Annotated in this window: 46 protein-coding genes (1 of these 46 running past the window's edge); 32 read left to right on the forward strand and 14 right to left on the reverse strand. The window is 74.7% G+C overall.

What is annotated here, in order from left to right; genetic code table 11:
• Positions 1 to 339, forward strand: partial view of a LacI family DNA-binding transcriptional regulator gene (locus Q0858_RS11790; protein WP_299054386.1) — the final stretch only. Its footprint begins 702 nt before the window's first position; 339 of the gene's 1,041 nt are visible here — the last part of the coding sequence; its start codon lies off the left edge, out of view; the stop codon is at positions 337 to 339.
• A gap of 172 nt (positions 340 to 511) precedes the next feature.
• On the opposite strand, the gene Q0858_RS11795 is transcribed toward Q0858_RS11790, so the two are convergent.
• From Q0858_RS11795 to Q0858_RS11805, 3 genes are all read right to left on the reverse strand, one after another.
• Positions 512 to 1,237: a class I SAM-dependent methyltransferase gene (locus tag Q0858_RS11795; RefSeq protein ID WP_299054389.1), complete on the reverse strand. Its 726-nt coding sequence runs from the start codon at positions 1,235 to 1,237 to the stop codon at positions 512 to 514.
• A 28-nt stretch (positions 1,238 to 1,265) separates the two neighbouring features.
• Positions 1,266 to 1,904, reverse strand: a complete 639-nt coding sequence (locus tag Q0858_RS11800) for a VOC family protein (protein ID WP_299054392.1) — start codon at positions 1,902 to 1,904, stop codon at positions 1,266 to 1,268.
• An 83-nt stretch (positions 1,905 to 1,987) separates the two neighbouring features.
• On the reverse strand, positions 1,988 to 2,776 hold the full coding sequence (locus Q0858_RS11805; protein WP_299054395.1) for a hypothetical protein: 789 nt from the start codon (positions 2,774 to 2,776) through the stop codon (positions 1,988 to 1,990).
• 73 nt (positions 2,777 to 2,849) lie between these two features.
• On the opposite strand from Q0858_RS11805, the gene Q0858_RS11810 reads away from it, so the two are divergent.
• From Q0858_RS11810 to Q0858_RS11850, 9 genes are all read left to right on the forward strand, one after another.
• Positions 2,850 to 3,821 (forward strand): Ppx/GppA phosphatase family protein, encoded by a 972-nt coding sequence (locus Q0858_RS11810; protein ID WP_299054398.1) that lies wholly within the window; start codon positions 2,850 to 2,852, stop codon positions 3,819 to 3,821.
• Between the two features lie 7 nt (positions 3,822 to 3,828).
• Complete coding sequence (locus Q0858_RS11815; protein ID WP_299054401.1) at positions 3,829 to 4,662, forward strand: sugar phosphate isomerase/epimerase; 834 nt, start codon at positions 3,829 to 3,831, stop codon at positions 4,660 to 4,662.
• Positions 4,663 to 4,911: 249 nt separating this feature from the next.
• Positions 4,912 to 5,862 carry a proline dehydrogenase family protein gene (locus tag Q0858_RS11820; RefSeq protein WP_366916009.1) on the forward strand — a complete coding sequence of 317 codons (951 nt, stop codon included), beginning with the start codon at positions 4,912 to 4,914 and terminating at the stop codon, positions 5,860 to 5,862.
• Between the two features lie 9 nt (positions 5,863 to 5,871).
• On the forward strand, positions 5,872 to 6,696 hold the full coding sequence (gene proC, locus Q0858_RS11825) for a pyrroline-5-carboxylate reductase (RefSeq protein WP_299054404.1): 825 nt from the start codon (positions 5,872 to 5,874) through the stop codon (positions 6,694 to 6,696).
• 77 nt (positions 6,697 to 6,773) lie between these two features.
• Positions 6,774 to 7,940, forward strand: coding sequence for an acetoin utilization protein AcuC (locus Q0858_RS11830; protein WP_299054553.1), 1,167 nt, complete (start codon positions 6,774 to 6,776; stop codon positions 7,938 to 7,940).
• 186 nt (positions 7,941 to 8,126) lie between these two features.
• Positions 8,127 to 8,333, forward strand: a complete 207-nt coding sequence (locus Q0858_RS11835) for a helix-turn-helix domain-containing protein (protein ID WP_299054405.1) — start codon at positions 8,127 to 8,129, stop codon at positions 8,331 to 8,333.
• Between the two features lie 116 nt (positions 8,334 to 8,449).
• Positions 8,450 to 8,551: an AURKAIP1/COX24 domain-containing protein gene (locus Q0858_RS11840; protein WP_084653504.1), complete on the forward strand. Its 102-nt coding sequence runs from the start codon at positions 8,450 to 8,452 to the stop codon at positions 8,549 to 8,551.
• Between the two features lie 51 nt (positions 8,552 to 8,602).
• Positions 8,603 to 9,691, forward strand: coding sequence for an NAD-dependent epimerase/dehydratase family protein (locus Q0858_RS11845; protein WP_366916010.1), 1,089 nt, complete (start codon positions 8,603 to 8,605; stop codon positions 9,689 to 9,691).
• Positions 9,692 to 9,708: 17 nt separating this feature from the next.
• Positions 9,709 to 10,887, forward strand: a complete 1,179-nt coding sequence (locus Q0858_RS11850) for a 1-acyl-sn-glycerol-3-phosphate acyltransferase (protein WP_299054410.1) — start codon at positions 9,709 to 9,711, stop codon at positions 10,885 to 10,887.
• A 58-nt stretch (positions 10,888 to 10,945) separates the two neighbouring features.
• Here the strand turns inward: Q0858_RS11850 and Q0858_RS11855 are convergent, their stop codons facing one another.
• The 3 genes from Q0858_RS11855 to Q0858_RS11865 all read right to left on the reverse strand — a co-directional run bounded on the left by Q0858_RS11855 (position 10,946) and on the right by Q0858_RS11865 (position 14,148).
• On the reverse strand, positions 10,946 to 12,253 hold the full coding sequence (locus Q0858_RS11855; RefSeq protein ID WP_299054413.1) for a DUF5667 domain-containing protein: 1,308 nt from the start codon (positions 12,251 to 12,253) through the stop codon (positions 10,946 to 10,948).
• A 94-nt stretch (positions 12,254 to 12,347) separates the two neighbouring features.
• On the reverse strand, positions 12,348 to 13,133 hold the full coding sequence (locus tag Q0858_RS11860; protein ID WP_299054416.1) for a sigma-70 family RNA polymerase sigma factor: 786 nt from the start codon (positions 13,131 to 13,133) through the stop codon (positions 12,348 to 12,350).
• 118 nt (positions 13,134 to 13,251) lie between these two features.
• Positions 13,252 to 14,148 (reverse strand): HAD-IB family hydrolase, encoded by an 897-nt coding sequence (locus Q0858_RS11865; protein ID WP_299054458.1) that lies wholly within the window; start codon positions 14,146 to 14,148, stop codon positions 13,252 to 13,254.
• A gap of 62 nt (positions 14,149 to 14,210) precedes the next feature.
• On the opposite strand from Q0858_RS11865, the gene Q0858_RS11870 reads away from it, so the two are divergent.
• The 6 genes from Q0858_RS11870 to hemB all read left to right on the forward strand — a co-directional run bounded on the left by Q0858_RS11870 (position 14,211) and on the right by hemB (position 20,424).
• Positions 14,211 to 14,492 (forward strand): glutaredoxin family protein, encoded by a 282-nt coding sequence (locus tag Q0858_RS11870; RefSeq protein WP_299054460.1) that lies wholly within the window; start codon positions 14,211 to 14,213, stop codon positions 14,490 to 14,492.
• 192 nt (positions 14,493 to 14,684) lie between these two features.
• Entirely contained in the window at positions 14,685 to 15,410 is a 726-nt protein-coding gene (locus tag Q0858_RS11875; RefSeq protein WP_299054557.1) for a redox-sensing transcriptional repressor Rex, read from the forward strand.
• Positions 15,407 to 16,714 carry a glutamyl-tRNA reductase gene (locus tag Q0858_RS11880; protein WP_299054462.1) on the forward strand — a complete coding sequence of 436 codons (1,308 nt, stop codon included), beginning with the start codon at positions 15,407 to 15,409 and terminating at the stop codon, positions 16,712 to 16,714. The genes Q0858_RS11875 and Q0858_RS11880 overlap by 4 nt, the downstream gene beginning before the upstream one ends.
• Complete coding sequence (hemC, locus tag Q0858_RS11885; RefSeq protein ID WP_299054465.1) at positions 16,711 to 17,718, forward strand: hydroxymethylbilane synthase; 1,008 nt, start codon at positions 16,711 to 16,713, stop codon at positions 17,716 to 17,718. Before Q0858_RS11880 ends, hemC begins: the two co-directional genes overlap by 4 nt.
• Entirely contained in the window at positions 17,715 to 19,430 is a 1,716-nt protein-coding gene (locus tag Q0858_RS11890; protein WP_299054468.1) for a uroporphyrinogen-III synthase, read from the forward strand. The genes hemC and Q0858_RS11890 overlap by 4 nt, the downstream gene beginning before the upstream one ends.
• Entirely contained in the window at positions 19,420 to 20,424 is a 1,005-nt protein-coding gene (hemB, locus tag Q0858_RS11895) for a porphobilinogen synthase (RefSeq protein ID WP_299054470.1), read from the forward strand. Before Q0858_RS11890 ends, hemB begins: the two co-directional genes overlap by 11 nt.
• A gap of 369 nt (positions 20,425 to 20,793) precedes the next feature.
• Here the strand turns inward: hemB and Q0858_RS11900 are convergent, their stop codons facing one another.
• Positions 20,794 to 22,023 (reverse strand): lytic murein transglycosylase, encoded by a 1,230-nt coding sequence (locus Q0858_RS11900; RefSeq protein WP_299054472.1) that lies wholly within the window; start codon positions 22,021 to 22,023, stop codon positions 20,794 to 20,796.
• 309 nt (positions 22,024 to 22,332) lie between these two features.
• Between Q0858_RS11900 and hemL the strand changes: the two genes are divergently transcribed.
• Genes hemL through ccsB form a run of 6 tightly spaced genes read left to right on the forward strand, consistent with a single transcriptional unit; the run spans position 22,333 to position 28,431 of the window.
• Positions 22,333 to 23,652, forward strand: coding sequence for a glutamate-1-semialdehyde 2,1-aminomutase (gene hemL, locus Q0858_RS11905; RefSeq protein WP_299054473.1), 1,320 nt, complete (start codon positions 22,333 to 22,335; stop codon positions 23,650 to 23,652).
• Positions 23,649 to 24,353, forward strand: a complete 705-nt coding sequence (locus tag Q0858_RS11910; RefSeq protein ID WP_299054475.1) for a histidine phosphatase family protein — start codon at positions 23,649 to 23,651, stop codon at positions 24,351 to 24,353. The genes hemL and Q0858_RS11910 overlap by 4 nt, the downstream gene beginning before the upstream one ends.
• Positions 24,354 to 24,400: 47 nt before the next feature.
• Positions 24,401 to 25,021, forward strand: coding sequence for a TlpA disulfide reductase family protein (locus Q0858_RS11915; RefSeq protein ID WP_299054476.1), 621 nt, complete (start codon positions 24,401 to 24,403; stop codon positions 25,019 to 25,021).
• On the forward strand, positions 25,014 to 25,775 hold the full coding sequence (locus Q0858_RS11920) for a cytochrome c biogenesis protein CcdA (protein ID WP_299054477.1): 762 nt from the start codon (positions 25,014 to 25,016) through the stop codon (positions 25,773 to 25,775). Before Q0858_RS11915 ends, Q0858_RS11920 begins: the two co-directional genes overlap by 8 nt.
• Entirely contained in the window at positions 25,772 to 27,409 is a 1,638-nt protein-coding gene (locus Q0858_RS11925) for a cytochrome c biogenesis protein ResB (RefSeq protein ID WP_299054479.1), read from the forward strand. The genes Q0858_RS11920 and Q0858_RS11925 overlap by 4 nt, the downstream gene beginning before the upstream one ends.
• Complete coding sequence (ccsB, locus tag Q0858_RS11930; protein ID WP_299054480.1) at positions 27,406 to 28,431, forward strand: c-type cytochrome biogenesis protein CcsB; 1,026 nt, start codon at positions 27,406 to 27,408, stop codon at positions 28,429 to 28,431. The genes Q0858_RS11925 and ccsB overlap by 4 nt, the downstream gene beginning before the upstream one ends.
• A 35-nt stretch (positions 28,432 to 28,466) precedes the next feature.
• Here the strand turns inward: ccsB and Q0858_RS11935 are convergent, their stop codons facing one another.
• Complete coding sequence (locus tag Q0858_RS11935) at positions 28,467 to 29,321, reverse strand: alpha/beta hydrolase (protein ID WP_299054481.1); 855 nt, start codon at positions 29,319 to 29,321, stop codon at positions 28,467 to 28,469.
• A 36-nt stretch (positions 29,322 to 29,357) separates the two neighbouring features.
• On the opposite strand from Q0858_RS11935, the gene Q0858_RS11940 reads away from it, so the two are divergent.
• Positions 29,358 to 29,966, forward strand: a complete 609-nt coding sequence (locus tag Q0858_RS11940) for a TetR/AcrR family transcriptional regulator (protein WP_299054482.1) — start codon at positions 29,358 to 29,360, stop codon at positions 29,964 to 29,966.
• A 21-nt stretch (positions 29,967 to 29,987) separates the two neighbouring features.
• Here Q0858_RS11940 and Q0858_RS11945 read toward each other — a convergent pair whose 3' ends face one another.
• Positions 29,988 to 30,329, reverse strand: a complete 342-nt coding sequence (locus Q0858_RS11945; protein WP_299054484.1) for a hypothetical protein — start codon at positions 30,327 to 30,329, stop codon at positions 29,988 to 29,990.
• Between the two features lie 61 nt (positions 30,330 to 30,390).
• Between Q0858_RS11945 and Q0858_RS11950 the strand changes: the two genes are divergently transcribed.
• Genes Q0858_RS11950 through Q0858_RS11960 form a run of 3 tightly spaced genes read left to right on the forward strand, consistent with a single transcriptional unit; the run spans position 30,391 to position 32,350 of the window.
• Positions 30,391 to 30,657, forward strand: coding sequence for a DUF4229 domain-containing protein (locus Q0858_RS11950; protein WP_299054486.1), 267 nt, complete (start codon positions 30,391 to 30,393; stop codon positions 30,655 to 30,657).
• Positions 30,658 to 30,662: 5 nt separating this feature from the next.
• Positions 30,663 to 31,766: a PLP-dependent cysteine synthase family protein gene (locus Q0858_RS11955; protein ID WP_299054487.1), complete on the forward strand. Its 1,104-nt coding sequence runs from the start codon at positions 30,663 to 30,665 to the stop codon at positions 31,764 to 31,766.
• Positions 31,767 to 31,777: 11 nt separating this feature from the next.
• Positions 31,778 to 32,350: a putative glycolipid-binding domain-containing protein gene (locus Q0858_RS11960; protein WP_299054489.1), complete on the forward strand. Its 573-nt coding sequence runs from the start codon at positions 31,778 to 31,780 to the stop codon at positions 32,348 to 32,350.
• Positions 32,351 to 32,372: 22 nt separating this feature from the next.
• Here the strand turns inward: Q0858_RS11960 and Q0858_RS11965 are convergent, their stop codons facing one another.
• Complete coding sequence (locus tag Q0858_RS11965; RefSeq protein WP_275694169.1) at positions 32,373 to 32,504, reverse strand: hypothetical protein; 132 nt, start codon at positions 32,502 to 32,504, stop codon at positions 32,373 to 32,375.
• 9 nt (positions 32,505 to 32,513) lie between these two features.
• Positions 32,514 to 33,401 (reverse strand): 1,4-dihydroxy-2-naphthoate polyprenyltransferase, encoded by an 888-nt coding sequence (locus Q0858_RS11970; RefSeq protein WP_299054496.1) that lies wholly within the window; start codon positions 33,399 to 33,401, stop codon positions 32,514 to 32,516.
• A 40-nt stretch (positions 33,402 to 33,441) separates the two neighbouring features.
• Here Q0858_RS11970 and Q0858_RS11975 point away from each other — a divergent pair, with 40 nt between their 5' ends.
• Genes Q0858_RS11975 through menD form a run of 3 tightly spaced genes read left to right on the forward strand, consistent with a single transcriptional unit; the run spans position 33,442 to position 37,129 of the window.
• A complete protein-coding gene (locus tag Q0858_RS11975; protein WP_299054499.1) occupies positions 33,442 to 34,530 on the forward strand; it encodes an AMP-binding protein in 1,089 nt (362 codons plus the stop codon).
• Complete coding sequence (locus Q0858_RS11980; protein WP_299054502.1) at positions 34,527 to 35,507, forward strand: o-succinylbenzoate synthase; 981 nt, start codon at positions 34,527 to 34,529, stop codon at positions 35,505 to 35,507. The genes Q0858_RS11975 and Q0858_RS11980 overlap by 4 nt, the downstream gene beginning before the upstream one ends.
• On the forward strand, positions 35,504 to 37,129 hold the full coding sequence (gene menD, locus Q0858_RS11985) for a 2-succinyl-5-enolpyruvyl-6-hydroxy-3-cyclohexene-1-carboxylic-acid synthase (protein ID WP_299054505.1): 1,626 nt from the start codon (positions 35,504 to 35,506) through the stop codon (positions 37,127 to 37,129). The genes Q0858_RS11980 and menD overlap by 4 nt, the downstream gene beginning before the upstream one ends.
• Here the strand turns inward: menD and Q0858_RS11990 are convergent.
• A complete protein-coding gene (locus tag Q0858_RS11990; protein ID WP_299054508.1) occupies positions 37,101 to 37,598 on the reverse strand; it encodes a GNAT family N-acetyltransferase in 498 nt (165 codons plus the stop codon). The genes menD and Q0858_RS11990 overlap by 29 nt on opposite strands.
• A gap of 115 nt (positions 37,599 to 37,713) precedes the next feature.
• Here Q0858_RS11990 and Q0858_RS11995 point away from each other — a divergent pair, with 115 nt between their 5' ends.
• On the forward strand, positions 37,714 to 39,312 hold the full coding sequence (locus Q0858_RS11995) for a von Willebrand factor type A domain-containing protein (RefSeq protein WP_299054511.1): 1,599 nt from the start codon (positions 37,714 to 37,716) through the stop codon (positions 39,310 to 39,312).
• Between the two features lie 26 nt (positions 39,313 to 39,338).
• Positions 39,339 to 39,980, forward strand: a complete 642-nt coding sequence (locus Q0858_RS12000; protein ID WP_299054512.1) for an MBL fold metallo-hydrolase — start codon at positions 39,339 to 39,341, stop codon at positions 39,978 to 39,980.
• A gap of 4 nt (positions 39,981 to 39,984) precedes the next feature.
• Here Q0858_RS12000 and Q0858_RS12005 read toward each other — a convergent pair whose 3' ends face one another.
• Both Q0858_RS12005 and Q0858_RS12010 read right to left on the reverse strand, forming a co-directional pair.
• The gene (locus Q0858_RS12005) at positions 39,985 to 40,851 is read right to left on the reverse strand and encodes an NAD(P)H-binding protein (RefSeq protein ID WP_299054514.1); all 867 of its coding nucleotides are present in this window, start codon (positions 40,849 to 40,851) and stop codon (positions 39,985 to 39,987) included.
• Positions 40,852 to 40,889: 38 nt separating this feature from the next.
• Complete coding sequence (locus Q0858_RS12010; RefSeq protein WP_299054560.1) at positions 40,890 to 42,122, reverse strand: isochorismate synthase; 1,233 nt, start codon at positions 42,120 to 42,122, stop codon at positions 40,890 to 40,892.
• Between the two features lie 140 nt (positions 42,123 to 42,262).
• Here Q0858_RS12010 and Q0858_RS12015 point away from each other — a divergent pair, with 140 nt between their 5' ends.
• A complete protein-coding gene (locus Q0858_RS12015; protein ID WP_299054516.1) occupies positions 42,263 to 42,886 on the forward strand; it encodes a hypothetical protein in 624 nt (207 codons plus the stop codon).
• Positions 42,887 to 42,963: the final 77 nt, after the last annotated feature.

Here is a 42,963-nt window from a genome sequence, read left to right on the forward strand (position 1 = left end):
ACCGAGGACACCGTCGCCAGCGGCCGCGAGGCCGCCGCCGTCCTGCTCGACGAGGCCGGGGCGACCGCCTTCGTGTGCGCCTCCGACACCCTCGCGATGGGCGTCCTCCACACCCTCGACGAGCGGGGTCTCGTCCCCGGCCGGGACGTCGCCGTCATCGGCTTCGACGACTCCCAGGTCGCCCAGGTCGTCCCCGGCGGCCTGAGCTCGGTCCGTCAGCCGCTCGAGCAGGTCGCCGTCGAGATCGTCGCCGCCCTCTCGGGCCTCCTGGCCCACCCGCCGTCCAGCGCCCCCAACGTCCTCCTCGCGCCCTCGCTCGCTGTCCGCGCGTCCGGCTGACCGCCCCGCGCCCGCCTCCGCGTGGTCACAGGGGCCTCACCTGTCTCTGGTTTCGCCGGCTGGCTGGTGAAACCCCGACCGGGCGGACGAAGCTTCGTCAGCCAGGTCGGAACGTCGCGGGTCGGCTGGCGAAACCCGGCCACGCCCGCCCGACCGAGAACGAGAGCCCTTCTCAGAAGTGCCGCCACCAGAGGTTGACGGCGTAGTCGACCTCGAGGCCGGCGGAGGGCGGGTGCTCGGCGAGGGCGGCGTCGGCGGTGGCGCGGTCGAGCTCGATGCGGACGACGGCCTCGAGGTCCTCGCGGGAGCCGAAGCGCCAGCAGGTCCTGATCGGCGTACGACGCCAGCCGCGGGCGGCCCAGAAGCGCTCGACCGCGGCGGGGTCGATCTTCGGGTAGCCGCGGCGGAACCACGCGCCGAAGGTCGAGGTGGTGCCGTCGTTGTCGATGACGAACGCCGTCCCGCCCCGGCGCACGACGCGGTCGAGCTCGCGCAGGCCCGGCTCGCACCCCGGGCCGAAGAAGTAGGCCCACCGCACGTGGACCACGTCGACCGAGGCGTCGGGCAGCGGGACCTGCTGCGCCGACCCGTGCCGTACGTCGACCCGCGGCGTCCCGGTGACCCGGCGCCGCGCGAGACGCACCAGGCCCGGGTGCGGCTCGACGCCGATCACCGACGCGGCGGTCGCGGCGAAGTGGGGCAGGTGGAAGCCGGTGCCGCAGCCGAGGTCGAGCACGGTGCGGCCCGACCAGTCGTCGGGCCCGAGCACGTCTCGCATCGCGGCCCACACCAGGCCGTCGGGGTCGAACGCGTGGTTCTCGACCTCGTACGTCGCGGTGTGGTGCCAGATGTTCGGGCTCGGGACCGCGCCGGGCGCGAGCCCGGGGACGGTGGCCATGCCAGGAGCTGCCGGGAGGGGAGGGGCGTCAGATGCGGACGAGGCCCTGCGGCGTCTGGACCTGCGCGGCGATGATGCCGGGGGTGCCGTGCGGGGCGACCCAGTCGACCTTCACGTCCTCCAGTGGCGCCTCGACGGTCTCGCCGAGCCACTCGCTGACGCGGCGCGGGTCGCCGGCGATCTCCAGGCACGCCAGGCTCCACCGCTCGTCGGCGCCGGCGCTGGGGTGCAGGTCGGCGGGCGACTCCCACTGCACGAAGAACGGCAGCTGCGGGTCCGAGATCAGGCCGTGGACGCCGATCTGGCGCCACAGCAGCTCGGTGCGGTCGGGACGGTGGCGGTTGCCCTTCACGGACTCCCGCCCGAGGCGGCGCTCGACGACGGAGATGTCGTCGACCGCCACGACCCAGCCGAGCCAGCCGCCGCCGAGGGCGGAGCGGGCCCGGACGGCCTGGCCGAAGGGAGCCTTGTCGGAGGCCGGGTGGTCCAGGACCTCCACGATCTCGAGATAGGTGTCGTCCGACATCGGCAGGATCATGTTGCGGGTGCCGAAGCGGGGGTGGACCCCACCGTCGACGAAGTCGGTCCCGAGCAGTCCCCCGATGCGCTGGGCGGTCGCGGCCAGTCCGTCAGGGCCGGCGGCGAAGGAGAGGTGGTCCAGGCGCATGCAGGGATTGTCACCCGGCCCCCGAGCGGTCGTGACCCCGGGGGCGTGTTCTCTTGACATCGAGATGACGCGTGTGGGAACGGTCACCGCTGACCGCCGCGCCCCGGGTCGGCGGGGTGCACGGCGAGTCGCCGCCGTCCGCCGCGCAGGTGCTGCGCGCAGGCCACGGCCAGGACGTCGTACGCCGCCCGGCCCATGAGCGCGACCAGCTCGGGCTCGTTGGTCAGGTAGAGCGGTCGCGGGGCGTCGTGCGCCTCGGTGTTGCCGGAGCAGTACCAGTCCAGGTCGTGCCCGCCGGGCCCCCAGCCGCGGCGGTCGTACTCGGCGATCGACACCTCGGTGTACGTCGTGTCGTCGCCGCGGGTGACCTCGCGGAAGGTCCGCCGGATCGGCAGCTGCCAGCACACGTCGGGCTTGGTCTCGAGCGGCTCGCGCCCCTCGACGAGTGCCAGCGCGTGGAGGGCGCAGCCCTCGCCGCCGCCCTCGGGGGTGGAGAACCCCGGCCGGTTCGCGAACACGCACGAGCGCTGGCCGTCGACCTCGTGCACCCGCGTCTTCCGCTCGCCGTCCTCGGGCTCGGTCCAGTCCTCCCGGACGACCTCGCGGCCGGGGTGCGCCTGCCACAGCGCCGGGGTCAGTCGCGCCACGTGGCCCGCGACCCGCTCCTCGTCCTCGTCGTCGGAGAAGTGGGCGCCCAGCGTGCAGCACCCCACGTCCGGGGAGTCGGCGTAGATCCCGGCGCAGCCGGAGCCGAAGATGCAGCGGTAGCGCGACGTGAGCCAGGTCAGGTCGCAGCGGAACACCTGGTCGGCGTCGTCGGGGTCGACGAGCTCGAACCAGGCGCGGGGGAAGTCGAGGTCCACCTCGGGCACGCGCCCACGCTACGGGCGGCCCACCCGGCGCCGCACGACGGGACGGCGGGGCGCGGGGCGTAGGTTGAGGCCCATGCGGCTGGGAGTCCTCGACATCGGGTCGAACACCGGGCACCTCCTGGTCGTCGACGCCCACGGTGGCGCGCCGCCGTCCCCGGCGTACTCGCACAAGGAGCCGCTGCGCCTCGCCGAGCACCTCACCGACGACGGCGCGCTCTCCGAGAAGGGTGCGGCCGCGCTGCGGGAGTTCGTCGCCAGCGCCCGCACGGTCGCCGACGACAAGGGCTGCTCCGAGATCCTCGCCTTCGCCACCTCCGCGGTCCGCGACGCCACCAACTCGTTCGAGGTCCTCGCCGACGTCCACGCGGCGACCGAGGTCGACGTCGCCGTCCTCTCCGGCGAGGACGAGGCCCGGCTGACCTTCCTCGCCTGCCGTCGCTGGTTCGGCTGGTCCGCCGGCCGGCTGGCGATGTTCGACATCGGCGGCGGGTCGCTCGAGATCGCCGCCGGCTCCGACGAGGCCCCCGAGGTGGCGTGGTCGCTGCCCCTGGGCGCCGCCCGCCTCGCCCGGACCTGGTTCGCCTCCACCCCGCCCGACCCCGACGTGGTCAGGAAGCTCCGCACCCAGGTCCGCGCCGAGATCGCCCGCGACGCCGGGCACGTGCTGCGCGGTGGTCGACCCGACCGGGCCGCCGCGTCGAGCAAGACGTTCCGCTCGCTGGCCCGCATCTGCGGGGCAGCGCCCAGCGCCGAGGGCCGGCTCGTGCCCCGGGTCCTGCCCGCCACGACGCTCGGCGAGTGGATCCCCAAGCTGGCGACGATGAGCTCCGAGGAGCTCGGGGAGCTGCCCGGCGTCTCCACGAGCCGCACCCACCAGATCCTCTCGGGGGCGCTGGTCGCCGAGGCCGTCATGGACATCTTCGACCTGCCCGAGCTCGAGATCTGCCCCTGGGCACTCCGCGAGGGCCTGATCCTCGAGCGGTTCGACCACCTCGGCATCCGCTCGGACGGCGCCACCGCCGACACCCGGGTGGCCGGCCGGTGAGCGCGCGTTGACCGAGCGACCCCGGCCCCTCGTGGGCCTCTCGACCAGCTCCGTCTACCCCGAGTCCAGCGCCCGCGCCTTCGGCTACGCCGCCGACCTGGGGTACGACGCCGTCGAGGTCATGGTCGGCATGGACGGGCTCAGCCAGGAGATCGACGCCGTCGCCGCGCTGTCGGCCCACCACGGCGTCCCCGTCTGCTCCGTCCACGCCCCCTGCCTGCTCTTCACCCAGCGGGTCTGGGGCACCGAGCCCTGGGGCAAGCTCGAGAGGTCGGCGGAGATGGCGCACGCGGTGGGCGCCGACGTCGTGGTCGTCCACCCGGCGTTCCGCTGGCAGCGCGACTACGCCCGCGAGTTCGTCGACGGCATCGCGGCGCTCGAGGAGTCGACCGGCATCGCGTTCGCCGTCGAGAACATGTACCCGTGGCGGACCTCGAAGCGGCGCAAGGGCCAGAAGGGCCTCGAGATGTACATGCCCGGCTGGGACCCCTCGACGGAGACCTACGCCAACACCACCCTCGACGTCTCCCACGCCTCGACCGCCCGCAGCGACCTCCTGGCGATGGCCGACGCGATGGGGGACAGCCTGCGGCACATCCACCTCACCGACGGCTCGGGCTCGGCGAAGGACGAGCACCTGGTGCCCGGACGTGGCGCCATGCCCGCGGCGGAGCTGCTGCAGCACCTCGCCGGCCGTGGGTTCGGCGGCCACGTCGTGCTCGAGATCAACACCCGCAAGGTCGCGGACGCCGACGAGCGCACGGCCGACCTCCGCGAGTCCCTCGCCTTCGCGCGCCGGCACCTGGGACAAGCCGCCACGGGCGAGCCTGCGAGCCCGTGACGCGGCGCAGGTCGAGCGAGCGCGCGACCGAGCTTGCGAGGTCGCGTACGCGGGTCGAGATTCGGTGACTTAGGCCGTGGTCCGGTGCGGGGATCTCGTGGCTCGGCCGTGGCCGGCCTCGCACCTCGATCTCCGTCGAGGTCCAGGTGCTCGACCGGCGGCGGGGCGAGGCCGGGACCGGCCCGACAGGGCGCGGACGTAGCCTGACGTGGTCGGCACCACACGGGCCGACGGGAGCGGAGGAGCGACATGTCGGTGCTACGGGGTCCGCTGATGTGGCTGGCACGCAACGAGCGGGTCAAGGACCTCGCCACCACGATGCCGGTGACGTCCTCGGTCGTCGCGGGCTACGTCCCCGGCGAGTCGACCGCCGAGGTGGTCGAGGCGGTCGCGGCGTGCGAGGCCGACGGCCTGCTCACCACCATCGACTTCCTCGGCGAGGACACCGTCGAGGCCGCCCAGGCGCAGGCATGCGTCGCGGCGTACGTCGAGCTGCTCGAGCAGCTGGCCGCCCGCGGGCTGGCGCGGGGCAGCGAGGTCTCGGTGAAGCTCACCGCCCTGGGCCTCGCGCTGCCCGCGTCGCAGGCGCCGCAGGGCGGGCACCGGACCGCGCTGGAGAACGCCCGCACCGTCTGCCGAGCCGCGCGCAACGCCGGCACCCAGGTCACCGTCGACATGGAGGACCACACCACCACCGACGCGACGCTGGCCGTGCTGCGCGAGCTCCGCAAGGACTTCCCCGAGACCGGCGCGGTCGTGCAGGCCTACCTGCGCCGCACCGAGGCCGACTGCCGCGCGCTCGCCCACGAGGGCTCGCGGGTGCGCCTGTGCAAGGGCGCGTACGACGAGCCCGCGAGCGTCGCGTTCACCGACAAGCACGAGGTCGACCGGTCCTACGTGCGGTGCATGCGGGTGCTGATGGCCGGCGAGGGCCACCCCATGCTCGCCACGCACGACCCGCGGATGATCGAGATCGCCCGGTCGATCGCGGGCCGTCACCAGCGCGAGCCCGGCAGCTACGAGTTCCAGATGCTCTATGGCATCCGCCCCGAGGAGCAGAAGCGGCTGGCCGCGGAGGGCGAGACCGTCCGGGTCTACATCCCCTACGGTTCCGAGTGGTACGGCTACCTGGTCCGCCGGCTCGCCGAGCGCCCGCAGAACCTGTCCTTCTTCGTCAAGTCCCTGGTCTCCAAGAAGTAGGTGCACCGAATGACGTCCGCAGACGGCACGCCCGCGGTGACCGCCGTCATCGGCGTCGGCGTGATGGGGGAGGCGCTCGTCTCCGGGCTCGTGCGGGCCGGCCGACCGCCCGCGACGATGCTGCTCGGCGAGAAGCGCCCCGAGCGGGCGGCCGAGCTCCGCGAGCGCTACGGCATCGCCGTGGTCGACAACGTCGAGGCCGCCGCCGGCGCGCAGACCGTCGTCCTCGTCGTGAAGCCGCAGGACATGAGCGAGGTGCTCGAGGAGGTGGCCGGGTCGATCCGGCCCGGCCAGCTCGTGGTCTCCCTGGCCGCCGGGATCACGACCGCCTTCCTGGAGTCCCGCCTCCCGGACGGCGTCGCGGTGGTCCGGGTCATGCCCAACACCCCGGCCCTGGTCGACCAGGGGATGCTCACCATCTCCCCGGGCCGGCACTGCGAGGAGGAGCACCTGGCCGAGGTCGAGGCGCTGCTGGCGAGCACCGGCAAGGTGTTGCGCCTGCCCGAGAAGCACCAGGACGCCGCGACCGCGATCTCCGGCTCCGGGCCGGGTTACGTCTTCTTCGTCGTCGAGTCGATGATCGAGGCCGGCGTCCACCTGGGCCTGCCGCGCGGGACCGCCACCGAGCTGGTGGTGCAGACCCTGGTCGGCTCCGCGGCGATGCTCGCCGAGACCGGCGACCACCCCGTCGTGCTCCGCGAGCAGGTGACCTCCCCGGCCGGCACCACGGCCGCCGCGCTGCGGGAGCTGGAGATCCACGGCGTGCGGGCGGCCTTCCTGGCCGCGCTCCGGGCGGCCCACGACCGCTCGCGGTCGCTGGCCGAGGGCTCGTGAGCGACACGCCGTACGAGCCCCCGTCGCGGCTCGCGCGTCCGGTGGTCGGTCCGGCGGCCGGACCCGGCTGCGGCGCCCTGTCCTCGGTGGTGTTCGACCAGGAGCTCTGCGGCTACGACTTCGGACCGGGCCACCCCATGCACCCGATCCGCGTCGACCTCACGATGCGGCTCGCGGACGCGCTCGGCGTGCTCGACCGGGTGACGGTGGTCCCCGCCCCGATGGCGGACGACGACCTGATCCGCACCGTCCACGACGACGACCTCGTCCGGGCCGTGACCCGCCTCGGCCACGAGGGCGGGCAGGACCTCGCCCACGGCCTCGGCAGCGACGACAACCCCGTCTTCCGTCGGATGCACGAGGCGACCGCGCACGTCGTGGGCGCGAGCGTGGAGGCCTTCCGCCGGGTCTGGTCGGGGGAGTCGCTGCACAGCGCCAACGTCACCGGGGGGCTGCACCACGCGATGCCGGACCGGGCCAGCGGCTTCTGTGTCTACAACGACGTCGCGATCGGCATCCAGAGCCTGCTCGACTCCGGCGCCACCCGGGTCGCCTACGTCGACGTCGACGCCCACCACGGCGACGGCGTCGAGAAGGTGTTCTGGGACGACCCCCGCGTCCTCACGATCTCCCTGCACGAGACCGGGGAGATGCTCTTCCCCGGCACCGGCTACCCGCAGGAGACCGGCGGCCCGGAGGCCGAGGGCTCGGTGGTGAACGTCGCCCTGCCGCCCGGGACGTCGGACGCCGGGTGGCTGCGCGCCTTCCACGCCGTCGTCCCGCCGCTGCTGCGGGAGTGGCAGCCGGAGGTCCTCGTCAGCCAGCACGGTTGTGACTCGCACGTCGAGGACCCGCTGACCCACCTCAACCTCACCGTCGACGGCCACCGCACCACGTACGAGGCGCTGCACGACCTGGCGCACGAGGTGGCCGGCGGCCGGTGGGTGGTCACCGGGGGCGGCGGCTACGCCCTCGTCGACGTCGTCCCCCGCTCGTGGACGCACCTGCTGGCCACGATGACGGGGACGCCGGTCGACCCGCACCTGCCCACGCCCCAGGCCTGGCGCGACCACGTGACGCGGAGCCTGGGCCGCTCGGCGCCGATGCGGATGACCGACGGCCGCGACGTCGTCTGGCGGGACTGGAGCGAGGGCTACGACCCCGCCACCTGGCTGGACCGCTCGGTCCACGCCACCCGCACCGAGGTCTTCCCGCTGCACGGCCTCGACCCAGCGGCCTGGTAGCCCACGCCACCGACCCCTTCCGGGGGTCGCGCCACGGTGGTTTCAACACGACACGCCGTGCGCACAGGAGTTTTTCAGCAACTTGCTTCACACGCGTCACATCTGGCCCTATCTTTACGTCAGACGCGGTGCGGTCCTCCGTCGGCAGGGTCGACGACGCACGAGCGGTCGGAGAAGGACGGACCCATGGCAGCCAGCTCCTCCTCGGACATGTCCGACGCGAAGTTCCTCACCGTCGCCGAGGTCGCCTCGGTGATGCGCGTGTCCAAGATGACGGTGTACCGGCTCGTGCACAACGGGGAGCTCCCCGCGGTCCGCGTCGGGCGCTCGTTCCGCGTCCTCGAGGAGGACGTCAACCGCTACCTCCGCGAGAGCTTCTTCGACGCCGGCTGAGTCGCGGTGCCGCACGAGGGCCGATCGGCTGTCGGGCCCGCGGAGAGCGGCCGTTAGGCTGTCGTGGTCGCGCGGCGTGCCTGCCGGGTGACTCCGGACGCGAGAGGTTGTTCCCTGTGGGTTCTGTCATCAAGAAGCGGCGCAAGCGCATGGCCAAGAAGAAGCACCGCAAGCTGCTGAAGCGCACGCGCGTCCAGCGCCGCAAGCTCGGCAAGTGACCCACCGCGGCGGCGCCTGAGGGCAGGTCGGGAGTGGGTCGGGTCGTCCTGGTGACCGGGGTCTCGCGCGACCTCGGTCGTCGGAGCGCCGCGGCACTGGCCGCCGCGCCCGGCGTCGACCGCGTGATCGGCGTCGACGTCTCGCCTCCCCGTGGCGACATGGGCGGCGTCGCCTTCGTGCGCGCCGACATCCGCAACCCGGTGATCGCCAAGGTGATCGCCAAGGAGGACGTCGACACGGTCGTCCACCTCAGCGTCATCGCCACCCCCGGCACCTCCGGCGGGCGGAGCACGATGAAGGAGCTCAACGTCATCGGGACGATGCAGCTCCTCGCCGCCTGCCAGCGCGCGCCGCGGCTCGACCGCCTGGTCGTGAAGTCGACGACCACCGTGTACGGCGCGAGCAGCCGCGACCCCGCGATGTTCACCGAGGACACCGAGCCGCGCCGCCTGCCCCGGTCGGGCTACGCCAAGGACGCCTCGGAGGTCGAGGCCTACGTGCGGGGCTTCGCCCGCCGTCGGCCCGACGTCCGCGTCACGATGCTGCGCTGCGCCAACGTGGTCGGGCCGCACGTCGTCAGCCCTATCACGTCGTACTTCCGGCTGCCGGTCGTCCCCACCGTGCTGGGCTTCGACCCGCGCCTGCAGTTCCTCCACGAGCGCGACCTCATGGCCGTGCTCGGGCACAGCGTCACCGACGGGGCCCACGGCACCTTCAACGTGGCCGGCGCGGGCGTCGTGTCGCTCTCGCAGGCGCTGCGTCGCCTCGGCCGCCCGTCCGTCCCGCTGCCGGCCGCGGCCGTCGGCGGCGTCGGGTCGGTCCTGCGGTCCGCGCGGCTGACCGAGTTCTCCCCCGAGCAGGTCTCGCTGCTGACGTTCGGGCGCGGCGTCGACACCACCCGCATGCGCGACGTGCTCGGCTTCGAGCCGCGCTACACCACCGCCTCGGCGTTCGCCGACTTCGCCGCACACATCGCCCCGGGCCCCGGGCCGGGCGAGCGGGTCGTCGCCGGCCTCGGGCGGGTCCTCGGGGCCGGGGTGCCGGACGACCTGGACGGTCCCGACGGGCCCCGCGGGTCCGGCGTACCGTCGAACGCCGGGGCGACGAGGGCCCTGGGTCGAGGGGGACGCGATGCGTGAGCACGGAGGTGTCGGCTGTGGGTGACGCCGAGATCATCCCGATCGGGACCCGGGGCCGACCCGGTCGCGGCTCCGGCACGCGGCGACCGTCCTCGGCGGCCCGTGACCTCGCCGGCCCCGCGACCCGTCGTCGTACGACGCGGGAGGACGCCGCCCCGGACGACGCCGTCCCCGACGACGTCGCCCCGGACGGGGCCGTCGGCGAGGCCCGCGACCTCGCCTCCGTGCCGCCGCCGGACCGGGACGTCCCCCTGGCGGGACCCGGAGACGACGCCACGGCCGTGGAGGCCCCCGACCCACCCGGGATCCCGGCCGCGGACTGGCTGAACGCCCTGGTCGCCGGAGCCCGCGAGGTGCTCGGCGAGGACTGGGAGTCCCGTCTGGCCCACGGCCTCGCCGCCGTCCGCCGTCGGCTCACCGGCGAGTACGCCGTGGACGAGTACGGCTTCGACGCCGAGCTCACCCGCCGCCTGCTCTTCGCGATCCTGCGTCCCCTCGCGGAGAAGTGGTTCCGCATCGAGGTCCGCGGGCTCGAGAACATCCCCGCCGACGGGGGAGCGCTCGTGGTCTCGAACCACTCGGGCACCATCCCGGTCGACGGCCTCATGACCATGTTCTCCGTCACCGAGCACACGGGCCGGTTCCTGCGCCCCCTCGGCGCGGACCTGGTGTTCCGCACCCCGATCGTCGCCGGCCTCGCCCGCAAGATGGGCGCCACCCTGGCCTGCACCGAGGACGCCGAGCGGATGCTGTCCGGCGGTGAGCTCGTCGGGGTCTGGCCCGAGGGGTTCAAGGGCATCGGCAAGCCCTACTCGGAGCGCTACAAGCTGCAGCGCTTCGGCCGCGGCGGCTTCGTGTCCGCCGCGATGCGCACCGGCGTGCCCGTCATCCCGGTCTCGGTCGTGGGTGCCGAGGAGATCTACCCCCTGGTCGGCAACGTCCCGGCGCTCGCGCGGCTGCTCGGACTGCCCTACGTCCCGATCACGCCGCTGTTCCCGCTGCTCGGGCCCCTCGGGCTGGTCCCGCTGCCGTCGAAGTGGCTCATCGAGTTCGGCGAGCCCGTGCGGACCGACTCGTACGGCGAGGGCGCGGCGGACGACCCGATGCTGGTGCTCAACGTGACCGACCAGGTGCGCGAGACGATCCAGCAGACGTTGTACGCGCTGCTGATGGAGCGGCCCTCGGTCTTCGGCTGAGAGCCTCGGGTCCGGCCCGTCGGGCCGTCCGACGGGGCTGTCCCGTCGACAGGGTGCCTCAGGGCAGCAGGTCGTCGAGCCCGTCGCCCAGGCCGCCACCGGAGCCGCCGGAGCGCTTCTTCCGGTCGTCGCCGCGGTCCTTCCGGCCGTCCTTGCCGTCGTCGGAGCCGCCGAGGCCGAGCCCGTCGCGGAGTCCGTCACGGAGTCCGTCGCCGAGCTTCCGGCCGAGGCCGTCGCCGAGGCCGCTGGCGACGCCGTCGCCGAGCCCGTCGCCCAGCCCGTCGCCCAGTCCGTCACCGTCGGGCAGCGGCGTGCCCGTGCCGCCGTCCGGGAGGCCCTCCGAGCCCCGGGACCCGTCGCCGTCGCGTCCGTCGCGCGGGCCGCCCGGGGACAGCCCGCGGCCGCGGCGGTCACCGTCGCGGTCGCGCTCGCCGCCGCGTCCGGAGCGGCCGGTGTCGTCGCCGGACCCGTCCTCGTCCGCGTCCTGGGTCGGCAGGACCGGTCCCACGACCGGCAGCCCGTCCCCGGCGCTGAGCCGGTCGGTGCCCGCCTCGAAGCCGGACGGGTCCGCGGCGCACAGCGGGCAGGCGGTGAACGCCTCGTCCTCGATCTCGTCGACGGTGCGTCCGGCCCGGGTCCAGGCGTCGCGGGCGGAGGCGGGCAGGTCGACGGCCATGTCGTCGAGCTCGCCGGCGCTGAGCGTGGTGAAGTCGCGCAGGTCCCGCACCAGCTCGCGGTCCCCGGTGCGCGCGTACTCGTCCAGCAGCCGTCGGGCGCCGTCCGCGGCCTGCTCGCTGAAGCTGTCGAGGGTGGGCGACACCTCGTCCAGCGCGGCGGGGTCGTCGCTGCCGAGGAGCGCGGAGGCCTCCCCGAGCCGGTCGGCCGCCTGGCCGAGCAGGAGGTCGCCGTGGGCGGCCTCGTCGCGGGACACCCCGGCCCGCACGTCCTCCAGGGCACGCTTGACCCCGTAGAGCGACTCGCCGGGCAGGGCGGACTGCGCGGCCACGGCGACGGTCGTGCTGGCGCCGAGGGCGGCGACGGTGCCCGCGAGGACGGCGAAGCGTCGGGGGTGGCGGCGCGAGGTGCGCAGCCGGAGTCGCGCCTCGTCGGCGGCGAGGGGGGCGGAGGACGGCACCGGGTGGGCGGCGTCGCGCACGGCGGCGAGACGGTCGGCCTCGACCATCAGCCGCTCGCGCAGCGCGACGGAGTGCTCGGGGCGCGGAGTCACCTCCGGCAGGCTGCGCAGGGCAGCCACGACCTCGAGGAGGTCGGCCGGCGCGACGGCGTCGCCCCCGGCTCCGGACGCGCCGTCGACCGCGGCGTCGAAGCGGTCAGCCGCTCGGCCTCGCACCCACATCCCGCTCATCCGGCCCGTCCTCCGTTGGTCCGTCCGCCAGCCCCCATGTCCGGCGGCACGGCTCCACCCTCCTCAACGACCCTCGCCGTCACCGGGTTACGGGTCATCGGTCGCGGATCCCCTCGGGCACCAGCTTGGCCAGGTTGCGCACGCCGCGCAGCTGCAGCTGCTTGACGGCGCCGTCGCTACGACCCAGGACCGCGGCGGTCTCGGCGATGCTCAGCCCCTGCAGGAACCGCATGACCAGGCACTCCTGCTGCTCGGTCGGCAGACGCGTGAGGGCCTCGAGCAGCATCGCGTTCGTCAGCTCACCCATCACCGTCGACTCCACCGTCTCCGTGGCGTCGTCGTGGATCGTCATGTCCTCGGTCGTCGACTCCAGGCGGGTGCGCCCCGCCTTGAAGTGGTCCGTCGTGAGGTTGCGGGCGATGGTCATCAGCCAGGCGCCGAAGTCGCGTCCCTGCCACCGGAAGCCGTCCATGTTGCGCAGGGCGCGGAAGAACGTGTCGGAGGCGAGGTCCTCGGCCAGGGTGACCGACCGCGTCCGGTAGTAGAGGAAGCGGTACACCGACGGGTGGTAGTGGTCGTACAGCTCGCCGAACGCGTCGCGGTCCCCGCCGCGGGCGAGCTCGACCAGGGCGATGAGCCGCTGGCGCTCGGGCTCGGTGTCCTCCGACGAGACCGCGAGGTCGTGGTCGTCGGGAGCGCTGCCGCCACCGCCGCTGCTGCCGACGACGGCGGACTCGGCGAGCAGCAGCCCGTCGGCGCGGGCGTGCGCGAGGGCGGGCGCCGGGGACACAGCGAGCACAGGTGTGCACTCGGAGAGCACGCGCAGCACGGCCTGCCGCAGCGCCGTCAGCCCGTCCGGTCCCGCCCGACCGTCCGCCATGCCTTCGTTCCTCCCCCTGCCCGACGTACGGGCAACTCCCTACGGTAAGGGGGTTCGGACGGCTTGGGAAGCGGGCGAACCCTTGTCCACCCGGTCGCCGCACGGTCCGCGGGGCGCCTCAGGAGCCCCGTCGGCGGGCGGCCAGCGCGCCCGCCGCGACCGCGACGGCGCCCGTCGCGCCGGCGGCCGCGACGCCCAGGCGGGCGGCGCGACGACCCACCCGGTAGTCCCGCACGGGCCACCCCTGCTGCTCGGCGTGACGACGCAGGCGACGGTCGGGGTTCACCGCGCACGGGTGGCCGACGAGGCCCAGCAGCGGCAGGTCGTTGAAGGAGTCGGAGTACGCCGAGCAGCGGGTCACATCGAGGCCCTCGTCCTCGACGAGCGACCGGACGGCCACCGCCTTCGCCTCCCCGTGGAGCAGGTCGCCGACGAGGCGGCCGGTGTAGACGCCGTCCACGTGCTCGGCCACCGTGCCCATGGCGCCGGTCAGGCCCAACCGCCGGGCGATCACCTCCGCGATCTCGATCGGGGCCGCGGTGACGAGCCACACCCGCTCGCCCCGGTCGAGGTGGAGCTGCGCGAGGGCCCGGGTGCCGGGCCAGATCCGGTAGGCCATGCCCTCGTCGAACACCTCGTCGGCCAGGGACTGCAGCTCGGCGACGGTGTGGCCGGCGATGACGGACAGGGCCGCGGTGCGCGCGTCGGCGACGTGGCCGGCGTTCTCCGCGCCGTGGAGGCGGAACCACACCTGCTTGCCCAGCGCCCCGGCCATCTCGCGGGGTCCGAAGAAGCCGCGCTGGTACATGCCGCGCGCCAGGTGGTAGATGCTCGCGCCCTGCACGATCGTGTTGTCCACGTCGAAGAAGGCGGCGGCCGCCGGGTCCTCGGGAACGGTCAGCTCGCGCTCCACCTCGGCGCTGGCGGCCTGGGCCTCCCCGGCGAGCGTCGAGCGGACCCGCAGGTCGGGGGCGCGCACGACCCGGCGCTGCGAGCCGGACTGCCGCGGTGTCACGTCGGCGATCCTAGTCAGGCGAGCACACGCCACCGTCCCCGCGACCCGCCTACGATCGGGGGGTGGACGAGGCGAGCGCGGAGGCGGGCACGGAGGCGCGCGTGCGGTTCGTGACCCGCGACGGGTGCCACCTCTGCGAGGAGGCCCGCGCCGTCGTCGCCGCCGTGTGCGCCGAGCTCGGCGAGCGCTTCGTCGAGGTCGACGTCGACGAGGACCCCTCCCTGCTCGCGCGGTACGACGAGCAGGTCCCGGTGACCTTCGTCGACGGGCGTCAGCACGACTTCTGGCGGGTCGACGCCGGGCGGCTGCGCCGGGCGCTCACCGACGGCGGCCGGGTGGGCTGACGGCCCCCTGACGGGTGTGGTACCGCGGCGTTCGCGTCGTTTTGTCCTCGCGTTCACGAACTCCTACGCTGGTCGGGCCGCGCGGTTGGGGGAAGTGACTGGACGCGACCTCCCGGACGTCGTCCGGGTGCGCGCGGCGGGAGACGAGAACACGTGACGCAACGGCGCGCACCGCAGGGCGACCCGCCCGGTGTGACCTCGGGTGGGGCTCCACCCGACCCCACGGCCACCCCCGGCGACAAGGGGCTGCCCGAGGCGACGCTGGCCCGTCTGCCCGTGTACCTGCGCGCGCTGGCCGCGCTCGCCGACGCGGGGACCACCACGTGCTCCAGCGAGGCCCTCGCCACCGCCTCCGGCGTCACCGGGGCGAAGGTCCGCAAGGACCTCAGCCACCTCGGGTCCTACGGCACCCGCGGCGTCGGGTACGACGTGTCGTACCTGCGCTACCAGATCGCGCGGGAGATCGGCCTCACCCAGGACTGGGCCGTGGTCGTCGTCGGCATCGGCAACCTCGGCCACGCCCTGGCCAACTACTCCGGCTTCCGCAGCCGCGGCTTCGACGTCGTGGCGCTGCTGGACGCCGACCACGAGCGCCACGGCGAGGAGATCGGCGGGCTCCGGGTCCGCCCGTTCGACGACCTCGAGGGCGTCGTGGCCGAGAAGGGCGTGACCATCGCCGTGATCGCGACCCCCGCCGCCGCCGCCCAGCAGGTCGCCGACCGCCTGGTCGCCGCGGGCGTGACGAGCATCCTCAACTTCGCCCCCGCGGTCATCGCGGTCCCCGACGGCGTCGACGTCCGCAAGGTCGACCTGTCCACCGAGCTGCAGATCCTGGCCTACCACGAGCAGCGCAAGGCGCCGTCCCCCCGCGCGGGTCGCGGCGTGGGTACCGGGTCGCGCGGAGAGGAGTCCGCATGAGCGTGCTGGTCGTGGGCGTGTCCCACAAGTCCGCGCCGGTCTCGTTGCTGGAGCGCCTCGCGCTCGACCACGGGGCCGCGCAGAAGCTGGTCGACGAGGTGATGGGGTGCGACCACGTCACCGAGGCGACCGTCATCGCCACCTGCAACCGCATCGAGGTCTACGCCGACGTCGACCGGTTCCACGGCAGCGTCGAGGAGATCTCCCGGCTGCTGACCCGAGGGGCCGACGAGACCCCGGAGGCACTGGTCGGCAACCTCTACGTGCACTACGAGGACGCGGCGGTCTCGCACCTCTTCCACGTCGCCAGCGGCCTGGAGTCGATGGTCGTGGGGGAGAGCCAGGTGCTCGGCCAGACGCGCGAGGCCCTGCGCTCCGGCCAGGAGGCCGGCACGATCGGCCCCTCGCTGAACGCGCTGTTCCAGCAGGCGCTCCGCGTCGGCAAGCGCGCGCACGCCGAGACGGACGTCGACCGGGCCGCCCCGTCGCTGGTCACCGCCGCGCTCGCGCGGGCCGAGGCCGCGATCGGGCCCGTGGCCGGGCAGCGGGTCGCGATCCTCGGCGCGGGCGCGATGGCGGCGCTGGCCGCCTCCACCCTCGCCGCGGCCGGTGCGGGTGACGTCGCGGTCGTGAACCGTTCGAGCGCCTCCGCCGAGCGCCTGGGCCGCACGTACGGCGCCCGCGCCGTGCCGATGTCCGACCTCGCGGTCGAGCTCGGCCGGGCCGACCTGGTCGTGTCCTGCACCGGCGCCACCGGCACGGTCGTCGACGTCGACGCGCTCGTCGCGGCGCGTGCGGCGGCGGGGACGACCGACCGGCCCCTGGCCGTCGTCGACCTCGCGCTGCCCCGCGACGTCGAGGCCGGCGTGGGCGAGCTCGACGGCGTCACCCTGGTCGACCTCGCCCTGCTCGCCGCCGAGCTGCGCGGCTCCGACGCCGGACGCGGTGTGGCCGAGGTCCGCGACATCGTGGCCGACGAGCTCGCCTCGTTCCTCGCCTCGCGCCGCCAGGCCAGCGTGACCCCGACGGTGGTGGCCCTGCGCTCGATGGCCACGGCCGTCGTGGACGCCGAGATGGTCCGCCTCACCGCCCGCGTGCCCGACCTCGACCCCGCGGCGTACGACGAGGTGCTGCACACCGTCCGCCGGGTCGTCGACAAGCTGCTGCACCAGCCGACCGTCCGCGTGAAGGAGCTCGCCGGGGAGACCGGTGCCGTCTCGTACGCCGCCGCGCTCGCCGAGCTGTTCGCCCTGCACCCGGACGCCGTCGAGGCCGTCACCCGTCCCGAGGGGATGGGCCCGTGAGCGCACCCGGTACGACGACAGGCACGACGACCGGCACGACCACCCGCACGCTGCGCGTCGGCACCCGGGCCTCCCGGCTGGCCACGACCCAGTCGCGGCAGGTCGCCGGCCTCGTCACCGAGCGGCTGGGGCTGCCGACCGAGCTGGTCGAGGTCACGACCGAGGGTGACGTCAACCGCGCGCCCCTGGCGACCATCGGCGGCGCCGGCGTCTTCGTGGGCGCCCTGCGCGCCGCCCTGCTGGAGGGACGCGTCGACATCGCCGTCCACTCCCTGAAGGACCTGCCGACCGCGCCCGCCCCGGGCGTCGCGCTGGCTGCCGTGCCGCCGCGGGAGAACGCCCGCGACGCCGTGGTGGCCCGCGACGGCCTGACGCTGGGCGAGCTGCCCGCCGGCAGCCGCGTCGGCACCGGCTCCCCGCGACGGGCGGCGCAGCTGCACGCGCTCGGCCTCGGCCTCGAGGTCGTGGCGATCCGGGGCAACGTCGACACCCGGCTCGGCAAGGTCGCCTCGGGCGAGCTGGACGCCGTCGTCCTGGCCTGGGCGGGACTCGCCCGGATCGGTCGCGCGGACGAGGTCACCGAGGTGCTCGAGCCGATCCAGATGCTCCCGGCGCCGGGGCAGGGCGCCCTCGCGATCGAGTGCCGGGAGGACGACGACCTGGCCGGGGAGCACCTCGCGACGCTCCTCGCAAGTTTGCAGGATCCGGTCGCACGCGCGACCGTAGACGCCGAGCGGGCCGTGCTCGCCGCCCTGGAGGCGGGATGCTCGGCGCCGGTCGGCGCACTCGCCGAGGTCGCCGAGGGCTACGACGGCGAGGAGCTCTACCTCCGCGCCGTGGTCCTGTCCGACGACGGAGCGGTGGAGATCCGCCGCTCGGCCGTGGGGGACCCCACCGACGCCGCCGGCGTCGGCCGACGCCTCGCCGACGAGATGCTCGCCGACGGAGCAGCAGAACTGATGCCACACGACGTGCCACCTGACAACGGAGAGCAGCGCGCATGACCACTGTGACCACCGCAGCCACCGAGCCCATCGGGGCCCCCGCGACCCCCGCCGCCCCGCGCGGCGCGACGGGCGCGGCCACGCCGCGCGGATCCTCCGCCCCCGCCGGCCGCGGGCGCGTCTCCTTCGTGGGCGCGGGCCCCGGCGACCCCGGCCTGCTGACGGTCCGCGCGGTGCAGCTGCTCCGCGACGCCGACGTCGTCGTCACCGAGGTCGCCGAGCACGACGCGATGATCCACGAGCTCCTCGCCGACGTCCCCGCCGACGAGCTGCCCGAGCTGGTGGACGGCGGGTTCGGCGAGGACGGTCAGCCGCTGACCCACGCCGCCCGCGGCAAGGTCGTGGTCAAGGCGGCGAAGGGCGGCCGTCGCGTCGTCCGCCTCATGTCCGGTGACCCCTTCCTCTACGCCTCCGGCCCCGAGGAGGCCCAGGCCTGCGTGAAGGCCGGGCTGGGCCTCGAGATCGTCCCCGGTGTCTCGGCTGTCTCCGCGGTCCCGGCGTACGCCGGCATCCCGCTGACCACCAAGTCCCACCGCGAGGTCGCCGTCGTGACCTGCGGTGAGGCGCGCATCGACTGGTCCCGCTACGCCGACGACCGCACGCTGGTGCTGCTGTCGGCCGTGGGCTCGATCGGTGAGGTCGCCGAGGCGCTCGTCGCTGCCGGCCGCCCCGCCGAGACCCCGGTCGCGATGACCCGGGTCGGCACCACCACCGAGCAGGACACCCTGGTCAGCACGCTCGCGCACGTCGCCGCCGACGTCCGCGCCGCCCGGCTCGAGCCGCCGGCCGTCACCGTCGTCGGCGACGTGGTCGACCTGCGCCAGACGCTGTCGTGGTTCGAGACCAAGCCGCTGTTCGGCTGGCGCGTCCTGGTGCCCCGCACCAAGGACCAGGCCGGTCCGCTCGTCGCCCGCCTGCGCGGGTACGGCGCCGTCCCCGAGGAGGTCCCCACGATCTCCGTCGAGCCGCCCCGCAACCCGCAGCAGATGGACAAGGCCGTCCGTGGCCTGGTCGAGGGCCGCTACGAGTGGATCGCCTTCACCTCGGTCAACGCCGTCAAGGCCGTCCGCGAGAAGTTCGAGGAGTACGGCCTCGACGCCCGCGCCTTCTCGGGCCTGAAGATCGCCGCGGTCGGCGACAAGACCGCCGAGGCGATCGCCGCCTGGGGCCTGCGCGCCGACCTGCTGCCCTCGGGCGAGCAGTCCGCCGCCGGTCTGCTGGCCGACTGGCCGCCGTACGACGACGTGCTGGACCCGATCAACCGCGTCTTCCTGCCCCGCGCCGACATCGCGACCGAGACCCTCGTCGCGGGCCTCGTCGAGCTCGGCTGGGAGTGCGACGACGTCACGGCGTACCGCACCGTGCGGGCGGCCCCGCCGCCGGCGCCGACGCGGGACGCGATCAAGTCGGGCAAGTTCGACGCGGTCGTGTTCACGTCGTCCTCGACGGTGCGCAACCTCGTCGGCATCGCCGGCAAGCCGCACCCGTCGACGATCATCGCCGTGATCGGCCCGGCCACCGCGAAGACCGCGGAGGAGCACGGCCTGCGGGTCGACGTCCTCGCCGCCGCCCCGTCGGGCGACGAGCTGGCCGACGCCCTGGCCGACTTCGGTGCCGTGCGTCGCGCCGAGCTCCTCGAGTCGGGCCAGCCGGTCACGAAGCCGTCGGAGCGTCGTCCCGCGACGCGCCGGAAGGCGACGAGTGGCTCCTGAGGGACCCCGCGAGCCGTCGCGGCCGGTGATCCGGCCGCGACGGCTGCGTCGCACGGCGGCTACGCGGGCGCTCGTCGCGGAGACCTCGCTGGAGGCGCGGCAGCTGGTGCTGCCCGTCTTCGTGAACGAGGTCCTCGACGCCCCGCGCCCGATCTCCTCGATGCCGGGCGTCGTCCAGCACTCGCGGGACTCGCTGCGCGCCGCGGCCGCCGAGGCCGCCTCGCTCGGGCTCGGCGGGATCATGCTGTTCGGCCTGCCCGCCACGAAGGACGCCGCCGGCTCCGCCGCGCTGGACCCCGAGGGCGTGCTGTCCGTCGCGGTCCGCGACGTGGTCGCCGAGGTCGGCGACGCGCTGCCGGTCATGGCCGACCTGTGCCTGGACGAGTTCACCGACCACGGCCACTGCGGCGTCCTCGACGCGGCCGGCGGGGTCGACAACGACGCCACGCTCACGTCGTACGTGGAGATGGCGCGGGTGCTCGCCGACGCCGGGGTCGACTGGGTCGGGCCCAGCGGGATGATGGACGGCCAGGTCGCCGCCATCCGCGACGGCCTCGACGACGCCGGCCACACCGACGTCGCGATCATGGCCTACTCGGCGAAGTACGCCTCCGCCTTCTTCGGTCCCTTCCGCGAGGCCGTCGACTCCTCGCTGACCGGCGACCGCCGTACCTACCAGCAGGACCCCGCCAACGGCCTCGAGGGCGTCCGCGAGGCCCTCCTCGACGTCGACGAGGGCGCGGACGTCGTCATGGTCAAGCCGGCCCTGGCCTACCTCGACGTGTTGCGGCGCGTGCGGGACGCGGTCGACGTCCCGGTGGCGGCGTACAACATCTCGGGCGAGTACTCCATGGTCGAGGCCGCCGCCGCCCACGGCTGGATCGACCGCGAGGCCGCCATCCTCGAGACCCTCGTCTCGATCCGCCGCGCCGGCGCCGACGTCGTGCTGACGTACTGGGCCGCCGAGGCCGCCCGCCTCCTCACCCGCCGCTAGCGGCCGAGTCGGCGCGTCTGCGCACCTGTACGGGGTCGAGTCGGCACGTCTGCGCAGTTGTACGGGGTCGAGTCGGCACGTCTGCGCAATCGTCCCCGTGGCGGTGACCGGGACGGTCCGTGACGTCCTGCCCCCGATCTCGCCGGCCATGGGGTGCAAGACGTCACGGACTACCGCAGGGGGCGGGTGTGTCTCCACGCCGGCTGACCGGCGCCTCCTGGGGTGCGCAGACGTGCCGACTCGACCCTCCTGGGGTGCGCAGACGTGCCGACTCGACCCTCCTGGGGTGCGCAGACGTGCCGACTCGGCCCTGGTACGACGAACGCCGCGCCCCCGTGAGGGGTGCGCGGCGTCCGTGGGTGAATCGGGTCAGCCGTTGGCCTTGGCCATCTCGTCGGCGATGCACTGCTCGAGCTTGGAGCCACCGAGCAGGCCGTTGATGAGGTCGCCCAGCCGGGTCACGCAGATGACGCGGGCCTCGGCGTAGGTCAGCAGGTCCTTGACCGGCTTCGTCGGGTTCTTGACGACCGGCGGCGTCGTGGGCTCCTCGGTCGGGGGCTCGGTGGGGGTCTCGCTCCCACCGCCGCCGTCCTCGCCGTCACCCGGGTTCTCCGGGTTCTCCGGGGTCGGAGGGGTCGCGGGGTCCGTCGGCTGGCGCGGACCGACGTCGCCGTCGTCACCGCTGTCACCGTCGTCGACCGGGCCGGTGGGACCGGTCGGCGGCGCGGTGGGGGTGCCGTCCGGGCCGCTGGCCTCGGGAGCGTCGGTGTCCGGGGTGAAGGTGTTGCCGGAGGCGGTGGCCGTGGGCACCGAGGAGTAGTCGCCCTCGGAGTAGGCCTCCATGATCGACAGCACCAGGTCGACGTAGTCGTCGGAGTTGTTGTAGCGGTAGACCGCGGCGCGCTGGCCCTTCGTGGCCGAGAGGTCCTCGTTGCCGGAGCAGAGGTAGACCGCGCTCGCCAGGGCGGCGTCGTTGATGTTCTGCGGGTCGCGCTGGCCGTCGCCGTCCGCGTCGACCCCGACCACCGACCAGGTGGAGGGGATGAACTGCATCGGGCCGACGGCGCGGTCGAACTTGCGGTCCTTGTCGAGCTGACCGGCGTCGGTGTCGGCGATGCGCGTCGTGTTGTTCGTGCCGTCGAGCGCGATGCCGATGATGCCGGGCTTCGCGACCCCGTCGGAGTCCAGCACGTTGCCGTCGTAGCGGCCGTGGTCCGACTCCACACGGCCGATCGCGGCGACGAGCTGCCAGGAGATGTTGCAGCCGGCGTCGGCGCGGTTGATCACCGTCTCCGCGCGCTGGTACGCCGCGAGCGCGGCGGCGGGGATGCCGTTGGTGGAGGCGGTGCGGACGGCGGCGGCGCTGCGGCCGGACGGGACGCCCGGGGCGACCGCGCCGCGGCGCGACATGCTGGCCGGGGCCTCGATGGCCTCCGTCGGCACCTCGGTGCCGTCCGGCAGCTCCCCCTGGATCTCGTCAGCGACCTCCGCCAGCTGGGTGGTCGGCGTGGCCAGACCCGCCGTCCATGCTGCAGACAGCAGGGCAAGCGGCACCAGCGTGATCGCGCGCTGCGACCTGCCGAACCGTCGTTGCGACATCCGTGTTCTCCCCATCCCCCGCGGGCACTCCCGTGGACCCGCGACTCGCTGTCATGCCGGCGTTCTCCCGAGTCGACATGCCGGTGTGATAACTCCAACGAAGTGTGCCACCTCCCGTTACGCACAAACCAGCGAACCGGGAGAGAGCCCCCTCCTTGGGGATCACGTGAGCACTCTCACAAGTGCACGACTGTACCGGTCAGTAGCCTCCGGCGCACCCCCGCCGGGGGCCTGACCTGCGCGGACCTGCGTGGTCACCCCCTCGGCCCCTCCTGGAGGGGCCTTGGTCGCTCGGGCGATGATGGAGCCATGGTCGAGGCCCGTACGACGTCCTCCCGCGCCCTGTTCGAGCGCGCCCTCGCCGTGACCCCCGGCGGGGTGAACTCCCCGGTCCGGGCCTTCAACGGCGTCGGGGGCACCCCCCGCTTCATCGCCTCCGCCTCCGGGGCGTGGCTGCGTGACGTCGACGGGACGGCGTACGTCGACCTGATCGGCTCCTGGGGCCCGATGCTGCTGGGCCACGCCCACCCCGAGGTCGTCGCCGCCGTCACCGAGGCCGCGTCGCGCGGGACGTCGTACGGCACCCCGACGCTGCCGGAGCTCGAGCTCGCCGAGGCGATCGTCGCGCGGACGCCGGTCGAGCGGGTCCGACTCGTCTCCTCCGGCACGGAGGCGACGATGTCGGCGATCCGGCTCGCGCGCGGCTTCACCGGCCGTGACGTCGTCGTGAAGTTCGCCGGGTGCTACCACGGGCACGTCGACTCGCTGCTGGCCTCGGCCGGCTCCGGCGTCGCGACCTTCGCCCGGTCCGGCTCCTCCGGGGTGCCCGAGTCGGCCACGGGCGAGACGATCGTCCTGCCGTACAACGACCGTGCCGCCGTGGAGGCCGCCTTCGCCGAGCACGGCGACCGGATCGCGTGCCTGATCACCGAGGCCGCCGCCGGAAACATGGGCGTCGTCCCGCCGGCCGAGGGGTTCAACCGCTTCCTGTCCGAGACCTGCCGCGCCCACGGCGCGTTGTTCGTCACCGACGAGGTGATGACGGGCTTCCGCGCCTCCGCGCAGGGCTACTGGGGCATCGACGGCGCGGTCGAGGGCTGGGTGCCCGACCTCATGACCTTCGGCAAGGTGATGGGCGGGGGCTTCCCGGCCGCCGCGTTCGGTGGTCGCGCCGACGTCATGGCCGCGCTGAGCCCCGACGGGCCCGTCTACCAGGCGGGGACGCTGTCGGGGAACCCCGTCGCCACCACCGCCGGCCTCACCACGCTCCGCCTCGCCACCCCCGCGGTCTACGAACACCTCACCAAGGCCGGCGAGGTGGTGAAGCGCGCCGCGACCGAGGCGCTCACCGAGGCGGGCGTGCCCCACCACGTCCAGTCCGCGGGAACGATGTTCTCGGTCTTCTTCCGCGACGGCGAGGTCACCGACTTCGCCGGCGCCTCCGCGCAGGACCTCCCGGCGTACGCCGCGTTCTTCCACGCCATGCTCGACGCCGGGGTGCACCTGCCCCCGTCGGCGTACGAGGCGTGGTTCCTGTCCGCAGCCCACGACGACGAGGCCGTCGGCCGGATCGTCGAGGCGCTGCCCCGCGCCGCCCGGGCCGCCGCCGCGGTGCAGGGGGCCGCATGAGCGCCCGGCCCACCGCCCCGTCCGCTCCGGAGAGCACGGTCGTGCACCTGCTGCGCCACGGGGAGGTCCACAACCCCGACGGCGTGCTCTACGGCCGGCTGCCCGGCTACCGCCTCTCCGCGCGCGGCCGCGCCATGGCCGAGCGGATCGCCACCTCCCTCGCCGGCCGCGACATCGTGCACCTGCGGGTCTCCCCGCTCGAGCGTGCCCGCGAGACGGTCGCCCCGCTCGCCGCGGCCCTCGGCATCACCCCCGAGATCGACGACCGCGTCATCGAGTCGTCGTCCAAGTTCGAGGGCCAGCGGTTCGCCATCAACGACGGCGCCCTGGGCCGGCCGCTGGCCTGGCGCCACCTGCGCAACCCGGTCCGGCCGTCGTGGGGCGAGCCCTACGGCCAGATCGCGGCCCGCATGCTCGCCGGCGCCGCCGCCGCCCGGGACTCCGCTCGCGGCCACGAGGCCGTCGTCGTCTCGCACCAGCTCCCGATCTGGACGACCCGCCTGCGGGTCGAGGGCAAGAGCGTCTTCCTGCACGACCCCCGCCGCCGTCAGTGCACGCTGTGCTCCCTGACGTCGCTGCACTACGAGGGCGACCGGCTGGTGCGCCTGTCGTACTCCGAGCCCGCCGGCGACATGATCCCGGCGCGCGACAAGCAGTCGCCGTTCAGCTCCGGCGGCCGGCACGAGGAGCCCGTCCCCTGAGTCCCCGCCGCTCCACGCCCGTCTCGCGCCCCCGGCTGCTCGCCGTCGTGGGGCTGCTCGCGGCACTCCTGCTGAGCGGGTGCACCGAGCTCGAGGGCACCGGAGACAAGGGCTACATCACCGGCGACGGGCAGGTCCGCGAGGTGGCCCCCGAGGACCGCGGCGACCCGGTCGACCTGAGCGGCGAGGGGCTGGACGGCGAACCCCTCGACCTCGCCGACCTGCGCGGCGGGGTGACCGTGGTGAACGTCTGGTACTCCACCTGCCCCCCGTGCCGCGCCGAGCAGCCCGAGCTCACCTCCGCCGCCGAGCGCGTCGAGGGCACCGCCGACTTCGTCGGCATCAACATCCGCGAGTACGACACCGCGATGGGCCTGGCCTTCAACCGCACCTTCGACGTGCCCTACCCCTCCTTCTACTCGCCCACCGGCGAGGCGATGCTCGCGTTCACCGGCACGCTCGCGCCGAACTCGATCCCCAGCACCGTCGTCCTCGACGCCGAGGGCCGGGTCGCGGCGAGCGTCATCGGGCCGCTGCCGTCGGAGCAGACCCTCGTGACGCTGATCGAGGACGTCGCCGCCGAGACCCAGCGACCCGACCGCGGCCAGGACGGCGGCCAGGACGGCGGCCAGGACGGCGGCCAGGACGGGGGCACGACCCGTGGGTGACTGGTTCGGCCAGACCGCCGCGTCCGGCTCGCTCGCGCTCGCACTGCCCGTGGCGCTCGTCGCCGGTCTCGTGTCGTTCTTCTCGCCCTGCGTGATCCCGCTGCTGCCCGGCTACCTCTCGTACGCGACCGGGCTGTCCGGGGCCGACCTCGCCTCCGGGGAGTCGGACCACCGCCGCGGCCGCATGCTCGCCGGCTCCCTGCTGTTCGTGCTCGGGTTCTCCACGGTCTTCGTCCTCATCGGCACCGCCTCGGGCGCGCTCGGCGAGGCGCTGGTGGTCTACCGCCGCGAGATGACGATCGGCCTCGGCGTCCTCGCCGTCGTGCTGGGACTGGCCTTCATGGGCCTCGTCCCGTTCCTGCAGCGCGACGCCCGCGTGCACGCCGTCCCCCGGGTCGGCCTGGCCGCCGCACCGTTCCTCGGCTTCCTGTTCGGCCTCGGCTGGACCCCCTGCATCGGCCCCACCCTCGGGGTCATCGCCTCCCTGGCGATCACCGAGGGCACCGCCGCCCGCGGGGCGCTTCTCTCCGGGGTCTACGCCCTCGGGATCGGCCTGCCGTTCGTGGTCGCCGCGCTGGCCTACCGCCGCTTCCTCGGCGCGGTGTCGTTCATCCGTCGCCACCAGGTCTGGGTCATGCGCCTGGGCGGGCTGATGATGATCCTGACCGGGCTCGCGCTCCTCACCGGCTGGTGGGACGTCGCCGTGGCGTGGGTCCAGATCAACCTCGTCACCGGGTTCGAGGTGGCGGTGTGAGCACCGACGTCCGCCCCGAGGGGCACATCTCCTCGTCCCCGGTCGAGCCCGACCCGTCGCGGCGGTCGGGTGAGCTGACCTTCCGCGAGTCGCTGCGCTGGCTGTGGCGCCAGGTCACCTCGATGCGGACCGCGCTGGTCCTGCTGCTGCTCCTCGCCCTGGCCGCCGTGCCGGGGTCGATCATCCCGCAGTCCGACGTCGACGCCCTCGAGGTGACGCGCTGGCAGGAGGCGCACCCGCGGCTGACACCGGTCTACGAGTGGCTGGGCCTGTTCAGCGTCTACGACTCCGTGTGGTTCTCGGCGATCTACATCCTGCTGATGATCTCGCTGGTGGGCTGCATCCTCCCGCGCACGCTCGTCTACCTGCGCGCCCTGCGCTCGCGTCCGGCCAAGGCGCCGCGGTACCTGAGCCGCATGCCCGACAGCACGTCGTACACGACCGACGACGACGTCGAGACCGTCCTGGCCCGCGCCCGGGAGGTCCTGAAGGGACGCCGCTACCGCGTCGACGCCACGGAGGACTCCGTCGCCTCCGAGCGCGGCTACCTCCGCGAGGCCGGGAACCTGGTGTTCCACGTCTCCGTGCTCGTCGTGCTGGCGGGGGTGGCCTGGGGCGGGTTGTTCGGGTACCAGGGAGGTGTGATCGTGCTGGCCGGTGGAGGGTTCTCCAACAACCTCACCCAGTACGACGACTTCGCCCCCGGCGACCTGTTCGACCCGGCCGACATGGAGCCGTTCTCCTTCGACGTCACCGACTTCGACATCAGCTGGCTCACCGACGGGCCACGCGCGGGCATGGCGCAGAAGTTCGTCTCCCACCTCGACTACCGGGAGACCCCCGACAGCGAGGTGCAGAGCTACGACCTGCGCGTCAACCACCCGTTGACCATCGGCGACACCGACGTGTTCCTCATCGGGCACGGCTACGCGCCGATCATCACCGTGCGCGACGGGGAGGGGAACGTCGTCACGTCCGGCCCCAAGGTGTTCCTGCCGTCCGATCCGTCGTTCCGCTCGTTCGGCGTCGTCGCGGCGCCCGACGCGCAGCCCACCTCCATCGGGCTGGAGGGCGAGTTCTACCCGACGTACGCCTTCACCCCGGAGCAGGGACCCTTCTCCGCGTTCGGCGACGCGGTGAACCCCGCGATCGTCATGCAGGCCTACACCGGCGACCTCGGCCTCGACGACGGCGTCGGCCAGTCGGTCTACGTCCTCGACAAGGAGAACGCCGACCTGGTGGAGAACCCCGACGGCTCCCTGTTCCGGATCGAGCTCGCCCCCGGGCAGAGCGTCGACCTCCCGAACGGTGCCGGCAGCGTCAGCTTCGACGGCGTGCAGCGGTGGAACCGCATCCAGATCAGCCAGACGCCGGGCAAGGGCCTCGCGCTGGCCGGGGTGATACTGGCCCTGATCGGCCTGCTGGGCTCCCTGTTCATCCGGCCCCGGCGCGTGTGGGTCCGGGCGCGCGAGCGCGACGGCTCGACGTACGTCGAGGTGGCGGCGCTGGACCGCTCCGGCGGCCAGGAGGTCACCGAGGAGCTCGACCGGGTCGTCGCCGCCCTGCGAGGCCCCACCCCCGACGACGAGCCCGACGACGAACCCGAGAAGCAGCCGAAGGAGACGACCACATGAGCAACGCCGCGTGGGAGAGCCTGAGCAACCAGGCGGTGGCGGCCGCCGGCGTCGTCTACTTCCTGGCCCTGCTGGCGCACCTCGTCGAGTGGTCGGCGTTGCGGCGCCTCCCGGTCGCGCAGGACGCGAAGCAGCCGGTGGGCGCGGGTGCGCCCGCGGAGTCCGTCGTGGCCGCCGAGGACGAGTCCGCCTCGGCACGCGACCGCTCGGCGATGTTCGGTCGCCTCGGGCTCCTGCTGACGGTGCTCGCCTGCGCGATCCACTTCGTCGCCCTGCTCGGCCGCGGTCTCGCGGCGGACCCGATCCGGGTGCCGTGGGGCAACATGTACGAGTTCACGCTCTCGGGGACGTTCTTCGTCACCCTGATCTTCCTCGTCGCCCGCCAGCGCCTGCGGCTCGCCTGGATGGCCCCGATCGTGGTCGGCACCGTCCTGACGCTGCTGATGATCGACGTCATCTGGCTGCACGAGGAGGTCGCCCCGCTCACCGAGGCGCTGTACTCGCCGTGGCTCGTGATCCACGTGGTCTCCGCGGTCATCGCGACCGCGACGTTCACCCTCGGCGGGCTGCTGTCGGTGCTGTACCTCGTCAAGGAGCGCCAGCTCGGCAGGGGTGGCGGCACCACCGGCTACCTGGCCCGTGTGCCCGCGCCCGCCCTGCTGGACCGGACGGCGTACCGGCTGCACGCCTTCGCCTTCCCGGTGTGGACCTTCGCGGTCCTCATCACCGGGCCCATCTGGGCGCACGAGGCGTGGAGCCGCTACTGGAACTGGGACCCCAAGGAGGTGTGGGCCTTCATCACCTGGGTGGTGTACGCCGCCTACCTCCACGCCCGCGCGACGGCCGGGTGGAAGGGCCGCAACGCCGCCTACCTGGCGCTGCTCGGCACCGCGACGCTGTGGTTCAACTTCATCGGCATCAACTTCTTCTCGACCTCCAGCCAGCACTCGTACGCCGACGCCCCGCCCGCCGTCGTCCAGGTGCTCGAGTCGCCACCACCGGACCCGCTCGTCGGGGTCTGACCCCGGCCGCCCGGCCGCCCGACCGCGGGGCCGCCTCAGGCGGCGACGAGCTCGCGCAGCAGCCGCGCGAGCTCCTCGGGCCGGTCCTCGGTCACGAGGGTGCGGCTGCCGGGGACGACGACGAGCCGTCCCTGCGGCAGCAGCTCCGCCAGGCGCGGACCGTGCTCGGCGGGCATCATCGCGTCGTCCTCCGCCCACACCACGAGCGCAGGCCGGTCGAAGTCCCGCAACCGCTCGGCCAGGGCGAGCAGCGTCCGGCGGTCGGGTGCCCCGGTGGCGAACTTCTGCATGTCGCGACGGACGTCCGCGTCGCGCAGCGCGGGGGTGAACCACGCGTCGAGCACGTCGTCCGGGACGCGGGCGTGGGACATCGCGCCGTACGCGCGGGGGCCTCGACGGACGAGGGAGGTCTGGAACAGCCGCGTCACGAGCCAGGTGCCGCCGGGGACCCGGCACATCGCCGCGGGGAGCCGGGCGGGCCCGGGCGGGAAGTTGTCGAACGCCTCGCAGGCGACCATCGCCATCCGGCCGACCCGCTCGGCGCGGTCCAGCGCGACCACGAACTGCGCGCCGCCCCAGTCGTTCATCACCAGCGTCACGTCCCGGAGGTCGAGCGCGTCGAGGAGGTCCGCGAGGATCGCGGCCTGACCGGTCTGCGACAGGTCGGCGTCGGGACGCATCGGCCGGCGGTGCGCCCCCATGGGCAGGGTCGGCAGGACGCAGCGCAGGCCATCGAGGTGGGGCAGGACGAGTCGCCACTGCCGGTGGTCCATGGGGAAGCCGTGGGTGAGGACGAGCACCGGGCCGTCACCCCCGGTGTCGACGTACTCGACCCCTCCTGCGGGCAGCTCGACGACGAGCACCGGCGCCTCCCTCTCTTGAACGATCACTCAAGTAGGCTGCGAACGTAACAGCGAGGAGGACCGGTGTCACCAGCGAGACGAGGTCAGGACACCCGTGACCGGGTCGTCGGGGCCGCGGCGTCCCTCTACCGGCGCCAGGGGTGCGCGGGCACGGGCCTGGCCCAGATCGCCCAGGAGTCCGGCACCCGGGTGGGGTCGATCTACCACTTCTTCGGCGGCGGCAAGGACGCGCTGACGGAGGAGGTGGTCCGCACCAGCGGTGCGGCGTACGGCGCTCTGGTGGCGGGGATCCTGGCGGAGGGGCCGGAGGACCCGGTCGAGGCCCTGGGGGCCGCGTTCGGCCGGGCGGCCGACGACCTCGCGGCGTCGGGCTACGCCGACGCCTGCCCGATCGCGACGATCGCGCTCGAGGTGGCGAGCACCCACGAGCCCCTACGCCGAGCGACGGCGGAGGTGTTCGGGGAGTGGCTCGTGGGGCTCACGGCGTTCTGCCGCGGGGTGGTCGACGACGAGGCCGTCGCCCGTGACCTGGCGACGGCGGTGCTGACGATGCTCGAGGGGGCCTTCGTGCTCAGCCGGGCGGCGCGGGACACGACGGCCCTCCACGCCGCGGGCCGCGGCGTCGTCGTCCTGGCCTCAGCCCTGCGGGACACGCACGCGGCGCAGGACTGAGAGGGACCGGCGGACGGGCGCTCAGGCCTCGCCGGTACGGCGGTCGGAGGTGTCGTCGTCCTGGCGCCGCTCCGGCTCGGGCTCGGCCGGGGGCTCGACGGGGGACTCGTCCGCGGGCGGCGCCGGGGGCGTCGTCTCCGGCGGGGGAGGAGCAGCGTCGCTCGGCTTGCGCTGGTGCCGCTTCTCGCGGTCGAGCTTCCACAGGAAGTCGGGGTCGTCGTCCGGGCCCAGGGGGCGCCTCGGCGGCGGGGGTGCGACGGTGCCGCCCCCTCCGGAGCCACCCGCGGCGCGGCGCTGGCTCGCCCGCACGAGCAGGTAGACCGCGAGGCCGACCAGTGCGACCACGAGCAGGAACTTCAGCACAGCACCAGCGTAGGCACAGGGTGGTCACGCCGAGGGCGGAACCCGACCGTAGGCTCGGAGCATGAAGGAGTTCGCCGTCTACACCGGGCTGCGGATCGGGCTGTTCGCGGCGTCGTACGGCGTCGTGGGCGGCATCTGGCTGATCTTCACGCGCGACCGGCTGCCGCTGATCCTGCCGATCCTGGCCGCGCTGATCATCTCGGGGATCGCGTCGTACTTCCTGCTGGACCGCCAGCGCGACGCCCTCGCGCTCCGGATCCAGGGCGGGGCCGAGAAGGCCGGCGCCAAGCTGGAGGAGCGACGCGGCCGCGAGGACGGCGGGGTCTGACCGGAGTGAGCGGCACGGGACGCGGCCGGCACGCGGGCGACCGCGCCTGGGTCCACGAGGCGGTCCGGCGGGTCGAGGCCGACGCGAACCGCTCGGCCGACACGCACCTGCACGTCCTGTCGCTGCCCGAACCGGTCCGGGCCGCGGGCATCGACCTGTACCTGAAGGACGAGTCGGTCCACCCCACCGGCTCCCTCAAGCACCGCCTCGCCCGGTCGCTGGTGCTGCACGCGCTGGTGAACGGCTGGGTGGGGCCGACCACCACGCTGGTCGAGGCGTCCTCGGGGTCGACCGCGGTCTCCGAGGCCTACTTCGCCCGGCTGCTCGGCCTGGACTTCGTCGCCGTCATGCCGGCCTCCACCTCGGCCGAGAAGATCGCCCTGATCGAGTTCGAGGGCGGACGCTGCCACCTCGTCGACGACCCCGGCGCCATCTACGAGGTGTCCCGGCGCCTCGCCGCGGAGTGCGACGGCCACTTCCTCGACCAGTTCACCTACGCCGAGCGCGCCACCGACTGGCGGGGCAACAACAACATCGCCGAGTCGATCTTCGACCAGCTCGCGCTGGAGCGGCACCCCGTCCCCTCCTGGGTCGTCGTCGGCGCGGGCACCGGCGGCACCTCGGCCACGATCGGGCGCTACGTCCGCTACCGCCGCCACGACACCCGCGTGTGCGTCGCCGACCCGGAGGGCTCCGCCTTCCACGCGGGCTGGCACGACGACGACCCGACGGCGACCGGCGTCGGGTCCCGCATCGAGGGCATCGGACGCCCCCGCGTCGAGCCGTCCTTCGTGCCCGGCGTCGTCGACGACGTGGTCCGGGTCCCCGACGCCGCGTCGATCGCCGCCGCCCGCTGGTGCACCGCAGTGCTCGGCCGGTCCGCGGGCGGCTCCACCGGCACGTCGCTGTGGGCCGCGCTCGGCCTCGTCGAGGAGATGCGCCGCGCCGGCGAGCAGGGGTCCGTGGTCACGCTGCTGTGCGACGGCGGAGAGCGGTACGCCGGGACCTACTACGACGACGTCTGGGTCGCGGGCCAGGGCCTGGACGTCGCGCCGTACGCGGCGACCCTGGAGCGGTTCTCCGCGACGGGGGAGTGGCGGATGCCCTAGCGTCGGGCCCCATGCGGTACGACGCGCTCCCGGCCTCGGCGGCGTGGCGGCACCAGGGTGCCCGCGACGGCCACGAGGTGCTGGTCACCGACCGGTCGGTGCGCGGACCGCGGCTGCGGGGCGTGACGACCGCCGTCGAGGACGGCGTGGGCTGGTCGGTGAGCTACGAGCTCGACGTCGCGGACGACTGGTCCGTGCGTCGGGCCGAGGTGCGGAGCCTGACCGCCGACGGCGAGGCCCGCCTGGTCCTGGAGCGCGACGCGGGCGGATGGTCGGTGGACGGGGCCCGGCGGCCCGACCTCGACGGCCTCGTCGACGTCGACCTGGAGTCGTCGGCGGTGACCAACACGCTGCCGGTCCACCGGCTCGAGCCGGGCGGGGGCACGCCGACGCCGGCCGCCGCGCTCTTCGTGCGCGCGACGACCCTGGCGGTGGAGGTGCTCGAGCAGACCTACACCGCGCTCGACGACACCGGGCTCGCGTTCGCCTACGCCGCCACGCGCTTCGACGTCGCGTGCAGGCTCACCTACGACCGGCACGGGCTGGTCGTCGACTACCCGGGCCTGGCGACCCGGGTGCGGTGACGCCGGGCCGGCGGGAGGGACCTCAGCGGCGCTTGCGGCGCTCGAGCTGGCCGCGGATGCGGCTCTCGGGCTGCCCCAGGACCTTCGAGAGCAGCTGCACGCGGAACACGTAGGCGGCGACGAGCGCGGCGACGATGAGCAGGACCCAGAGCATGCTGTGAGTCTACGTCGCCCCGGCCAGCAGGAGGCCGACGAAGAGCCCCAGCCCGAGCAGCAGCTCGGAGACACCGGTCCGGGCGAGCACCGCGATCAGCGCGCGACCCGTGGCGCCCTCGAGGACCGTGCGGACGGCGGGGGCGGCGGGCAGCACGAACAGCGAGCCCAGCAGCGCGTACGGCGACGTCGTCACCGCCAGCACCGCGACGGACACGGCGGCGAGGGCGACCAGGCCGGCGTACAGGCGACGGGTGCCGGGGTCGCCGAGCCGGACGGCGAGGGTGCGCTTGCCCGCCACGGTGTCGGTGGGGATGTCGCGCAGGTTGTTCGCGACGAGGATCGCGCAGGCCAGCGCGCCGATGCCGACGGCGGCGACGACGCTCGCGGCCAGGGCCGCGCTGTCGGTGGTCTGGACGAAGGTCGTGCCGACCACCGCCACCAGGCCGAAGAAGACGAACACCATGACCTCGCCCAGACCGGCGTACCCGTACGGCCGCGACCCGCCGGTGTAGTACCAGGCGGCGAGCACGGAGACGGCGCCCACGGCCACCAGCCACCACGCCGTGGTCGCGGCGAGCACCAGCCCGGCGACGGCCGCGACCCCGAAGGCGAGGAACGCCGCCCGCTTGACCGCGCCGGGCGCGGCCAGCCGCGAGCCGGTCAGACGGACCGGGCCGACCCGGTCGTCGTCCGTGCCGCGGATGCCGTCGGAGTAGTCGTTGGCGTAGTTGACGCCCACCTGGAGCGCCACCGAGACGACGAGGGCGAGCAGCGCCTTCCACCACACGGCGCCGTCCGTCCAGGCCGCGACGCCGGTCCCGGCGAGGACGGGCGCGAACGCCGCCGGCAGGGTGCGCGGCCGCGCACCCTGGACCCACTGAGCCGCAGTCGCCATGCGCAGATCCTCCCAGGACGGGACCTGGGAGGATGTCCCGGTGCACTCCCTGCGCCCGGTCTCGGGTCCGACCGCCGAGGTCGTCGAGGCCCTCGAGGCGTGGTTGGGCAGGACCGACGAGCCGGAGCCGCTGGTCGTCGAGACCTCCGGGTCGACGGGGCGGCCCAAGCGGGTCGTGCTGTCGCGCCGTGCGCTGGTCGCGTCCGCCGGGGCGACCGCCCGGCGGCTCGGCGCGGAGCGACGCTGGCTGCTCGCGCTCCCCGTCTCCTACGTCGCCGGGCTGCAGGTCGTCGTCCGCTCGCTGCTCGCGGGGCACCGGCCGGTGCTGGGCGAGGACCACGAGACCTTCGACGAGGCCGTCGACGCCCTCGGTGACGACGGGCTGTGCTCGCTGGTGCCGACCCAGCTCGCGCACCTCCTGGACGACGAGGAGGACCTCGCGGCGCTCGCCCGGTTCCACACCGTCCTGCTCGGTGGCGGCCCGGTCGACCCGGCGCTGCGGGCCCGGGCGGAGGCGAGCGGCGTCCGCGTCGTCGCGACGTACGGCGCCTCGGAGACCGCCGGCGGCTGCGTGTACGACGGCCGCCCGCTCGACGGCGTCCGGGTGCGGATCGATGACGGTCCCGGCGGACGGGGCCGGATCCTGCTGGGCGGGCCCACGCTGGCCGACGGGTACCTCGACGACGTGACGCTGACCGCGGAGACCTTCGACGACGGCTGGTACCGGACCTCAGACGCCGGTCGCTGGCTGGACGACGGGCGGCTGGACGTCATCGGCCGCCTCGACGACGTCGTCGTCTCCGGAGGGGTCAACGTGCCCGGCCCGGCCGTGGCCGCACGGCTCCGGCAGCACCCCGGGGTGCGTGAGGCGGAGGTCGTCGGGGTCGACGACCCCGAGTGGGGCCGCCGCGTGGTCGCGCTGGTCGTCCCCGCCACGAGGCCCCCGCTGAAGCCGCCCGCCCTCGAGCAGCTGCGCGACTTCGTCGGTGCGACCCTGCCGCGGGCGTGGGCGCCGCGCGAGGTCCGCCACGTGGACGCGCTGCCGCTCCTCGACAACGGCAAGGTCGACCGCCTCGCCCTCGCCGCGCTCGCCGGGTCGGGCGCCGAGGGCGAGGAGGGGGAGGCGTGAGGACGACCCTGCACCCCTGGCGGCTGCCCATGCGGCTCCGCTTCCGCGGCCTGACGGTCCGTGAGGGGCTGCTGCTGCGCGTCGACGGCCCCGACGGGGAGACCGGGTGGGGCGAGTGGTCGCCGTTCGCGGAGTACGGCGCCGAGGAGGCCGCCGCCTGGCTGCGGTGCGCCCGCGAGGCCGCCGCCGGGGACTGGCCGGACCCGGTGCGTCACAGCGTCCCGGTCAACGCCACCGTCCCCGCGATCGAGGCCGACCGCGCCCGGGCGCTGGTCGCCGCCTCCGGCTGCACCACCGCGAAGGTCAAGGTCGCCGAGCCCGGCCAGGACCTCGACGCCGACGCCGACCGGGTCGCCGCCGTCCGCGACGCCCTCGGTCCGGCGGGCCACGTGCGCATCGACGCCAACGGCGCCTGGGACCTCGACACCGCCGTCGACGCGCTGGCCCGTCTCGACCGCGCCGCCGGCGGACTCGAGTACGCCGAGCAGCCCTGCGCCACCGTGGAGGACCTCGCCGCGCTGCGCCGTCGTACGCACGTGCCGATCGCGGCCGACGAGTCCATCCGGCGCGCCGCCGACCCCTACCGGGTCCGCGACCTCGAGGCCGCGGACGTCGCCGTCCTGAAGGTGCAGCCGCTGGGCGGGGTGCGCGCCTGCCTGCGGATCGCGGAGGACATCGGGCTGCCCGTCGTGGTCTCCAGCGCTGTCGAGTCCTCGATCGGCCTCGCCGCCGGCGTCGCGCTGGCCGCAAGCCTGCCGGACCTGCCCCACGCCTGCGGCCTCGGCACGGCGACCCTGCTGTCCAGGGACCTCGTCGAGCAGCCACTGCTCCCGCGCGACGGGGCACTGCCGGTGCTCCCCGCCGGCCCGGGCCCCGGGTCGGCCGCCCTGGCCGCCGCCGAGGTGACCGCGGAGCGCGACGCCTGGTGGCGCGGTCGCTACGACGACGTCGCGGCGCTGCTGGACGGCCGTCGGTGAGCGCCTCGACCGGTCAGGACGCCACGGAGCTCGCGCGCGACGTCGTGAGCGCGCTGCTGGGCGCCGGCGTCCGCGACCTGGTCCTCGCGCCGGGTTCCCGCAACGCCCCGCTCGCGTTCGCCGCGCACGACGCCGAGACCGCGGGCGCCTTGCGGCTCCACACCCGCATCGACGAGCGCACCGCCGCGTTCCTCGCCCTCGGCCTGACCCGCCACGGGCGCCGCGCCGCCGTGGTCTGCACCTCCGGCACCGCGGCCGCCCACCTGCACCCGGCCGTGCTCGAGGCCTCCCACGCCGGCGTCCCGATGATCGGGATCACCGCCGACCGGCCCGCGGCCGTCCGCGGCACCGGAGCGAACCAGACCACCGACCAGGTCGACCTGTACGGCGACGCCGCCGACGCCCTCGACCTCGCCTCGGCACCGCCGGGGCTGCTCGACCGGCTGCTGGCCGCCGCCCGGGACGGCCGCCCCGTGCACCTCAACGTGCAGCTCGCGCCGCCGCTGGTGCCGGCCCGGAGGTGGGACGACGTCCCCGAGCCGACCGAGCTCCCGGTGCGGACGACGCCGCGCCGCCGCCGGGTGCCCGACGCCGTCCTGCGGCAGGGGCCGCGGACCGTCGTGGTCGCCGGCGACGACGCCGGTCCGCCGGCCCGGCAGCTGGCCGAGCGCGCCGGGTGGCCGCTGCTGGCCGAGCCGAGCTCGGGGTCCCGCACCGGCACCCACGCCCTGCGCTGCTACCGCCTGCTGCTCGGCGCCGGATGGTCGGAGAGGGTGGAGCGCGTCGTCGTCGCCGGCCACCCGACGCTGTCGCGACCCGTGACCGAGCTCCTGACGCGCCCCGACGTCGAGGTCGTGTCGCTGCGCGCCCGCGGTCGGTGGCCCGACCGGCCGTTCCCCGTCGCCGAGGAGCACGACTCCCTCACCGTGGAGGGCCCCGACGACCCCGCCTGGCTCGACGCCTGGTGCGCCGCCGACGCCGCCACGGCCGCGGCGGTCGACGCCGCGGTGGCGCGGGGCCCGCTGACGCCGTACGAGGTCGCCGGCGCCGTCGCCGCAGCGCTCCCGCCCGGCGGGCTGCTCGTGGTCGGGGCCTCGAACCCGATCCGCGACCTCGACGTGATGGCGTCCGGCTGGGGGGTGGGGGAGCGGCGGATGGTCGTGGCCAACCGCGGCCTCGCCGGCATCGACGGCACCGTCTCGACGGCCGTCGGCGCCGCGCTCGGGCGCGCGCACAGCAGCCGCAAGCTGGCCCTGATCGGCGACGTGACGTTCCTCCACGACGCCAACGGCCTCGTCCTCGGACCCGAGGAGCCACGACCCGACCTGACCCTCGTCGTGGTCAACGACGACGGCGGGTCGATCTTCGCGACCCTCGAGCAGGGCGGGCCGGCGTACGCCGCGTCGTTCGAGCGGCTCTTCGCCACCCCGCACGGCGTCGACCTGTCCGCCCTCTGCGCGGCCACCCGCACCCCGCACCGCCGGGTCACGACCCGCGAGGAGCTGACCGCGGCCCTGGCCACGCCCGTGGCCGGGATCGAGGTCGTGGAGGCGGTCGTGCCGCGGGCCGACCGCCGCGAGGTCGACGCCGCTCTCAAGCGCCTCGCGGTCGGACCAGCCTGAGCTCCCACGCCCCGAGCCCGGCGTAGAGCTGGCGCCCGCCGTCCGGCGCGAAGCCGTGCCGGGCGTAGAAGGCGCGGGCCCGGTGGTTGTCCTCGCTGACCCACAGCATGCAGTCGCCGTCCGGCAGCACCGCGTGGAGCAGCCGGTCACCGAGGCCCGTCCCGTGCTGGGTGCGCAGCGTGTAGAGCGCGTACAGCTCCTGCGGCGTCGGGGCGTCGTCCATCCGCGCGGGCCCGGCCACGGCGAAGCCGACGAGGGCGCCGTCGGCGTCCTCGGCCAGCGTGTACGGCGGCCCGTCGGCCAGCGCGGCCTCCCACCGGCGGGTCCAGCCGTCGACGTCGGCCAGCGTCGGCCCGAGGACCGCGGGGTCGGCGAGGTCGCCGTACGTCTCCGCCCAGCAGCGGCGGTGCAGCGCGCCACCGGCCTCCGCGTCGTCGGGCGTGGCCGGTCGCAGTCTCACCTCGGGCATGGCGTCGATCCTGCCCGTGACCCGGTCGTGTCCCGACCGTGACCTCGGGGCGGAACCTCCTCGCCCAGGCACCCGTCCCACCCGCATGACACCCGCTCGCCGACGCACCCGCCCCGTGGTCCTCGCCCTGGCCGGGGCGCTCGCGCTGGGCTCGCTCGCACTGGCCTCTCGCGCGGCCACCCCGGTCACGCAGAGCCAGATCGACCCGCGGTCGTACTACGAGGACTACGAGGTCGGGCAGGGCGAGGACCGCACGTTCGCGTTCTCCGCGCCGGAGATGTCGAGCAGCGACGCCAGCGGGTCGACGACGCGGTCGGGCCCGACGTCGCCCGAGGTCCCGCCGCTCCCGCCGGGGCCGAGGGAGGACAACACCTTCGTCGACGCGGGCACCAGCGGGCCCGTGGACCCGGCGGACGACGCGCTCTCGACCTTCGCGCTGGACGTCGACACCGGCTCGTACGGCGTCGCGCGGACGTGGCTGCGCGACGGGCGACGCCCGCCGCCGGCGTCCGTCCGCGTCGAGGAGTGGGTCAACGCCCAGCAGTACGAGGAGACCGCCGCGGGGAGCGGCCCCGAGGCCGACGACCTCACGGTCTCCGCCGAGTCGGCACCCTCCCCGTCCTGCGCCGGCACCCAGCTGGTGCGGGTGGCGGTCGACGCGCGCGAGATCGCCCCCGAGGAGCGGCCGCGGGTGAACGTCACGCTCGTCGTGGACCGCTCGGGCAGCATGGACATCCGCGCCCGGCTCGGGCTCGTGCGGTCCTCGCTGGCGCTGCTCGCGCAACGCCTCGACCCCGACGACACGGTTGCGGTGGTGGGCTTCGAGGACCGCGCGACCGCGCTGCTCGAGCCGACGCCCGTCAGCGAGACCGGCCGGATCCTCGACACCATCGAGGACCTGCGGCCCGGTGGCAGCACCAACCTCGCCGCCGGCCTGCGCCTCGGCTACCGCCTGGCGCGGGAGAACGTCACGGACGACGCCGTCAACGCGGTCGTCCTCGCCTCCGACGGGGTCGCCAACGTCGGCGCCACCGGACCCGGCTCGATCACCGACCGCATCGCCCGGGAGGGCCGCGAGGGCATCCACCTCGTGACCGTCGGCTACGGGATGGGCAACTACAACGACCACCTGATGGAGCAGCTGGCCGACTCCGGCGACGGCTTCTACTCCTACGTCGACACCTACTCCGAGGCCGAGCGGCTGTTCGGCAGCGACCTCGTCACCACCCTCACCCCGGTCGCCGCGGAGGCCCGCGCGCAGGTCGGCTTCGATCCCGCGGCGGTGTCGTCGTACCGGCTCGTCGGGTACGACAACCGCGCGATCGCCGACGGGGACTTCACGGACCTCGACGTCGACGCGGGCGAGCTCGGGGCCGGCCACCACGCCACCGCGCTCTACGAGGTCGTCCTCGCCGACGGCGTCGGGCCGGGGACGCCGATCGGCACGGCCGACGTGCGGTGGCGCTCGACGGGCTCCGGGCAGGCGGAGGGGTCCACCGCCGCGCTGGTGGCGGCCGAGGACGACACCGAGCCGTCCCGGGACCTGCTGCACGCCGCGACCGCCGCCGACCTCGCCGAGCTGCTGAAGGGGGTGCCCGAGACCGACGGCTGCGAGGTCGACCTCGCGGACCTGCGCGAGCGGGCCGAGGCCGTGGACGCGCCGGAGCTGGCGGCGATGGTCCGCCAGGCCCAGGCGGCCGGAGGGGGCCGGTGAGGCGCTGCCGCTGACAGGATGGCGTGATGCGACTGACCAAGCTCGGACACGCCTGCGTGCGGATCACCCACGACGGCGGCACCGTGGTGATCGACCCGGGGATGTTCACCGACGCGGAGGCGGTCGACGGCGCGGACGTCGTCCTGCTCACCCATGAGCACCCCGACCACTACGACGTCGACCACCTGCGCCGCACCGACGCGCCCGTGCTGACGATCGCGGCCGTCGCGGAGCGGATCCGCGCCGACGCCCCGGACGTCGCCGAACGGGTCCGCGTCGTGGCCCCGGGCGAGTCCTTCGAGGCCGCCGGCATCCCCGTGGTCGCCGTCGGCGAGCTGCACGCGGTGATCCACCCCGAGATGCCGCGGTTCGACAACTCGGGCTACACGCTCGCCGTCGACGACGTCGTCGTCCACCACCCGGGCGACTCCCTCGTGGTGCCGCCGAGCCCGGTCGACGTCCTGCTCGTGCCGTCGTCGGCGCCCTGGCTGAAGGCGAGCGAGGCCGTCGACTACGCGCGCCGGGTCGGGGCGCGGCGCAACGTGGCGATCCACGACCGGATCTACACCGAGGCCGCCCACCAGATGCTCGCCGGCCACATGGGTCGCTTCCTCTCACCCGCCGGTCAGGAGTACCTGCGCCTGGCCGACGGCGAGGACCTCGCCTAGGTTCTCAGGAGCCGAGCGCCTGCTCGATCGTGCGCGGCTCGCGGCCGAGCACCCGTCGTACGTCATCGGTGACCTCGGCGACGGAGCCGTCGGCGATGGCGGTGTAGGTGCTGACCCAGGCGTCGAGCTGCCAGTCAGCGGCGTCGGGGTACGCGGCCGCCCGTGAGGCGTAGGCCTCCTCCAGGGTCTCCTCGACGTAGTGCAGCGGCCGGCCCACGACGGCTGCGGCGCGCTCGACCGCCTCGCCGAGGGTGGGCGCCGACGGGCCCGTCAGCGTGTACGTCGCCCCGTCGTGCCGGTCGTCGCCGCCCGCGACGTCCCGGAGCACCCGCGTCGCGACGTCGCTGCAGTCGCGGCGCCCGACCAGGGCGACCCGTCCGCCCGGGTCGGCGCCGGCGGGGCCACGGACGGCGCCGGTGGCGTCGGCGAACAGCGGGATCACCTCGGCGTAGAAGCTGTCGCGCAGCAGCGTGTGGCCGCAGCCGGAGTCCCGCAGGGCGGCCTCCGCGTCGGCGTGGTCGCGCCCGAGGGTGAAGGTCGCGTCGGCCGCGGCGCCGCTGAAGGAGGTGTAGACGACGTGGCGCACCCCGGCCTCGGCCGCGGCGGCGATCGCCGAGCGGTGGTGGGCGCGACGGTCCGCGGACTCCGACGCCGAGACCAGCAGCAGCACGTCGACGCCGTCGAAGGCGGCCCGGCAGGCCGCGCCGTCGTCGTACGACGCCTCGGCGACGTCGAGCCCGGCCAGCGCGGCCGGCACGCGGGCGGCGGAGCGGACGACGAGGCGCGGTGACAGGTCGGCCAGCGCCGTGGCGACGGCACCGCCGAGGGATCCGGTCGCACCGGTGACGGCCAGGCGTGCGGGGGAGCTCATGGGGCCATCATGACGCCCGCGGCGCGGCGGGGCCGCGGTCAGGACGACAGGGCGTCGCGCACGGGGACGAACTTGGCCTGCGCCTCGGCCAGCTCGGCCTCGGGGTCCGACCCGGCGACGATGCCGCAGCCCGCGAAGAGCCGCACGGTCGACCCCGTCACCTCGGCCGAGCGGAGCGCGAGTCCCCACTCGCCGTCACCCGCGGCGTCGATCCAGCCGACCGGACCGGCGTACCGGCCGCGGTCCATCGACTCCAGCTCCTCGATGACGCCGACGGCGGCCGGCGTGGGGGTGCCGCCCACGGCGGCGGAGGGGTGCAGCGCGGCCGCGAGCCGGAGCGAGGACACCTCGCGGGCGTCGTGGACGTTGCCGGCGACGTCGGTGGCGAGGTGCATGACGTTGGGCAGGTGCAGCACGAAGGGGGAGTCGGGCACGTTGACCGACGAGCAGTGGGGCCGCAGGGCGTCGGCGACCGAGCGGACGGCGTACTCGTGCTCCTCGAGGTCCTTGCTGGACCGGGCGAGCGCGGCCGCGAGGGCGAGGTCGTGGCCGTCGTCGCCGGTGCGGCGGATCGTGCCGGCCAGCACCCGCGAGGTCACGAGCCCGCGGTCGCGGCGGACGAGCATCTCGGGGGTCGCGCCGACGAGGCCGTCGACGTGGAAGGTCCAGCACATCGGGTACGCCGCGGCGAGGCGCTGCAGGATCCAGCGGGCGTCGACCGGCTCGGCCGCCGTGGCGAGCAGGTCGCGGGCGAGCACGACCTTGTCGACCTCGCCGGACTCGATGCGGAGTACGGCGGCGGCGACGGCGGACATCCACGCCTCGCCGTCGAGCGCGCCGTCGGAGAACGTCACCTCGGCGGGCGGCTCCGGGGCCGCGGCCACGCCGAGGCGGGGGTCGGCGATGCTGCTGCGTCCGACCGTGGTCAGCCAGGCGTCGTCGCCACGGCGACCGACGATCACCTCGGGCACGACGAGGGTGGAGGAGCCCGGGTCGTCGGCGAAGGCGAAGCTGCCGAAGGCGACCGGACCGGTGCCCGGGACGCCGACCTCGTCACGCACGACGGCGGCCGCCACGAGGTCGGCCCACCAGGTGTCGGCGTCGTCGAACCGCTCGGCGCCGGCGGTGCTGATCTCGGCCGCCGAGCCCCACCCGACGAGGCCCTCGCCGCGGCGTACCCAGCTCAGCGGGCCGTCGGGGGGCAGCAGGTCGAGGAGCGAGCCGGCGGCAGGATCGAGGAGGGAGGGGTCGAGGCGGACGGTCCGGCACACGAGGGGGCCTGCTGTCACCCCGAGCCCGATGCCGCGGTCCGGGTCTGCGCCCTGCGCGGTGGTCACTACTCGAGAGTATCCGGCGCTCCAGCACGGGTACCGGGCCCCCGGCCGGGGGCCCGGTGGGTAGCCTCGCAGGCGTGAAGACGCCTCGTGACCGCACCGTCGCCGTACTCGGAGCCGTCGTCGGACTGCTCGCCCTCGGCCTGGTGGTCGTGTTCGCCGTCGTCCTGCCGAAGGTCTCGTCCGAACCCGCCGAGGAGGGTGCCAGCCTCGGCGAGATCGAGCTCCCCGACGAGCTGACCGGCGGCTACACCGCCCTCGACACCGTCGAGTCCGAGCAGATCCCCGCCGAGCAGATCCAGGCGCTCGTGGCCAGCCAGGAGTACGCCGACGAGGTCCTCGCCGACCTCGTCGACGCGGGAGGCGCCAGCCGGCAGTACCTGAACTCCGAGGAGACCGCCGCCCCCACCATCCAGGTGTACGGCGCCGAGGCCGGCCCGCTCGTGCCCGAGCAGATCGTCGACCCCGAGGCGTTCGGCCTCCGGGAGGCGCCCTTCCAGGTCGTCGAGGGCGACGACGTGAGCTGCATCGTCGAGCGCTCCGAGGTCGACCCCGCCACGCAGCAGCCGCTCCCCGAGCCGCAGGTCGTCTCCGTCGACTGCCAGCGCACCGCCCCCGGCCTCACCGTCCGCCTCATCGCCGGCACCAACCTCGGCGAGTCCGCCGCGCTCGTCAACGAGGTCTTCGAGCTCAACGTTTGAGTCGAGTCGGCACGTCTGCGCAGCCTGAGGGCGTCGAGTCGGCACGTCTGCGCAGCCTGAGGGCGTCGAGTCGGCAC

This window comes from uncultured Nocardioides sp. (assembly GCF_947489365.1).
Classification (GTDB): Bacteria; Actinomycetota; Actinomycetes; order Propionibacteriales; family Nocardioidaceae; genus Nocardioides.

Bases quoted from the DNA above. Each gene is read 5' to 3' on its own strand.
- Q0858_RS11795 (WP_299054389.1), bottom strand. From the start codon at position 1,237: ATGGCCACCGTCCCCGGGCTCGCGCCCGGCGCGGTCCCGAGCCCGAAC.
- Q0858_RS11800 (WP_299054392.1), bottom strand. From the start codon at position 1,904: ATGCGCCTGGACCACCTCTCCTTCGCCGCCGGCCCTGACGGACTGGCC.
- Q0858_RS11810 (WP_299054398.1), top strand. From the start codon at position 2,850: ATGCGGCTGGGAGTCCTCGACATCGGGTCGAACACCGGGCACCTCCTG.
- Q0858_RS11820 (WP_366916009.1), top strand. From the start codon at position 4,912: ATGTCGGTGCTACGGGGTCCGCTGATGTGGCTGGCACGCAACGAGCGG.
- proC (WP_299054404.1), top strand. From the start codon at position 5,872: ATGACGTCCGCAGACGGCACGCCCGCGGTGACCGCCGTCATCGGCGTC.
- Q0858_RS11835 (WP_299054405.1), top strand. From the start codon at position 8,127: ATGGCAGCCAGCTCCTCCTCGGACATGTCCGACGCGAAGTTCCTCACC.
- Q0858_RS11855 (WP_299054413.1), bottom strand. From the start codon at position 12,253: ATGAGCGGGATGTGGGTGCGAGGCCGAGCGGCTGACCGCTTCGACGCC.
- Q0858_RS11860 (WP_299054416.1), bottom strand. From the start codon at position 13,133: ATGGCGGACGGTCGGGCGGGACCGGACGGGCTGACGGCGCTGCGGCAG.
- Q0858_RS11880 (WP_299054462.1), top strand. From the start codon at position 15,407: ATGAGCGTGCTGGTCGTGGGCGTGTCCCACAAGTCCGCGCCGGTCTCG.
- Q0858_RS11890 (WP_299054468.1), top strand. From the start codon at position 17,715: ATGACCACTGTGACCACCGCAGCCACCGAGCCCATCGGGGCCCCCGCG.
- Q0858_RS11900 (WP_299054472.1), bottom strand. From the start codon at position 22,023: ATGTCGCAACGACGGTTCGGCAGGTCGCAGCGCGCGATCACGCTGGTG.
- hemL (WP_299054473.1), top strand. From the start codon at position 22,333: ATGGTCGAGGCCCGTACGACGTCCTCCCGCGCCCTGTTCGAGCGCGCC.
- Q0858_RS11910 (WP_299054475.1), top strand. From the start codon at position 23,649: ATGAGCGCCCGGCCCACCGCCCCGTCCGCTCCGGAGAGCACGGTCGTG.
- ccsB (WP_299054480.1), top strand. From the start codon at position 27,406: ATGAGCAACGCCGCGTGGGAGAGCCTGAGCAACCAGGCGGTGGCGGCC.
- Q0858_RS11950 (WP_299054486.1), top strand. From the start codon at position 30,391: ATGAAGGAGTTCGCCGTCTACACCGGGCTGCGGATCGGGCTGTTCGCG.
- Q0858_RS11960 (WP_299054489.1), top strand. From the start codon at position 31,778: ATGCGGTACGACGCGCTCCCGGCCTCGGCGGCGTGGCGGCACCAGGGT.
- Q0858_RS11965 (WP_275694169.1), bottom strand. From the start codon at position 32,504: ATGCTCTGGGTCCTGCTCATCGTCGCCGCGCTCGTCGCCGCCTACGTG.
- Q0858_RS11970 (WP_299054496.1), bottom strand. From the start codon at position 33,401: ATGGCGACTGCGGCTCAGTGGGTCCAGGGTGCGCGGCCGCGCACCCTG.
- Q0858_RS11990 (WP_299054508.1), bottom strand. From the start codon at position 37,598: ATGCCCGAGGTGAGACTGCGACCGGCCACGCCCGACGACGCGGAGGCC.
- Q0858_RS12000 (WP_299054512.1), top strand. From the start codon at position 39,339: ATGCGACTGACCAAGCTCGGACACGCCTGCGTGCGGATCACCCACGAC.
- Q0858_RS12005 (WP_299054514.1), bottom strand. From the start codon at position 40,851: ATGAGCTCCCCCGCACGCCTGGCCGTCACCGGTGCGACCGGATCCCTC.